This is a genomic window from Ignavibacteriota bacterium (assembly GCA_016218045.1).
Taxonomy (GTDB): Bacteria; Bacteroidota; Ignavibacteria; order SZUA-365; family SZUA-365; genus JACRFB01.
The window spans coordinates 1-57,671 of sequence record JACRFB010000031.1 but is presented as its reverse complement, the minus strand read 5'-3'; the positions used below and the strand labels follow the sequence as shown (position 1 = coordinate 57,671).

The 57,671-nt window shown below is 63.0% G+C and carries 37 protein-coding genes (1 of these 37 running past the window's edge); 15 read left to right on the top strand and 22 right to left on the bottom strand.

The annotated features are described in order from the left end of the window. Both HY962_08520 and purD read left to right on the top strand, forming a co-directional pair. Positions 1–60, top strand: partial view of a glycosyltransferase gene (locus HY962_08520; protein ID MBI5646965.1) — the 3' end only. It extends 1,248 nt beyond the left edge of the window; 60 of the gene's 1,308 nt are visible here — the last part of the coding sequence; the start codon falls outside the window, past its left edge; its stop codon occupies positions 58–60. Positions 61–375: 315 nt separating this feature from the next. Continuing rightward, positions 376–1,659, top strand: a complete 1,284-nt coding sequence (gene purD, locus HY962_08515; GenBank protein MBI5646964.1) for a phosphoribosylamine--glycine ligase — start codon at positions 376–378, stop codon at positions 1,657–1,659. Positions 1,660–1,716: 57 nt separating this feature from the next. Here the strand turns inward: purD and HY962_08510 are convergent, their stop codons facing one another. Next, positions 1,717–2,841, bottom strand: coding sequence for a hypothetical protein (locus HY962_08510; GenBank protein MBI5646963.1), 1,125 nt, complete (start codon positions 2,839–2,841; stop codon positions 1,717–1,719). A gap of 386 nt (positions 2,842–3,227) precedes the next feature. Continuing rightward, positions 3,228–5,120: a potassium transporter TrkA gene (locus HY962_08505; GenBank protein ID MBI5646962.1), complete on the bottom strand. Its 1,893-nt coding sequence runs from the start codon at positions 5,118–5,120 to the stop codon at positions 3,228–3,230. 151 nt (positions 5,121–5,271) lie between these two features. Here HY962_08505 and HY962_08500 point away from each other — a divergent pair, with 151 nt between their 5' ends. From HY962_08500 to HY962_08490, 3 genes are read left to right on the top strand one after another with little or no spacing between them, the layout of a single operon-like run. Then, the gene (locus HY962_08500; protein MBI5646961.1) at positions 5,272–6,627 is read left to right on the top strand and encodes a hypothetical protein; all 1,356 of its coding nucleotides are present in this window, start codon (positions 5,272–5,274) and stop codon (positions 6,625–6,627) included. A gap of 46 nt (positions 6,628–6,673) precedes the next feature. Continuing rightward, the gene (locus HY962_08495; protein MBI5646960.1) at positions 6,674–7,981 is read left to right on the top strand and encodes a hypothetical protein; all 1,308 of its coding nucleotides are present in this window, start codon (positions 6,674–6,676) and stop codon (positions 7,979–7,981) included. Between the two features lie 20 nt (positions 7,982–8,001). Continuing rightward, complete coding sequence (locus HY962_08490; GenBank protein MBI5646959.1) at positions 8,002–8,844, top strand: hypothetical protein; 843 nt, start codon at positions 8,002–8,004, stop codon at positions 8,842–8,844. 135 nt (positions 8,845–8,979) lie between these two features. Here the strand turns inward: HY962_08490 and HY962_08485 are convergent, their stop codons facing one another. From HY962_08485 to HY962_08470, 4 genes are all read right to left on the bottom strand, one after another. Further along, positions 8,980–11,235, bottom strand: coding sequence for a T9SS type A sorting domain-containing protein (locus HY962_08485; GenBank protein MBI5646958.1), 2,256 nt, complete (start codon positions 11,233–11,235; stop codon positions 8,980–8,982). Positions 11,236–11,478: 243 nt separating this feature from the next. Continuing rightward, the gene (locus HY962_08480; protein MBI5646957.1) at positions 11,479–14,325 is read right to left on the bottom strand and encodes a carboxypeptidase regulatory-like domain-containing protein; all 2,847 of its coding nucleotides are present in this window, start codon (positions 14,323–14,325) and stop codon (positions 11,479–11,481) included. A gap of 62 nt (positions 14,326–14,387) precedes the next feature. After that, positions 14,388–15,494 (bottom strand): hypothetical protein, encoded by a 1,107-nt coding sequence (locus HY962_08475; GenBank protein MBI5646956.1) that lies wholly within the window; start codon positions 15,492–15,494, stop codon positions 14,388–14,390. Between the two features lie 13 nt (positions 15,495–15,507). Next, positions 15,508–20,604, bottom strand: coding sequence for a T9SS type A sorting domain-containing protein (locus tag HY962_08470; GenBank protein MBI5646955.1), 5,097 nt, complete (start codon positions 20,602–20,604; stop codon positions 15,508–15,510). Positions 20,605–20,943: 339 nt separating this feature from the next. Between HY962_08470 and HY962_08465 the strand changes: the two genes are divergently transcribed. Continuing rightward, on the top strand, positions 20,944–23,667 hold the full coding sequence (locus HY962_08465; protein ID MBI5646954.1) for an insulinase family protein: 2,724 nt from the start codon (positions 20,944–20,946) through the stop codon (positions 23,665–23,667). Between the two features lie 148 nt (positions 23,668–23,815). On the opposite strand, the gene HY962_08460 is transcribed toward HY962_08465, so the two are convergent. The 4 genes from HY962_08460 to HY962_08445 all read right to left on the bottom strand — a co-directional run bounded on the left by HY962_08460 (position 23,816) and on the right by HY962_08445 (position 34,220). Continuing rightward, positions 23,816–24,847, bottom strand: coding sequence for an inorganic phosphate transporter (locus HY962_08460; protein MBI5646953.1), 1,032 nt, complete (start codon positions 24,845–24,847; stop codon positions 23,816–23,818). A gap of 61 nt (positions 24,848–24,908) precedes the next feature. Next, entirely contained in the window at positions 24,909–25,532 is a 624-nt protein-coding gene (locus HY962_08455) for a DUF47 family protein (GenBank protein MBI5646952.1), read from the bottom strand. Positions 25,533–25,649: 117 nt separating this feature from the next. Next, positions 25,650–26,642, bottom strand: coding sequence for a metallophosphoesterase (locus HY962_08450; GenBank protein MBI5646951.1), 993 nt, complete (start codon positions 26,640–26,642; stop codon positions 25,650–25,652). Positions 26,643–26,663: 21 nt separating this feature from the next. Further along, positions 26,664–34,220 carry a hypothetical protein gene (locus tag HY962_08445; protein ID MBI5646950.1) on the bottom strand — a complete coding sequence of 2,519 codons (7,557 nt, stop codon included), beginning with the start codon at positions 34,218–34,220 and terminating at the stop codon, positions 26,664–26,666. A gap of 369 nt (positions 34,221–34,589) precedes the next feature. Between HY962_08445 and HY962_08440 the strand changes: the two genes are divergently transcribed. Then, a complete protein-coding gene (locus HY962_08440) occupies positions 34,590–35,549 on the top strand; it encodes a D-glycerate dehydrogenase (GenBank protein ID MBI5646949.1) in 960 nt (319 codons plus the stop codon). 245 nt (positions 35,550–35,794) lie between these two features. Here HY962_08440 and serC read toward each other — a convergent pair whose 3' ends face one another. After that, positions 35,795–36,877, bottom strand: coding sequence for a 3-phosphoserine/phosphohydroxythreonine transaminase (gene serC / locus HY962_08435; protein MBI5646948.1), 1,083 nt, complete (start codon positions 36,875–36,877; stop codon positions 35,795–35,797). A gap of 233 nt (positions 36,878–37,110) precedes the next feature. On the opposite strand from serC, the gene HY962_08430 reads away from it, so the two are divergent. Together HY962_08430 and HY962_08425 are read left to right on the top strand one after the other, a co-directional pair. Beyond that, a complete protein-coding gene (locus HY962_08430) occupies positions 37,111–38,019 on the top strand; it encodes a D-2-hydroxyacid dehydrogenase (GenBank protein ID MBI5646947.1) in 909 nt (302 codons plus the stop codon). Between the two features lie 164 nt (positions 38,020–38,183). After that, entirely contained in the window at positions 38,184–39,425 is a 1,242-nt protein-coding gene (locus HY962_08425; protein ID MBI5646946.1) for a DUF1015 domain-containing protein, read from the top strand. Positions 39,426–39,494: 69 nt separating this feature from the next. Here HY962_08425 and HY962_08420 read toward each other — a convergent pair whose 3' ends face one another. Next, the gene (locus HY962_08420) at positions 39,495–40,415 is read right to left on the bottom strand and encodes a hypothetical protein (protein ID MBI5646945.1); all 921 of its coding nucleotides are present in this window, start codon (positions 40,413–40,415) and stop codon (positions 39,495–39,497) included. Between the two features lie 223 nt (positions 40,416–40,638). On the opposite strand from HY962_08420, the gene HY962_08415 reads away from it, so the two are divergent. Next, positions 40,639–40,968, top strand: a complete 330-nt coding sequence (locus HY962_08415; GenBank protein ID MBI5646944.1) for a hypothetical protein — start codon at positions 40,639–40,641, stop codon at positions 40,966–40,968. A 22-nt stretch (positions 40,969–40,990) separates the two neighbouring features. Here HY962_08415 and HY962_08410 read toward each other — a convergent pair whose 3' ends face one another. From HY962_08410 to HY962_08385, 6 genes are all read right to left on the bottom strand, one after another. Then, a complete protein-coding gene (locus HY962_08410) occupies positions 40,991–41,608 on the bottom strand; it encodes a carboxypeptidase regulatory-like domain-containing protein (protein ID MBI5646943.1) in 618 nt (205 codons plus the stop codon). After that, the gene (gene lpxK / locus HY962_08405; GenBank protein ID MBI5646942.1) at positions 41,605–42,621 is read right to left on the bottom strand and encodes a tetraacyldisaccharide 4'-kinase; all 1,017 of its coding nucleotides are present in this window, start codon (positions 42,619–42,621) and stop codon (positions 41,605–41,607) included. Before lpxK ends, HY962_08410 begins: the two co-directional genes overlap by 4 nt. 12 nt (positions 42,622–42,633) lie before the next feature. Next, entirely contained in the window at positions 42,634–43,272 is a 639-nt protein-coding gene (locus tag HY962_08400) for a lysophospholipid acyltransferase family protein (GenBank protein ID MBI5646941.1), read from the bottom strand. Between the two features lie 19 nt (positions 43,273–43,291). After that, on the bottom strand, positions 43,292–44,089 hold the full coding sequence (locus tag HY962_08395) for a hypothetical protein (protein MBI5646940.1): 798 nt from the start codon (positions 44,087–44,089) through the stop codon (positions 43,292–43,294). Then, positions 44,086–44,376 carry a hypothetical protein gene (locus HY962_08390; protein ID MBI5646939.1) on the bottom strand — a complete coding sequence of 97 codons (291 nt, stop codon included), beginning with the start codon at positions 44,374–44,376 and terminating at the stop codon, positions 44,086–44,088. The genes HY962_08395 and HY962_08390 overlap by 4 nt, the downstream gene beginning before the upstream one ends. A gap of 87 nt (positions 44,377–44,463) precedes the next feature. Then, positions 44,464–45,981, bottom strand: a complete 1,518-nt coding sequence (locus HY962_08385) for an OmpA family protein (protein MBI5646938.1) — start codon at positions 45,979–45,981, stop codon at positions 44,464–44,466. A 137-nt stretch (positions 45,982–46,118) separates the two neighbouring features. Here HY962_08385 and HY962_08380 point away from each other — a divergent pair, with 137 nt between their 5' ends. The 3 genes from HY962_08380 (at position 46,119) to pyk (ending at position 50,795) form a co-directional block, all read left to right on the top strand. Next, positions 46,119–48,530: a penicillin acylase family protein gene (locus HY962_08380; protein MBI5646937.1), complete on the top strand. Its 2,412-nt coding sequence runs from the start codon at positions 46,119–46,121 to the stop codon at positions 48,528–48,530. Positions 48,531–48,545: 15 nt separating this feature from the next. Next, positions 48,546–49,289, top strand: coding sequence for an NAD-dependent deacylase (locus HY962_08375; GenBank protein ID MBI5646936.1), 744 nt, complete (start codon positions 48,546–48,548; stop codon positions 49,287–49,289). 84 nt (positions 49,290–49,373) lie between these two features. Then, positions 49,374–50,795, top strand: coding sequence for a pyruvate kinase (gene pyk / locus HY962_08370; GenBank protein ID MBI5646935.1), 1,422 nt, complete (start codon positions 49,374–49,376; stop codon positions 50,793–50,795). Between the two features lie 106 nt (positions 50,796–50,901). On the opposite strand, the gene HY962_08365 is transcribed toward pyk, so the two are convergent. Next, complete coding sequence (locus tag HY962_08365; protein ID MBI5646934.1) at positions 50,902–51,219, bottom strand: acetyl-CoA carboxylase biotin carboxyl carrier protein subunit; 318 nt, start codon at positions 51,217–51,219, stop codon at positions 50,902–50,904. 3 nt (positions 51,220–51,222) lie between these two features. Continuing rightward, complete coding sequence (locus HY962_08360) at positions 51,223–52,767, bottom strand: acyl-CoA carboxylase subunit beta (protein MBI5646933.1); 1,545 nt, start codon at positions 52,765–52,767, stop codon at positions 51,223–51,225. A gap of 190 nt (positions 52,768–52,957) precedes the next feature. On the opposite strand from HY962_08360, the gene HY962_08355 reads away from it, so the two are divergent. Together HY962_08355 and HY962_08350 are read left to right on the top strand one after the other, a co-directional pair. Further along, complete coding sequence (locus tag HY962_08355; GenBank protein MBI5646932.1) at positions 52,958–54,031, top strand: GHKL domain-containing protein; 1,074 nt, start codon at positions 52,958–52,960, stop codon at positions 54,029–54,031. Positions 54,032–54,039: 8 nt separating this feature from the next. Then, complete coding sequence (locus HY962_08350) at positions 54,040–55,410, top strand: sigma-54-dependent Fis family transcriptional regulator (protein ID MBI5646931.1); 1,371 nt, start codon at positions 54,040–54,042, stop codon at positions 55,408–55,410. A gap of 283 nt (positions 55,411–55,693) precedes the next feature. On the opposite strand, the gene sucD is transcribed toward HY962_08350, so the two are convergent. Together sucD and HY962_08340 are read right to left on the bottom strand one after the other, a co-directional pair. Next, positions 55,694–56,803, bottom strand: a complete 1,110-nt coding sequence (gene sucD, locus HY962_08345) for a succinate--CoA ligase subunit alpha (GenBank protein MBI5646930.1) — start codon at positions 56,801–56,803, stop codon at positions 55,694–55,696. Between the two features lie 401 nt (positions 56,804–57,204). Then, complete coding sequence (locus tag HY962_08340; GenBank protein ID MBI5646929.1) at positions 57,205–57,378, bottom strand: hypothetical protein; 174 nt, start codon at positions 57,376–57,378, stop codon at positions 57,205–57,207. Positions 57,379–57,671: the final 293 nt, after the last annotated feature.

Here is a 57,671-nt window from a genome sequence, read left to right as displayed (position 1 = left end):
ACCGGCGAACTCGCAAAAATCTTCGCCAACGTCCTGCACGAGGATCAGGTTATCCCATGAAAAAAACACACAGGAGGAACGGAGGAAGCGGAGACTTATATGACGGCCTTCGGCCGTTCCTTCGCGGCTCGAAGACCGAGGGATCGCAAGAAAAAATACACACAGGAGTAACCGAGCGATAGGAGTGCCGGAGAAAAGCAACAGGGAGGCACGGAGGCCAGGAGGTTTTTTCTTCATCGTTCACCGACTATTGCGCACGAAGCATATTTCACGTTCCACGTAATCACATTCGACTTTCTACCTTCTACTTTCTACCTTTTACTTTCTACCTCCCCATCCACCATGCCATTGTTCTCCGCATTATCGACTTCCACCATGAAAATCCTCGTCATCGGCAGCGGCGGCCGCGAACACGCGATCTGCTGGAAATTGAGCAAGAGTCCATCCACGCCGGCACTGTATTGCGCGCCAGGGAATGCCGGCACGGCGCAGGTGGCGGAGAACGTTCCGATCGCGGCGACCGATGTGCAGGGCCTGCTGGTCTGGGCGAAGAACCACGGGATCGACCTGACCGTGGTGGGTCCTGAAGCACCTCTTGCCGAGGGCATCGTCGATGCCTTCCGCGCCGAGGGGCTCAGAATTTTCGGACCGACACGCGCGGCCGCGCAGCTCGAGACGAGCAAGGCCTTCGCGAAGGACTTCATGCGGAGGCATCACATTCCGACCGCGGCCTACAAGGTGTTCCATGAAGGCGAGCAGGACGAGGCGCGCGCCTTTCTCCGCGATGCCGCGTATCCGGTGGTGCTGAAGGCGAGCGGCCTCGCGGCCGGCAAGGGCGTGGTGATTGCGCGAGGATACGACGAAGCAGGACTCGAAGCGGACGCGATGCTGAGCGGCGCGGCCTTTGGCGATGCGGGCCGCACGCTGGTCATCGAGGAATTTCTCGAGGGTGTCGAGGCCTCGGTCTTTGCGCTCACCGACGGCAACCGTTTTGTCACACTTGCACCCGCGCAGGATCACAAGCGCATCCTCGACAACGACATGGGAAAAAACACCGGCGGTATGGGCGCCTACGCCCCGACCCCGTTTGTCCCCACCGAGGTACTGGCTGACATAAAAATACGCATCATCAAACCCGTGATCGACGGCATGAAAGCCGACGGTGTACCATTCACAGGCGTCCTGTTTGTGGGTATCATGCTCACCGACGAAGGGCCCAAGGTGCTCGAATTCAACTGCCGCTTCGGCGACCCGGAAACGCAGGTGGTGCTGCCGCTCATCGACGAGGACCTCGTGCGCCTGCTCGACGACATAGCGCGCGGCGACCTGCAGCGCAACCGCATCGCGTTGCACGACGCCAATGCCGTGTGTGTGGTGATGGCGGCGAGCGGCTATCCCGACGCGTATGACACAGGCAGGCGTATCTCGGGTCTCGAGAGTATCGATCCCGACGCCGAAGGCGTCCTGGTCTTCCATTCCGGCACAAAACTCGGCAGTGACGGCGTCGTCACCGCCGGCGGCCGCGTGCTCGGCGTCACCGCCCTCGGACCCGGCCGCGACCTGCGCGACACCATTACACTCGCCTACTCCGCCGTCGCGCGCATCCGCTTCGACGGTGCGTACTATCGCACCGATATCGGACGGAAAGCTCTGCTGTAAGGCCGAGCGACGGGGAGTGGGGACGCTGGAATGACGATGTGATGATGGAGAGGATTGTCACTCGTTATGTAACGTTTGCGCGTCCGCGCGGATGCGTTGCGTGAGATCGGAGAGTCGCGCCGCGCGTGTGGTGTCGCCGCTTGCCCGGTAGTGTCCGATGAGCATGTCGAAAGCGGGGAGGTAGTTCAGATTGAATTCGCGGAGATTGCCGAGAGAGATGTCGTACGGCAAATACTCCCGCAGTTCGTCGAGAAGGAAGTGCTGTTCCACATTCCTTTTGAGTGCGGCGGTATGATCGAGGGGCGTCTCGCTGAAGCGATAGACCAGGCCGACGCAACCGAGTTTTCCCGCGATGGCCTCGCGATACTCATCGGAAACCGACACCGCCACATACACCGGACGCTCACCGCGGTTCGCCGCGACGTGACGAACGACCGACGCCTTGTACCGGGCGAAGGAGGCATCATCAGCCCTCGGATCAAACGGAAGCGGATCGATGCCAAGCTCCGCGAAGACTCGGTCACGGTACGCCGCCTCGAGCAGCAGATTGACATTGAGCACCCGTATATCGCGGCGTAACGCGCGGCTTCCCTGCAGAATCAACATGCCGTCGGTGTCCTTGTCGCCTTCTGTGAAGACGAGAGCATCGGGCTCCATCGACACCAGCATATTATATGCGTAGGTGAGCAGCCCGGACGAGAATTCGCCGCTCCGGTAATACGCGGCGAGCGCCGAGTCACGCGATGCGTACGCGCCCAATCGCTCGCGGAGATATGCCAGACTGAGCTGCGGTTCAGCCGTTCCCCGGGCGTGTGTCGCCGCGTATTCGAGATACGGCGCGCGTGCAGGATTGCCGTTCCCGTTCAACCACATCGCGTAATGATACTGCCAGGATGCGGGCACGTGCCGTTCCATCAAACGCACGATGGCGCCGAGTCGCGCGAAACGATTCGCGCCCTTCGTATTCAACGAGTCGGTTTCCTCACCGACGATGTACGCGTTGCGGCTTGCACGGTACAGATTAAGCCACGCGTCTGCATCGGTCGGATTCGCTTCCGCGTATTCACGCCACAACCGCATCTGCTCCACGTACCAGGCATTCGAGTGCAACACCCTGTTCTTCCCGTACACACGCTCGCGCTGCTGCCCCATCACCGTCCCGGCAAGCAATATCCAACTCACACACAGCACAACAAAAGTATATAATCTTGGATTCCACATATATCGACCTTTTACATTTCGCGTTACAAGTAACAAGTGACAAGTAACAAGTGACACGTAACAGGTGACACGTAACAGGTGACACGTAACACGTGACAAACGACAAGATAATCACTCTCCCGCTGTCCCGCTCTCCCGCTGTCCCGCTCTCCCGCTGTCCCGCTCTCCCGCTGTCCCGCTCTCCCGCTGTCCCGCTGTCCCGCTCTCCCGCTGTCCCGCTCTCCCGCTGTCCCGCTCTCCCGCTCTCCCGCTGTCCCGCTGTCCCGCTCTCCCGCTGTCCCGCTCTCCCGCTGTCCCGCTCTCCCGCTGTCCCGCTCTCCCGCTGTCCCGCTCTCCCGCTGTCCGCGTCAATTCTCGGCGAGTACAATCACGCGGTCGCCCGCATTCAGGGTAATCGGATGCGATTTAGTGGGATTGATCAAAACACCGTAGGCGCGTGACGGGTCGGAGGCGTGAGCGCGGAGGCGGTAGCCGATGGCGGTTTCACCACGGCGCAAGGCGGAGGCGACGACGGTGGCAAATGTGACGGCCGTGCCGGGGCGGATGTACTGCTCCGCGGGTTTGATGTAGATCTCCGAGCCGTCGGCATCGAAGATTTCGCGGAACACGGACGCAAGATGTTTGTTCTCGGCGATCTGCGCGAGCAGCCGGCTGTCGATGAGATTGCTCACGATGAAGTCGTCGGCGCGTGTCACATCGGCCAATGCGCGGTTGCGCGAGTCGAGCATCTCGCTCACGATGCTGAAGGACCGGCCGGAACGGTCGGCGATGTCGCGCAGATGCAGCAGCGTCATCAGCGTGCGCGCATCGGCCTCCTGCGCGGGATAGGCCTCCGCATAGCTCAACAGGATGATGTGGTCGAATCGCGCGCAGTCGAGCGTGTCGAGCGTGGCGCGCAAGGTCGTGTCGGCGTGGATGAAACGTGTGGTGGTGTTCTTCAGCGTTTCGATGGTCTGCTCGAGTTCATCCTCCGTGCCTGCCAGCGAGGAGACGACAATCATCTCGGATCCCATGCCCACGTATCGATCAAGCTCGCGCAGAATGCGCGGACCGCGCCTGTTCCACCCGAGCATCAGTGTCGTTTCTCGCAGGGGTACCTCGGCGGCGGACCACACCATCGCCGCCTCGTCCACCTGCGGCGCCGCCGCGGCGCGCACAAGCGTGTCGTCGTCTTCGGTGATGGCGATGACGTGATCGTCGGCGGCAAACGGAGTGTCAGCGGGAGGATTCACATACACGTCGCGTCCCGCACGCAGAATCCCGATCACCGCGGAGGTGTCGTAGGCCATCACCACCTCGGCGTAGCTGCGTCCGGCAAGTTCCGGACAGGCGCGTGTGTATATCTCGCAGCCGTCGAAATCGAGCAGCTCGTTGTACACCACCGAGAGGCCCGACTGCCGGCAAGTCTGCGCGGTGATCTTCGAGATCAGATCGTCGGCCAGCACCAGCTCCACTTCGTCCCTGCCGACAAGAGCTGCCACCTCGAGGTTCCGCTCGTCGTGTATCTCGGCCACGATGTGATATTTCCCCTCCTTGCGGCGCGGATTGTTCGTGAGGGCAAGAATCATCTTGATCACCTGCGCGTCGGGATTCCCGGAATCCGGCGCCAGTATCACGATGGCGCGCGCTTCGCGCGGATTCACGATCTCGAGATCGTCGAGGTCGATCGCATCACCCGAACGGCATACGATGCGTGTGCCGCGTGTGTCGGGGATTTTCTCGCGGATCTCCTCCTCCATCTCCACTTTATCGCGGTCCGCAAGAATGGCGATGCAGGCGCGCGGACGGTTGGCATTGGCGATGACCAGCTCGGAGATGATCGCGTGCACCATGGGCGACCAGCCGAGTATGACCGTGTGATTCTGCTCGAGCACGCGCGAACGGCCGCGCCGCAGCGTTGCGAGACGCGCCTCTATGCCGCTGTTCAGCACACCGATGAGTGTGCTCATGAGAAAGATGCCGCCGAGAGTTGCGAGGAACATCAGGGCCACATACAGCGCCGTGCCGCTGTCGCCGCTGATCGCGCCCGTGTCGATCATGCGCATGAAGGTGAGCCAGGTCATGCCCCACAGCGAGTGTCCGCCCGCGTCCTGCGGGACCGCGCCGAGCAGCCAGAGCGCACCGACAACGAGGAGCAGCAGCATGAGCGCGAGCGCGCCGAGTCCGCCGATGAGCGCCCCCGTGCCGCGGGCCATAAAATTGTCGAACCGGTATTTGAATCGTTGCGAAAGAGAAGCCATGGACGTCCCGTTGATGGATCGCGGCAATGTACAAAAATCGTTTCGTACCGTGGAACGGTCCTCACACGCTTCTCTATTCCTCATTGCGCCTCTTCCCGGAAACCGCTACCTTTTTGCTGCACCGATTCCGGGCACCATGGAGGAGCGAGGCATGCAGAGGTACAGTTTGATTCTGGCGGTTCTGGCCGTGTTGCTCCCGGCCGTGATGCACGCGCAGGACAGCGCGCGCATCGTGATAATCAGCCCGCGTGTGGGAACGGATATCGACCGGGCAGAACGCGATATGTACGGCCTGTTCCGGAGTTTGCCCGACTTCCAGTCCGCGACATTCTTCTCGCACAGCGGCAGGTATTATGCTGCCGTCGGTCTGCGCGCGGGCGAGGCGGCACGTGACACACTCATCGAGTATCGTGAACGCGCGCTGCTCCAGATGGCGGAAAGGATCGACAACCACGACCTGCTGTCGGCCGGACGCTACACGATGGGCTCGAAGCCGGCAGTGCTGCTTCAGGGCGAAACCGTACCTCTCACCGCGCTCGGTGTGGACAAGGCCCGGCTCAAGGCCGTGACACCACTCGTCCTCGTGCTGCCTCCCGCCACCGATCTTCCGGTTGCCGGTCATGGGACAGATCTTCCCGCCGCGGCTCCCGCGACGGATGTTTCGTCACAAAGAGCCAATGTGTTTCTGCGCAGCGGGAGTGTGATCAAAGGCCGCGTGCTCTCGCTCGATTCGACCACGTTACGTATTGATGCCGATGGACTCGGGGTGATGACCGTCCCCGTCGCCGAAGTGCTCTCCGTGAATCTTGGTGCTGCGACCGGAACAGAAACCCCCGCGCCGGAAAAAGACGACGCGGTGGCAGTGCTGCCCGCTCAGGAGGGATCGCCATTCCGTTTCTCCGATCCAAGTTCGTTTCGCGGTTTTGTTCTGCCCACGGCGTACACCGTGCCGCGCGGCGAATGGTATTTCAGCGACGACATGATCGTTATCGGGACCGTGGGCGGCGGCGTTGCAAACGGCTTCATGATGAGCGGGGGCACCTTCCTTACACTCTTCGAGATGTTCGACGAATCCGGGCTGATTCTCCATTTCAACCTCAAGGCGCAATTATTCGGCGGCGGCGGCACCGCCATGTCGATGGGTCTGGCGGGCTTGACTTCAATAGGCAGTGAATCAGGCCTGCCATTGCTCCCGTATATCGTCGTGACCACCGGCAACTACGACGCGAATATCAGCATGGTCGGGGGCATGACGACCATTCTCGGCGAGGATGGCGACACCGGCACACTTCTGGGAGTCTCAGGCCAGACGCGTGTGGGGCCCGGAGTCAAACTGATGTTCGACGCGGCGTATGTGCCCGGAGCAGATGTGGTGCCGGGTTTAATCGGCGTGCGCTTTTTTGGTGCGCGTATGTCGGGGGATGTCGGTCTCATGTTTCTTGTCGGTGAAGGAAATTTCGACATCGGCACGGGCATTCCCTTCGCGAACTTCACGATTTTCTTCTGAGCGCTGGGCATTGCCTAGCCGCCACTGTTGAGAAGAAGGCCACTGCATGAGCCCGTTCCGCATAGCCATTTGTGTCGTGTGTGCGGTAATCCTTCCGCTGATCGCCCGTGCGCAGGACAGCGTTCGCGTCATAATCCTGAGTCCGATGGTGGGACAGGTGCTCGAGCGCGCTGAACGCGACAAGTACGTGTTGTTTCGCTCGATTCCGGATTTTCAATCCGGACTCTTCTTCATGCATGGCGGGCGGTGCTACGGAAAGATCGAGCGAAGCGACGGCCGACGCGACACGCTTATCGAATATCGCGAGCAGGTGCTGCGACAGATCGCTGAACGTATCACGAACCACGACGCCCTCGTCGCGGGCACGCACACCATGGGCGGTACAGCGGCGGCGCTGCAACTCGGGACGTCCGTGTCCGCGGCGGAACTCGGCATCGATGTCGGCCGGCTGCGCGCGATGACGCCGCTCGCACTGGGCACACCCATCGGCGCCAACGCCCTGTCACATGCCAGCGCGGACTCGTCCAAAACGGTATTGGTGCGCCTGCGCAACGGGAGCGTGTTGAAAGGACGCGTGTCAGTCATCGATTCCGCGACATGGACGGTGGTTGTCCAAGGTGTCGGCATCGTGAAAACACCTGTCTCGGAAATCCTCGCTGTGCAAAGCGACGACACCGACGATATTCCTCTTCCCGCGCGGGCGGTGTCCCGCGACACGGCCGCGCGTGTTTTCCCCGCCTCGAAGGGATCTGAATACGGGTACGGCGATCCAAGCAGTTTCCGGGGTTTCCTGCTCCCAACAGCATACACGGTCAGGTCGGGTACGACCTATCTCGCATTCGATGAATTCTGTCTCACCTCTGTCGGAATCGGCGTGTCGGATCAGGTCACGCTCACGACGGGTACCTTTCTCGTACCGGGACTTTTCAGTGAGGGCCTTGTTCTGCACTTCGGATTCAAGGCGCAACTCGTCGATCCCTCGGATGGATTCGCCTTCGCCTTGGGCGCCTCGGGGTTGACAGCTATCGGCGGCCAGGATGCCATACCTCTGCTGCCGTTCGTCGTTATGACTACGGGAGACGCCGATGTAAATCTCAGTATGATCGGTTCGTATGCGACGCTCGGCAAGGACGGGAGAGGGAGCGAGCTGCTCGGCCTGTGCGGACAGCTCCGACTGAGCGAGGGACTGAAGGTCATGGCTGATCTGGGATACATACCGGGAAGGGGACACGTGCCCATGGTTCTCGGATTCCGTTTCTTCGGCCATCGGACGTCCGGCGACATCGGCATTCTCTCATCGCCCGATGATGACATCGCATGGATGCCGTTCTTCAATTTCTCGTATTATTTCTGATGCATGGGAGAAGCGACTTGATGAACATACCGCCTCACCCTTCGCCACGCGGAGGATCGCGCAATTCTGTCGCGGGATATCTCCTGCTCGTCGCGGGCCTGTTATCACCCGCGATGCTCTCCGCGACGGGAGATGACACGGCGCGGACGATTTTCCGTGCCGGGGTTTTCTACGGTGCGGGCGTGATGTCGGCCAGCGGCGCGTATCAGGATTTTTTCACGGGTACGATGTACTTCGATGTGCGGCCGAGTAGAGGAGACACCTTCAGCGGCTACCGCAATGTGACTCCTGGCGGCGGAATTTTGCTCACTGCGGAGTGGACGGGTGTGTCGCATTGGGGCTTCGGGGCCGCACTTGCCACACACGGCCGGTTCATCGGCTCGGAACCGTACGTTGATGCCTCCGGATACAATCATCAGAGGAGACAGGTGAGCCTGCGTGTACGGCACTCCAGCATGGGGTACTACGCACTGGTCACGGCCGAACCATGGCCTCGCCCGCAGGGATCCAAGATCGTGCGATTCACATTCGGCGTGGGTGCCGGTGTCACGGACGTCTCGGTGGATTTTGGTGACACTCCCGGATCTGGTGATCGCTGGTGGTACAGTTCGACCACATCAGGGTATTCATACACCGCACCGCAAACCGGGCTCCTTCTCCTGGGGGTAGCGGAGTGGCGCATCACGCGTACACTGCTGATCGGCCTCGGAGTTGTGTTCCGCTGGATGCCGGACCTCGAGGTGGCGGGTGGTCGTGTCACAACATCCTCAGCCGTCGAAACGGACACCGAAATCCTTCTGCCGCCGCACACCATGAATTTCAGCACGCTGCATATCGGCATGCGGATCGCGGGTATGTGGTGATGCACTCCTTGATCCTAGGTCCTCGCTCCTCCTGACACATCTCCGCTTGTCACGTTTTTCGGTGAAAGTGCATCCAAAATACACACGGCGGACCATCCCGGAGGACGGCCCGCCGCTGTGTGACACTGACTGATGTTATTTCACGAGCTGCATCGTCTTCTGCACGAGCACGGATCCCGCCTGCAGCGCGTAGATGTACGAGCCGCTCGGCAGGGCCGACGCATCGAAAGTTACGCGGTGCATGCCCGCGGTGAAGGTTCCTTCGGCTGCAACGGCTACTTCCCTGCCATACATGTCGTACACCGCGAGGCGCACGGCATTGTCGGCCGGAATGCTGAAGCTGATCGTCGTGGTCGGATTAAACGGATTCGGATAGTTCTGCTCGAGCGCGTAGCCGGCGGGAAGCTCCGCGATGCCGCGGCCTGCCTTGCTGATTGCACACGTGGAATTCTCCGTGTAGTTCTGACCGTCGTCCGTGGCGGTGCCGTTGTTGTTGTGCGGCACCTTCACCTGGTACTGCGCGGTGCCGGTGTTGCCGGCGCCGTCGGACACGGCGAGATTCACGGTATACACACGGCCGTTGCCACCGCCCTGCCTTTCGCGGCGGAGCTGCAGCGACTTGCAGTCGGCCGCGATCACGATGTCGTCGACGGTGTTGCCGTCGCCGCCACCCTGTGCATCCTCGGCTTCGTCACTCCACGCGGATGTGATTACGGCATCACCCGCGCCGAGTGTGGCGCAGTTGTCGCCGATCGAGGTTATCATGTCGGCCACGGAGAAGCTCACGTACGCATGATTCGGCGGCCACATCGTCGCCGCGGACGCGGGAGTGATGACCGGCGTCTGATTGTCCTCGACCGTCACGGTCTGCGTGGCGGTGGCATCGTTGCCGTCCTGATCCGTCACGGTCCATGTCACAATCGTCGCACCGATCGGGAAACTGGAGGGTGCGTCGTTTGTCACGGTTGACACCGTGCAGTTGTCGGACGTTGCCGGCGTGCCGAGCACCACGTTGACGCCCGCGGTTGTGCACAGGTCCGCATCCGTCGACACGGTCACATCGGACGGTGCGGTGATCTGCGGATCGACCGCGTCGTCCTGCACGACCACCACCTGCAGCGTGCCGACGCAGGCGTTCGCGTCGCGTACGGTGAGGTCGTAGGTGCCGGCGGCGAGGCCGCTGATGTCGAGCGACGACGAGGCGTACCCGCCCGGTCCCGTCCACGTGTACGTCACGGGTGCCGTGGCGTTCGTCACCGTCACGTCGATGGCGCCGTCTGAGCCGCCGGGGCAGGTGACGGGCGTGGTACCGGCGAGGGTCACGCTGAGCGGGCACAGCACGTTGACCTGGAAGCTGCGCTGCACCTGCACACCCACGTTGTCGCGCGCGACGAAGGTGAGGAGATACGTGCCCGGCTGCCCGAGCGACGGAGTCCACGAGAAGTCGCTCGATGCGGTGGAACCGCCCGACAGCGTCGGCGTGAACGTTGCGCCGAGCGGGAGCGACGAGGGCAGCAGCGACACCACGCTTCCCGCGTCGGGATCACTCGCCGCCACGGTGAAGTTCACGGTGTTGCCCGGCGGAGTGACGGTGAAGATGGCACCCGCGGTCGGTGTGGGCGCGATGAACGCGGGCGACGCCGACGGCCCGACGATGCGGATGAGGAAGTCGGCCATCACCTTCGAGGTGCCGTCCTCCGCAACCACCACGAGCGCATAGGTCCATCCCACCGTCGTACCGACGGTGTTGAACGTGATCTGCCCGGTGCTGCCGTTGAGACTCAGTCCCACGGGACTGACGGTCGGGAGTCCCGATTCGATTGTGGTTGCGAGACGGTACGAGACGGCGTTGCCGTCGGGGTCCGTGGCGGCCACACTGAACGTGGCGGCCGTCTGTCCCACGGCGAGGTTCACGATGCCGGGCGCGGAGATGAGCGGACTGTTGTTAAACGGCGACCCCACGTTGACCTTCGTCTCCATGCGGTAATTGGCGTCGTTGTTGCCGTCGCGCAGCGTGCTGATGCGGCAACAGTCGGTGAAGTACGCGATGAAATTCCCCGTGGACGGATAGATGTGCTCGATGACGGCCGTGCCGAACACGATGTCGTTGGGCAGGTCGACGGCGGTGGCGGTGAACGTGAGTCCCACATTCGCGCCGTCGCCGAAGTAGAAACGGTCGCCGGCGTCGCTGAACGTGCCGCCGGGCATCACGGAGGACCACAGCGGAAACGACCGCCGGTACGCCACGTTGAACGTGAAGCGGATCTTGTTGCCACCCGCCTGCTGCCAGGTGAGCGTTCCGCCGCGGAAGTGGGTCGCCTGCGCAACCGGGGTCAAACCCAGCAGCGTGACGGCGAGCAATACGGAAAAGAGGATACGTTTGTATGTCATGAAGCCCTCGATGATTGTGTGGGGATGAGCGAACCACGGACCGACGAGTTCAGGTCCGCTTCGTACGGTGCGGATCTTCGGTCCCCGCGCACGACGCGCGGTGGTAATGCCATAATTGAGAGGTTGCTTGTCTGAATATCATGCACGGATCAATACAAAGCAAGAGCGGGCGGAGTTTCCTCCGCCCGCTCGTCGACACGAAAAAGCCGCTTCCGCTCGCGCCTCACGGCGCCGCGGTCTCTTTCACTCGCGCGGGGGCGCGGGCGGATAGTCGCGGAGCACGTCGGCGCTCGGGTACCGCAGCGTCGGGAGCGGCACCCAGGGCGAGAAGAGCCGGAGCGCGGCGACACGCACGCTGCCGTCACCCATCGCGCGCATGAAGTAGGCGCGGCCCGGACGCAGCACGCCACCGACGGGCGGAATGTACCCAAGCCACGGATCGTACTCGTACATCTGGCCGATGATACCCGATGGCGACTGTGTCATGGCGCTCACATCGACGGGTCCGCTCGGCACGCCGATCAGATGCCACCCACCGTCGGCCGCCGACACGATCTTCTGCACCGCGGGGAGAAGCAGGCCCTGTACTTCGGCACTGTCACTGCCCTTGAACTTGAGCCACATCTCCATTCTGCCGAACTGCACGGTGCTCGTTTCCTCGTATCCCTTCGCGGCCGAGTACAGGTACGCGGGCAGTTCGCAGGCGGGAAGGAGGAGTTTGAGGTCCGTAATATCCGGGATTACGGGGAAGGAGATCAGGTTCCACCCCTCGCGCCAGCGCAGCATCACCTTGCCGCGTTTCGCAGTGGCGGTGAAGTTCGCGTCGGTCACGTCGCCGGTCAGCGAGGGATAGCTGCGTGTCGGCGGCGCAAAATCGTAGAAGGGACTCGACGGAATCACATTGTACGAATCCGCGGGCAGACCCGGCACAATGTAGAAACCCGTGCCGTCGGTGCTGCTCGAGGCGCTGATCGAGCCGAACACGCCAATTTCCACACCCGCCAGCGGAGCGCCCGCGGGCGACAGCACACGGCCGGAAATGGAGACGATCTGCTTCTTTGTGACACGGTACGTGACCGGAACAGACACGGGGATGTTGGAGGCGTTGCCTCCAAACGTGATGGTCGCATTGTATGATCCCTCGGGCAGATTCGTGTCGGTGATTGTCACCTCCAACGAATCGGTGTTCGAGGATCCTGCTGTGGGGCTCACCGCGATCCATGGCGTGATGCCGACGTCGGCCGACCAGGTGAGCGTGCCTCCACCCGTGTTGCTTATGTACAGCTTTTGCGGCGGGGGCGCTGCACCCGCCTGCGGCGCGGCGAACACCAGCGACGAGGGCGAGACCAGCAGCACCGGCGGCGGTTGTATGATGCGGAAGGATGTGTTGCTCTCGTCGGCCACGCTGGTGGACGTCGTGGTTGTGACACGGATCCGTGCATTGTCGGTCTCGGGTCCGGTCACCACCCAGTTCAGTGAACCGGGCGACGCGTTCACCGACGGCGTGAGCACTTCGGCATAGGTCGCGCCATTGTCGCGCGAGAGTTCGATCTTCACCTTCGAAAGATTCGACGCGCTCCACTGTATCGTGCGCGTGCTGCCGATGGTCCATGTCTCGCCGCCGTTCGCCGCGATGACCGTGATCGTCGGACGCGGGGGCAGATCCGAGGCGTCGAGGAAATAGGCGATCGAGGACGGCGCGAGAGTATGGAACCCGTTGTTTCCCGTGCCGGAGGCATCGAGCACGTCGCCGTCAAAATGATACGACGCGACGAGGCCCGCGACGGATCCGCTCAGCTCGAGGCGGTGATTGTTCGCGATCTCGTCGTCGCTGCGCGCGGTGTTCCAGAGGCGCACCTCGTCGATGACGCCCGAGTAGCCGTAGCCGTTGCCCGGCATGGCGGAGGCGTCGCTGCGACCTATCAGCACGGGCAGTTGGTTGGCCGTCGCGTTGCGCGAATACGACTTGCTGCCCGCGGGCGCCCCATTGATGAAGATCTGCGCGATGCGGCTGTTTCCCGACACCGTGTAGCGCGCAGCCACATGTGTCCACACGCCGGTTGTCAGAGTCGGAGACGATTCAAGCCCGTCGGCAAAATCGCCGTTCGGCACAAAGCGCACTTTGCCGGTGGATTTGTTGAGCCCCAGCCAGTACGTCCATTGATTCATGTAGATCGAACTCTTCGAGATGAAGGTCTGATACGACGTGCTGCCGTTTGTGGACGAGGGTTTCACCCAGCACTCGAGAGTGTAATTTTGCAGCAGCGACACCGATGCATCGTGCGGGATGGTGAAATAGTCCTGCGTCCCCGCGGCGGTGATGGGCTGCACATTCGTGAGCAGCGCGCCGATGCGTGTGTAATGCGGCGGCAGCGAGGCGCCCGAGAAGGAGACGCCCGAGCCGGAAGCGGAACCGCCGTACTGTCCGTCGACGCCGTCGGCAGTGCCGTTCAAGCGCCAGCCCGCGGCGAGGTCGGCTCCATGCAGTCCGTTGTACACGGCGTGCGGCACCTTGTATAGCAGGCCCGCCGCGCTCGAAAAACTAATCTCGGCATTCCAGATCCGCACCTCGTCGATGCGACCGGTGAAATAATACGCGGGTGAACCCGACTGCCTGTCGGCCCCGATGCGCAGGTCGCCCGAGGTGACGTACCCGACGCTGCCGGACGCGATGGTGGTGCTGCCGTTCAGCACGCCGTTGATATACACGCGTACATCGCCCTTCCGCGCGTTGAACGACACACCCACATGTGTCCAGGTGTTCGCCGCGATGGTGCCCGGACTGTCGTACAACGTCCCGCCGCGCGGATAAAAGCGCACCTGCCCGCTTGGCGTGATGCCTAGATAGTAGCCTGTCACGTAGTCGTTGCCGACGATGGTCTGATATCCGGACAACACTGTCGGATTCACCCACGCATCGATGCTCAACATTCCCGTCTGGTTCAGATCGGCGTTGAACGCGCCCGCATACGGAACGGATACGTACCCGGAGCCCGTGAGCGTCATCGCCTGATTGACCAGCGAATACTGCGCGCGGCCGTGAATCGAGAGCACAACACACAGGGCGAGGTATATCGGTATGTGTTTCATGTCAGTACCGCATGGAATAAGGCGGGACCGGCGCCATGATGCGCCGGTCCCAACCGGTGGAATTATTTCACGATGACCATGGTGCGCGAGATTTCATGCGCGCCATGCCTGAGCGTGTATGTGTACGTGCCTGCAGGAAGCGCCGAGGCGTCGAACACGACAGTCTGTGCGCCGCCCTCCCTGCGAAGCCGCGCGCTCAAATCGAGCACGTCGCGGCCCGCGAGATCGCGGATCACAAACGTGGGTGTTTCGGACGACGGCACTTGCGACGAGATGCCCGCCTCGATGGCGGTCAGTCCCCTCCCCGGATTCGGAAAGTTCTGCGACAGCGACATGCCGTCGGGCAGCGGCGGCGCGTCGGCCCCGACTGTGAAGTTGAGGCGCACCGGTACATCCGCCCGTGCGGGATAGACGAAGGAGCGTACGAGGATTGTGCCATTGTACGCGCCCGCGGGCAGCAGCCCCGTGCGGATGGCGACGGACACGGTTTGCCGCCCCTCGCCGGAGGCGGGTTCGATCTCGAGCCAGTCCACATCACTCGTCAACTGCCACTGTGCGCGCGTGTCACCCGCGGGGATGATCTCGAGCGATTTCACAGGCAGCGGATCGCGGTTGTTCGCGTCGAAAACCAGCGGTGACGGATTCGCCGTGAATGACAGCGGGGAATTGTCGAAGGAAAGAACCACGGTCACCTGCCCCGTGGGGAAGGAGAACTCGGTCTCGGATTTGTTGGTCAGATCCACGCCGTCGACGGTGATCTTTGTGACTCGACCGGGCAATGGATTCTGCCACTCGAGTTTCACCTTCGTAGCGCCGAGACCGCCCTGAAAGGCGATAACGTAGGTCTCGGTATAGAGCAGCGCGGCGGTGACCGGACGGAAGTCGCGAAGCGAACCCGTGCCCAGATTGGATTTGCCGGGCGTGCTTGCGACACGGGCGTCGAAGACCTCCTGGGGCGGAGGCGGAGGAAGCTCCGACTCGCCCAGGGACTGATCCAAACCCGTTGTCGCGCCCTCGAGGATGCCGAGGGTCAGCACCTCGGTGCGTCCGAGCAGATTCGAGACGGTGATCTCGAGCTGCGCGCCGCGCAGCTCCTGCGCACGCGCTAGGCCGGACGTCGCCAGTATCGCGCATGCGCCGAGAAGCAGGGAATAAACGATGCGTTTCATGGATGTGTCCTCCTTAGCGTGTCTTGGTAAGTAACATGGTGCGCGTCAACGTGCCTTCAACCGACTGCAGACGCACGAGGTACGAACCGGGCGCCGCGAACGATCCGCTCGCGTCCCTGCCGTCCCAGCGCACGTGTTTCACACCGGCCGGAAGATCCTGATCGAGCAGCACCCGCACTTCGCGGCCCATCATGTCGTACACGGCAACCCGTGTGTTGGACGGACGGGAAAGCGACACGGTGAGTGTCGTCGCACCGTCGCTCGTTGGAGCGAAGGGATTCGGGAAGTTCTGCTCGAGGGCAAAGGCGCCTTCGGCGGCGATGGCGATCTTGAGGAAGACTCGCGTGACGCCGTCGACACGGATCGTCGCTGACGCGGGAGTCGTGCCGTTGAATGTCGCAAGCACGGCGCCCTTGTCGTCGACGAGTTCGTATCCCGCCGCGACCGGTACCAACGGTTCGAACGCAAGCGTCACAGCACCATTGGCGCGCAGGTCAATGCCCGTCATGCCCGGCGAGAGGAACAGCGTGCCGTATTCGGTGCGCGCGTCGAAGTTTCCGTCGGGCGGCAGCATCGGCAACTGCAGATCGTTGAGGGTCTGTGCGTTCATCACGCTGCTGGTCACCACGAGATCGCGCCTGCGTCCGTCGTCGGTGCTGGCGGAAAGACGTCCGGTGACGTTGAGCGAGGCCACGGCTTTGCTGTACGCGGACGGTCCGCCCGGACCGGTGAGACTGGTCTGCATTTTCAGCTTGCCGCCGCGATCCATGCGCACCCAATACCCCTTGCCCGGCTCTATGTTCGAGGGAACGACGTAGCCGGTTGCCGGATTGTACCCGAAAATTGAGCGCATGCTGCCCGCGGGCGTCTGCGTGATGCTTGCGACGGACATCGGTTTCGAGAGCGAGCCGATGAGATTCCATCCGTTCGCGCCCGTCTCACCGATACCGCTGAGCGTATTCCATTCGAACAGCAGCTTCTCGAAACCATAGTAGGTTGTGGACGGGTCCATCGTCTTCAGCCAGTAGCCGTCGCCGAAGGTCATCGCCGCGGCGGCTTCATAACCCGGCGTTGCGGTGTTGAAGCCGTAGAGGCGTGTCATCGGATCCGAGAAAAGGACGTCCGTATCCGGAGTTTTGACGTCGAGCGGCAGCGAGACCAGCTCCCATTCGCGGCTGTGCTGCTGCACGAACCGTGTGGGATTGCCGGTGCCCGGAGGCGTCGGGATCGGGATCTTCACGCGGATGGTCTCGTCTTTCGACTCCTCATCCTGCTCGTCGTTCACGATGATGATTTCGCGCTCGGGATCGGTCGGAGCCGGATCCATGCAGAGACGGAACAGCGTCAAGTCGGGAAGCTGCGAGATCTCGCTGAAACGCACCGGCTTCACTTCGTCGCCCGTTCCCTTTTCGTAGAACAGGAACTGGAAGGGATTGTACAGCGGATACAGCACGTTGGTCTTGCGGTCGCGGAACTGGAAGCCCAACTCGGTGCAGGGGAAACCCTTGGGATCGTTGCGCTGCGGCACAACCACCACCTCGGGATCCTTTGTCCGCGGCGGACACGACGGGATCTTCACCTCGATACGTATCTGGTAGGTTCCTTCCGCGGCAAAGGTGTAGCTCGTCGTGCTGCGCATGTCGAACGGCGTCGCTTCACCCTGCACATACAGCATAAACGTTGCGTTGGGCGGTGCTGGCGGCAGACCCCAGGTCATGCTCACGGGAGCCGTGCCGGCGCCTGTCTGCACACGGCCGAGATAGGTGAAGCTCTGCGCCAGGGCGCGGAGATCGGTGGTGCTGCCCTGCGAGCCGCCAATGTTGATCCAGCGGATGTCGAAGGTGCCCGCGGGCGGGAACGGCGGCAGATCGATCTGGCCCGCCTCGAGCCCGTCGCCGGCCGTGGCGTTCATGCCGTACTCGAGCAGGACGTTGCCCTGCCGCGCGTTTGTGAAGGAAATACGATGCTGCCAGGGCACCATCTGCTCGGGCTGGCAGGGCTTCTCGCGCCACAACGCGATGAGCCGCTTGTTGCGCCACATCGTCACGGGAAGCGGATTGGTGGTCGCGACCGTGTCGTGGCTCCATCCGATAAACTGGTACTTTATGGATGAATTTGCCTGCACATTCACGACGGTCCCGATGGGATGCGTGGTGCGGTCTTCGAGCGGACCTTCCGGGCCCTGCGGATAGATGATCGACAGTTCGGCCCGGTCCTGCGGAACCGGCCGCAATTTCGCACCGATCTCGTACTCGCCCGCGGGCGTGTTCGGTCCGATCACGATCTTGGTCGGGTTCTTTGACTGGTCCTCGAGAATTTCCGGCTTCGGCAGATCCCAGCCGTCGAAGATGAATCCCGGAGGCGGAATGAAGTGGATGTCCTGCAGGAGCGGCGTGCGGCGGTCGAGTCCCTTGTCGAACGCGTCACCGGGGATCTTCGAAATGAGGATGCCCGGGAAGGGACGTGTCACATGCAGCTTGATACACTCGGGACACACGCTCACAAGCGGCGGCACATTCTCGACGCGCTCGACGCTGAGACTGTATTCGCCGAAGCCGAAATGCCCGTCCGACGGTTCGACGAAGCGATTGCTGATGTAGCTCGAGATTTCGGGCTCGACACTGAGGATGTACTCGCCGTCATTGATGAGCGCTATGCGGTAGCGGTCGCCGCCCGCGTAGGTCGCGTTGATGTACGTGGCCTCTCCGGCGCGCTTCGCGCGGAACTTCGGACGGAAATCGGAGCCGGGACTGACCTTCAGCGTCAGCAACACCTTCTCGCCGAACGACATTCCGCTGAGGTTGATGGCCGTCAGCCGGTAGTAATCGTTCTTCGGAACGAACCAGGTGAACTCCGCGGGATACGGGCTCAACGGGCAGGCGGCTTCGATCGTGTACGGCGTCATGCCCGGTCCGGAACTTGTCAGCATGCGCGGCGACGCAAGCGAATTGGGTTCGTACGCGTCGTTGCAGTAGGCGGTGTCGGCCGGCGACGAGGGGCGCGTGCGTATCTCGGCGATGTTCGACACGGTGCCGCGCACGGTGTTGAAGATGCCCACGATGCGGAAGCGGTACTGCGTGTTCGCCGCCACTGCGATGTTGCCGCTTACACCCGGCAACTGCGTGATGTGAACACCCGTCCACTGATTGACATTCACCGGGAAAGGCCCGAACGTCGGAGTCACTTCCACCCATGTTCCGGCGCTGCGCTCCCATTCGACCTTGGTCTGCGCGTCATTCATGTTGTACTTGCTGCGCCAGCGCACCGCAAGCGCGAGCGAACCGGCCGCGGATGTGGATGCGGGGGCGAGCCATGCCTGCACGGTGGAATTGGCGGTGAAAATGTCGGGCGGACTGTTGGTGTACACCGCCTTGATGTCGGTGACGGGATTGGCTTTGGAGGACGAGTACGCGTTCGAGGGCAGCTCGTTGGCGTACCAGTCGATGTTGGTCGTGGCGCCGTTCTGACGTTTCACTTCCCAATAATCGAAGTACCAGGTCGCGCCCGAGATGTTGCGCGTGAGCGGCACTGATAATTTGTTGCAGTGGTCATACTCGAGCGGGAAACACATGGGTTTCGAGAAACTGCGTGTCGCCTTGCCATACGACGAGAGATCGCAGGCCTTGATCGTGAACTGGCCGTTGGCGGGCTGCGTGGTGATGCAGCGCAGCGGTGTCGCGTTGGCCGCGTTCAACAGCCCTGTATGCACCGGCTGCACGCTGCTTGTGCCGAGCAGGAAGTTGCCCACCATCATTGCGTCGAAGCCGAACACGTTTAATCCCGGGCGACCCAGCGAGGAGGCCGAGCGCTCGGTCTGACAGTTTATGTTCGCCGCGCCGCGATACGACCAACTGCAGTTGTCGTCGCGATATTCGTCGGGGCTGCCCCAGAGATGGCCGATCTCGTGCGCGACGACGTTCCTGTCGGGCGCGGCGTAGGGATCGAGTCCGGCCTGCCAGTAGCGCACATCCATCGCGAAGTAGATGCCCTCGATGTCGCCGTTGCCCCAGTTGACGTTGACGGCGTGCGGCCATATGCCTTCATTGGGCGTTCCCTTCCACGCGATACATCCGAAAATGGACTGGTCGGCGCTGTATGCCGCGCGGCGTTTGTTGTTGTAATACCAGCCCCAGGCGTGGCGCTGTTCGAGGCCGCTGTTTCCCACCCAGCTCAGCGGTAGAGAACCGTCGATGATATCCCAGGGGGACGGCGGGTACAGGCGGTTCACCACCACGGGAACAAAGCCGTTTTCGCCCACGGTGACGGGCTCGCCGTTGATCTGGGTGACCCACGACGACGGGGAGTAATTGAGCCAGATGTGGGAAGCCGTCTGACCGTACTTCGCCGCGAGGCCCGTCCAGTACGTCAAGCCGTCGAGGTAGAAGGAACGGTAGCGATTGTACACCGTGTTGTCCCAGTTCCATGATCCGGAGCCCGACTGGCTCTCGAGGAAAAAACTGCTGTGGACGATGAGTCCGACAGGACGTGAACGCCGCGCGATTTCGGGGGCGGGTCCGCCCTGCGTGGCATCGCCGCGCTTGACGATGACGCCCTGCGGCACAGGTTTGGCATCGACGCAGTCCGGCTGTTCGATTGTGCCGGCAAGATGTTCGAGTTCGAGCGCGCGGTCTTCGATGCGCTGCAGCTCTTCCGTGGTTTTTGTGCGTTTGATGAAGTCGAGATACTCGACCACCGCCTCGGCGGCGTCATCGTCGGAGGCAGCGGAGAGGATGGGTCCCGGATTGTTCTTCCGGTGTTCGAGACTGGAATACGAGATGTTCCGCACGCCGACATGGCCGGTGGCCGTCGGAACGGTTGCGGCGCCGACGATGGGGCGCGCCGCGGGCGGCACCCAGCCGAGCCAGCGCTGCGGCGACGCGATAACGGAGATTAAGGCCCCTTTCTCCGTTAAGGAGGTCCAGAGCGCCCGGACCTCGGCCCAGTCGCTGCACGAAGTTTCGATAACCGCCATGTCGCGGTAGTACGCGGTTTCTCCGTTCGTGAGCCGGTCGGGCGGCACGAACTGCGGTGACGGAATGGCGTCCTGCGCCACCGCGCCTGCGGTGATACACGCCAGAAGTAGCAGGACGAATCGGAACCGGTGTCTCATACTTGCCTCGCTTTGAAAATGATGGATAGTGACACGAGTGAAGAGAGTAACTCCGCGGATGAGGTCCGTGCGCGCACACCGGGGCCATGGTAACTCATGGCATCGGGTACGTGGTAAGTGCGTATTGGGATATTGCACATGAAAACTACTACAGACTCCAGCGGAAGTCAACTGCATACGTGTACAGTTTTTTCTTCCCCCCTCCCCCTTCCCCCTTCCCTCTTCCCTCTTCCCTCTTCCCCCTTCCCCCTTCCCCCTTCCCTCTTCCCTCTTTCCCGTTCGGAGCGAGAATGTTAGATTCCGGTTCCCTCCTCGCACCAGCACCAATCCGGAGCATCCATGCGACGTTGTTTCCTCAGCACCATTCCCCTCCTACTGTTCGCAACGGTTGTTGCACACAGCCAGGAACTCCCCACCATCCCCTTTGAAAAGTACACCCTGGCCAACGGCCTCGATGTGATTCTTCATGTGGACAAAAAGATACCCGCCGTCGGCGTGTGCCTCTGGTACCATGTCGGTTCGAAGAACGAGGCGCCGGGCCGCACCGGCTTTGCGCATCTGTTCGAGCACATGATGTTTCAGGGTTCAAAACACGTGAAGGGTGAGTATCTCGCGCTCGTGAGCCAGGCCGGCGGCCGCGCGAACGGATCCACGACCGAAGACCGGACGAACTATTTCGAGACAGTCCCGAAGGAGGCGCTCGAATACGCCTTGTGGCTCGAATCCGACCGTATGGGCTTTCTACTCGACGCCGTGACCGACGAGGCCTTCAAGAATCAGCAGGACGTGGTGAAGAACGAAAAGCGCCAGGGCGACAACAGCCCGTACTCGGCCGTGCAGTATCTCGTGGCCGAGCACTTTTATCCCGCGGGCCATCCGTACGCGCACACCGTCATCGGCTCGCTCGAGGATCTCGGCGCGGCGACACTCGACGACGTGAAGAACTTCTTCCGCACATGGTACACGCCCAACAACTGCACGCTGACCCTCAGCGGCGACTTCGATGTGGCCGAGGCGAAAAAACTCGTGCAGAAGTACTTCGGTCCGATTCCCGCCGGACCGCCGCTGTCGCGTCCGCGCGTCAGCATACCGTCCTTCACCACAACAAAACGTATACACGCCACCGACCGTGTGCCGCAGGCCCGCCTCTATCTTCGCTACCCTGTTCCGCAGATGTACGCCCCCGAGGAGGCACCGCTCGACATGGCCGCCGCCGCCCTCGGATCGGGCAAATCGTCCATTCTCTACCGCGCTCTCGTGCGCGACCAGGAACTCGCATCCGACGTGAGCGTCTCCAATTCCGCGAGTGAAATCTGCGGCGAGTTCGCGATCACCGTCACCGCCCGGCCGGGCAAGTCCCTCGACGAGATTCGCGCGGTGGTGGACCGCGAACTTGCGGCCTTCGCACAGAAGGGCCCCGACGCCGACGACCTCGCCCAGGAGCGCGCGCGTGTCGAGACCCGCATGATCGGCGGCCTCGAACGTCTTGGCGGCTTCGGCGGCATCGGCGACCGTCTCTGCGGCTACAACACTTTTGTCGGTGATCCCGACTACTTCCGCAAGGACCTGCAGCGCTACCGCGACGTCACGCCCGAGGCAGTGAAGGCTGCGTTCACGGCCTGGATTGCCGGCAAGCCGCGCCTCGAGATCGAGATTGTGCCCGAGACCTCGGGCCGGCCCGACACGAAGGACTTCGACCGCAGCGCCCCGCCCGCCATTGCGGCTGTTGCGCCCTACGCGCCTCCCGCCGTAAAAACCGCCACACTCCCGAACGGACTCGAAATCGTCGTGTCCGAACGTCACGACCTTCCGCTCGTGAACGCGCAGCTTCTCATCAAATCCGGCAACCTCCTCGAAACAGCGGACAATGCGGGCGAGACATCGATGACCGCCGCCATGCTCGACGAGGGTACGGCAAAACGCAGCGCCCTGCAGATCGCCGACGATCAAGCCCGCCTCGGATCGCGCGTGAGTGTCGGGGGTGGAAAGCAGGGATCCGCCGTGTCGCTGACATCCACGAAGGCAAAGCTCGACGCGACTTTCGACATCATGGCCGACATCGTGCTGAATCCTGCCTTCCCGAAAGACGAATTCGAGCGCCAGCGCAAACTCGCGATCGACGCCGTGAAGCGTCAGAAGAGCAATCCCGGCGCCGTGGCCGACCGCGTGTTCAGCCGCATTCTTTTTGGCGCCACACATCCGCTCGGCATTCCCGACGAAGGCACCGAATCCTCGCTTGCCGCGCTGAAGCTCGAGAATCTGACAAAAAATTACCAGACCTACTGGAAGCCCGACAACGCGGTGTTGATCTTCACCGGCGACGTGTCGCTCGACGAGGCGACGGCTCTCGCGAAAAAGTGGCTCGGCTCGTGGAAGAAGGGCGCCGCGCCCGCGAAGGTGATGCCGGCGGCGAAGGAACCGTCCGAACACGTCGTGTACCTGGTCGACCGTCCCGGCGCACCGCAGTCGCAGATCCGCATCGGCGCCCTCGCTCCCCCGCGCTCGACACCCGACTACCACGCGCTGCTGGCCATGAACAATCTGCTTGGCGGCACCTTTGCGTCGCGCGTGAATCTGAATCTCCGCGAGGACAAGGGCTACACATACGGCGCGCGTTCAGGCATGAGCAATCAGCGCGCCTACGGCGTGTGGACCGCATCGGCGGGAGTTCACACACGCTTCACAAAGGAATCGCTCGTCGAATTCCGCAAGGAGATCGAGGGCATCGCCGGACCCATCCCGGTGACACCCGAGGAAGCCGAGGGAACGAAGAACATTCTCACACGCAGCTTCTCGCAGAATTTCGAGAGCAACAGCGGCGTGCTCGGACAGTTGTCGCAGCTCGTCACGCTGGGCCTGCCCTTCGACGAGGCCGGGAAATTTGTGCCGGCAATCGCGGCGCAGACGCCGTCCACCATGACGCAGGCGGCCAAAAAACACCTCGACTTCAACAGGGCGATCACCGTGGTTGTGGGCGATCTCGACAAGATCGAGGCGGGCGTGCGTTCCCTGAACTGGGGCAAGGTTGTGATCGTGAACGAGAACGGCGAGCCGGTGCGCTGACACCGTGCGCGCCGCGTGTATCGTTCCCGCGCGGACCGCATACGAAGACCGGCGCCTTTTCGGAGGCGCCGGTCTTTTTTTTATCGCGTGAGGGCGGGCGGGTGCAGCGCACGCCGGAGCGCCGCGCGGCGGAGGTCCGGAGGGCGGCTTAGAAGCCCGGATGTATCCACTTCGCTATTTCGAAACAGATCACCGCGACAAGTGCGGCCGAGGGGATGGTGACCACCCAGGCCATCACGATGCGCATCGCGACTTCCCACTTTATGCCTGAAGCGTTCGTGGTCGCGCCCACGCCGACGATGGACCCGGCGATGGTATGTGTCGTCGAGACGGGGATGCCGAGGAAGGTGGCCATAAAAAGTGTCGCGGCGCCGGCGGTCTCGGCACAGAAGCCGTGCACCGGTTTCAGCTTCGTGAGTTTCATGCCCATCGTCTTCACGATGCGCCAGCCGCCAAGCGCGGTGCCGACACCCATGGCGAGATGGCAGGAAAGGATGATCCAGAGCGTGTGCGGGTCGGTGAGCGAGAGCTGCGTGTCCTTCGAGTAGATGCCCGCCGCGATGAGCAGCGCCACGATGATGCCCATGGTCTTCTGCGCGTCGTTGCCGCCGTGCCCGAGCGAGTACAGCGCGGCCGACACAAGCTGCCCTTTGCGGAACACCTTGTCCACGTCCTTCGGTCGCCAGCGACGAAAGGCCCAGTACACGAGTACCATAAAGCCAAAACCCGCAACAACGCCGAACAGTGGCGCGAGGGGGATAAAGGCCAGGGTCTCGACCAGTTTGTGCCAGCGGATGACGTCGAATCCCGCGTGTGCGATGCCCGCGCCAGCGAAGCCGCCGATGAGCGCGTGGGACGAACTCGTGGGCAGGCCCCACCACCAGGTGATGAGGTCCCAGACGATGGCGCCGATAAGGCCGGTGAGCACGACGTACACAAAGGCCGGATCGCCCGCGTCGATGATCACGATCTTGGCAATGGTGTCAGCCACCTTCGGCGCGAAGATGAACATCGCGATGAAGTTGAAAAATGCTGCCCACAACACGGCAAAGCGCGGCGAAAGGACACGTGTCGATACAACCGTCGCGATGGAATTCGCGGCGTCGTGAAATCCGTTGATGATGTCAAACAGCAGCGCGATGGCGATGGTGCTGACGATGATGATCCATTCGATGGACATGCGTTTCCCGGAATCTGTAACGAGGAGGGACCTGGTGGACTACAACGACGGGGAAACGCCGTCAGGCGGCGTCGATCACCACGCCCTCGATGAGGTTCGCGATGTCCTTGCAGCGATCGATCGCCTTCTCGAGCCGCTCGAAAATTTCCTTCCACATGATCACAAGCATGGGTTCGCCTTCCTTGAAGAGACGGATGAGCGCCGCGCTCAACAGCGCGTCACCCTCGTCCTCCAGGCCGCGGATCTCCCGGCAGATCACGCTGATCTTTTCGGGCTCCTTCAGACTCCGCAACAGCATCAGGGCGGCCTGAATCTTGATCGCGGCCTGGCACAACACGCTGGCGATCTGCTTCGCCTCGTAGCGGACCTCCACAACCTCGTACAGCACCATGCGCGACACGGCGTTGTTGATGTTGTCGGCCACATCGTCGAGGCGCTTGATCAGCGCGTGTATGTCGGTGCGCTCGATCGGGGTGATGAAGGTGCGGTGCAGCGCATCGGTGCAGCGGTGCGTGATGTCGTCGAGCCGGTGCTCGAGTTCCTTGATCGTGTTCGCCTTCTGCGCGAGATTCGCGTCCTTCGAGGTCGCGTCGAGCAGCTCGTTGCACACCGTGATGGTGAGCGCGATGTGTTCGTCGAAGAAATCGAAAAACTCGTAGTGTTTGGGAAGAATTCCTCGAAACATGGGCCTGTGTGATCTGAGGATGGAATGGAGTCCCGGCACGCTGCCGGATTCAATACAGCACGTAAAATTCGTGGAATTTCGGCTCGGAAACAAACCCGCCCGTATGCGTGGAAACGGTCAGGAGCGCGGCAACGGTATCGCGATTCGATACACGGGGGCGATGCCGGATCGGTTCGGCTGCCTGCCGCGTATCGTGATACGCAGCGTGTCCTTCACCAGCCGGCAGCGCATCCAGTGAAAGGGACGGCGTTCTGAATGGAAGGGTGTGTGATCGATCCACTGCTGTCCCTCCCCTGTCCGTAACGGCTGCAAGAGGCCTCCTCCTCCGCCGGTCACGAGAAAATCCTTCCCGCCCTCGCGAAAATGTTCCACCGCATGGGCGTGGCCCGACACAAACAGGCGTGCCTTGCGGCTGCTGTGAAAGCGCGGAAGAAAGGCCTTCCGCACGTCCTTCGACGCCGACACCACCCTGCTGTTCGTGTACGGCGGATGATGCGTGCCGACTATGACCGCGCGCGTCCGGGGATCGCGGTCGAGACTGTCGAGCGTGTGTTCGTACCAGCGGCGCTGTTCGGCCTTCGCGTGCTCGTCCATCTCCGAAAAATTCGAGTTGAGCAGGACGACGGCGATGCCGCCCGCGCCGGCGACACCATGCGTCGTGTGCAGCCGTGGGAAACGCGCGCGCAGTTGGGCCATGCCCTCCTCGCTCGACCACATGTACTCGTGATTACCCGGCGTGAGGTACAGCGGCAGACCCGCGGAATCGAGCGCGTGCAGCGCATGGTCGATCCAGCCCCATGCGGTCGGACGTGATCCCGCCTCTGTGAGATCGCCCAGATGAAATACCGCCGCTATCGTTGTGTCGCGCAGGATGTCGCGGAACAGCTCGTCCCTGGCGGCCTCGTTGTCGTCGCGTCGCAGGAAAATGGACTCGTACCAGGTGGGCGTCTGTGTATCGCTGATGAAGGCGAGCACCGACCGCCCTGCCGCGGGCCGCGGAGGTGACGTCCCCGCGCCGCCACTGTGTCCGCGCTGCTGCCCCGGGGAGGAAGCTCCCTGGAGCAGGAGCAGACAGGAGGCGGTAATTACTACGGCCGAGAATCGCTGCATCGTTGGCGGAAGTTTGTGGCGCTATTTCAACACGTCGAGGAGCAGCGTGCGGGTGGCGGAGGGCGTGAGCAGTACGCATATGTAGCTGCCGCTGCCCAATGTTGTGGCGTCGAAACGCGCGACGTAGGCGCCGGGCTGGAATTCGCCGCGCGCGATTGTTGCGACACGCCTGCCGAGCATGTCGTACACGGCCACCTCGCTCGCCCCCGCTTCGATCAGTGTGAATTCGACGGTCGACACGGCGTTGAAGGGATTCGGATGCGCGCCCAGGGAAAGTGCGCCCGCATCGCTGTACAGCCGCTCGCCGCCTTCGCGGCAGATTTCGACGCAGATGCTGCAACTGTCCGCGCCGACGGTCGTCAGCGTTCCATCGTCCCACATGAGCGAATCGATGGACAGCGGCGCGCAGGGCGCATCGCCCAGCACCACACGGAAAGGCAGTTCGACCAGAAGTCCGCGCGTGAGGGACGGATTCCTGCTCCCGCGTATCCGCAGCGTCGCACCGGCGGCGGGCGACGCGGCAAAAAGCGGCAGCAGAATATTCGGATTTGTGGATACATAAAGGGTGAAATCCTGCGTGCCACCGGTACGCAGATTGCTCACACCGTCGAGTTCCACGCGGGCCAGCGCGAGCGCGCCCGGCGGATACAGCACGTCGGCGGGACAGCCGATGGCGACCGCGGCTTCGGGCGTGCCGCGCGTGATACGCACAGGGGCCGATTCGGCCGTGCAGCCGTTTGCGTCCACGACGCGCACCACGTATTCACCGCTGTCCGCGGCAACACACTGCCGCGCTGTGGCGCCGGGAAGTATCACTCCGCCGCGCAGCCATTGATACGAGACACGCGTGTCACAGACGAGCGTGTCGCCCGACCGGGACACCGCGGGAGGTGTCACGGTGTGGACACTCACACGAATCGTGTCGATGCCTTCACAGCCGCCCGAATCCGCTATGCGCAGCACGAAACTGCCCGCCCGCGCAGTGCGGAAATACCGCGCATCCGAGAGGATCACCGTCGTGTCGAGTTCCGACCACAGGCAGAGGCGCAGACCCGGACCCGCATCAAGCAGCGTCGAATCGCCGGGACACAAAGCGCGCGGACCCGCCACGACGGGTGTCAGTGTCGTCGCGGTACGAACGGTAACAAAGGCCGTGCCTTCGCAGCCGGACGAATCGACGACACGCGCCCACACGGTGCCCGAATCCGAGATGACGACGTCGCGTGTTGTTTCGCCGGTGGACCACTCGTACGACAACGCGCCCGTGTACACGACGGAGAGCCGAGTCGACGCGCCGCGGCAGATCGTCGTCTGACCCGCAATGACGGGCTCGACACGCCGTTCGGCCACATCTACGGTGTCGGACCACCGACAGCCGTTGCTGTCTGTTGCTTCCACGCTGTACCTGCCCGGAGCGGTGACAAGCAGGGTCCGCGTCGCCGCCTGTGTGCTCCAGCGGTAGGCGGCAAAACCCGGCCCCGCATCGAGTGTGTCGGGCGCGCGGCCGGTGCACACGAGCAGGCGCCCTTGAATCCGCACGCCGCCCGTCGCGCCGCGCACGTCGGCGAGCGCCGAGCCCGAGCAGCCGCCCCGGTCCACGACACGCACGAGGTAGCGTCCGGGCTGCGTCACCGCGAAACGCCGCAGCGTGCCCAGCGGCACGGTGGTGTCGGCTTCCGTCGTCCAGATGTAGCGCGCGTAACTGTCGTTGGAGTCGGCCTCGAGTTCCACGGTGCTTCCCGGACAAAGGACAAGGTTGCCCGATATTGTCGGTGTTAACCGGTCGCTCTCCACCACGGTCGCGGAATCCGACGCGGTACACCCCGCGCTGTCGGTCACATCAACGCGGTAGACGCCCGGTGTGGTGACGGTGAGGCGCTGTGTTGTCGCGCCGGTGGACCAGCGGTACGACACAAAACCCGGACGAGCGTCTAGCACGGTCTGACTCCCGCGGCACATCGAGCGCGAACCCTGTATCACCAGGACTGGTGCGGGATTGACGATCACGCGTATGCCCGCCGTGGCGGTGCAGCCGCCGCTGTCGGTGACCGTCACTTCGTAGAAGCCGGACTGACTGACAGTTATGGTTTCGGTCGTCTCGCCATTGGTCCAGCGATATTGTCCCGCGCTTCCGCTGGCGCGGAGCAGACCCTGTTTTCCGGCACAGAGCACGCTGTCGCCCGTGATACGAATTGTCGCGGGAGGAAACACGCCCACGGCCAGCACATCCGATGTGTCGCGGCAGCCCGCGGCGATATCGGTGACGATCACACGGAAAAGGCCCGCCTGCCGCGCGACGAGACGGCCGCTGTTTCCGCCCACGGGCGCACCGTCGCGCAGCCATCCGTACGTGACACCCGTCTCCGGTTTGGCGACCAGCGTGACACTGTCGCCCTCGCAGAACGAGGTGCGTCCCAGCGCCGCAAGTGTTGCGATGGGCGCGGCCTTCACGATCACGTCCACCGGATCCGACTCCGCGCGGCAGCCCGCCTTGGTCACACCCGCAACACGGTATCTGCCCGGCTGTGTGGCGGTTAACGAATCGGAGGTCTCGCCGAGTATCTCTCCCCCGTCGCGATACCACGTGTATGTGGCATCCGGCGTGGATGTGGCGAAGAGCTGTACACGTTCACCTTCACACACCGTTGTGGGTCCGTTCGCGGCCAGTCGCACCACGGGTTTGGGATTGACAGCCACCTGATACGGTTCGGAGATGCCTGAACAGCCCGCGGAATCACTCACGGCCACGGTGTACACGCCCGCTTCGCGCACAATCGCAAAACGTGTGCGCGACCCGAAGGGATTGCCGTCGCGGAACCACTCGTACGTTGCGTAGCCGGCTCCCGCGTCGAGCAGCAGCGTGTCGCCCGTGCACAGGATGCCGGGACCGTTCGACGTGATGACGGGACGCAGCGATGTTGTGATCGACACATCGAGCATGGTGTCGCGGGCGCAGCCCGTCGCAGTGTTGGTGATACGCACGCGGACGCGTCCCGTGCCCGGCGCGGGCCAGCGCACATCGGTGCGCGAGCTTGTCCGCCCCGCGAGGATGATGCCGTTTTCGGCGGACCACTCAAACTCGTAGCCGGACGCGTCGCTGATAAAATACGAGGCGATGCTGTTCGGGCAGACCGACGTCTTGCCCTCGATGCGCTGGTCGGGCAGCGGATTGACGGTCACCACCGTGTACGCCGACGTGTCGGTGCATCCCTCCGGCGTGGTGATGATGACACGGTAATTGCCCGGTTGTGTGACACGATACGCCGGGCCGGCCGCACTGCCTATCATCGTGCCGTCGCGCTGCCAGATGTAGCTGTAGCCCGGTTTGTTTGTCGCGTTCAGGAGCAGACTGCCTCCGAGGCAGAACGAGGTCGGACCGGGCGGATCGATTGCCGCGCCCGCGCGCGGATTCACGCGTACAACGATGGCAGCGGATGTATCCGCGCAGCCGTTTCCATCGACGGCGACAACTCTGTACGTGCCGCTCTGTCGCGCCGTGTACGATGCGGTGGTTTCTCCAGGCAACGGTGATCCGTTCATCCACCACTCGAAGCGCACCGTGCCTGCGGCGCTGGCGTTCAGCACCACACTGCCCGGCTCACAGAACACGGTGGGTCCCGCGGCACTCGCCGTGACGCGCGGTTTGGGAAATACCGTGATGGTGATTTCGTCCGACGTATCGGTGCAGCCGCCGGGTCCGGTCACCACCACGCGGTATGCGCCGCTCATGGTCGCGACAAAGTTTATCGACGTCGCGCCCGCGATGGTGAGCCGGTTGCGCTGCCAGAGGTACGTCAGACCCGCGCCGCCATTGGCCGTGAGGATCGCGCGTTGATCCTCGCAGAAGGATGTCGGGCCGCCGGTGATGGTGGCGCCGGGGCGCTCGTATGCTGTCACAGCGATCGCCGCCGAGGTGTCGGAACATCCGTTCACATCGGTGACAATCACGCGGTATAGTCCGCTGCGTATGGCGCGGAACAGACGTGTGTCGGCGCCTGCGACGGCGGTGTCGTTTTTCAACCACGAATACGTGACACCCGATGCGGGCGTGGCCGTCAACACCACGGTGTCGGGGATGCAGAAGGTTGTGGGTCCGCCGGCCGTCAGACCCGCCACGGGGCGCGGAAACACGGTGACCTGCACGGTCGCGGATGTGTCAATACACCCCGCGCTGTTTGTCACGATCACACGATAGATGCCGGACTGTGTCGCGGTGTAGGTCGGCCCGCTCGAACCGCCGATCGAGGACCCGTTCCGCTGCCAATTGTAGCTGTACCCCGTGCCGGTGTTTGCGTTCAGCAGCACGCGGTCGCCCGCGCAGAACGAGGTCGGGCCCGAGGCGGTGACCGTCGCGCCCGGCTTGGCGACCACGGTGACCACCACCGCCGCGGAGGTGTCGGGACATCCCGCGCTGTTTGTCACGATCACCCGGTAGCTGCCGCTCTGTGTCGCGAGGTAGGTGGACGATGTTGCGCCGCTGATCGGCGCCATGTCGCGCAGCCATGCGTATGTGTAGCCGCTGCCGGTGTTGGCCGCGAGCAGCACACTGCCGCCTTCGCAGAACGTGGTGGGTCCGGCGGGCGTGATTGTGGCCCCCGGTCCCGCGATGATGCTCACCGTAATTGCCGACGATGTGTCGGAGCAGCTTGTGGTGTTGGTGACGATGACGCGGTAATTCCCCGCCTGCGTGGCGGTGTACGACGACGAGTTTGCACCGGGAATGGTGGTGCCGTTGCGCTGCCACATGTAGGTGTAGTTCGATCCGGTATTGGCCTGCAGCAGCACGCTGCCGCCAGCGCAGAACGAGGTCGGACCCGCGGGCGTGATATTTGCGCCCGGACCGGGAATGATCGACACCGTGCGTGTGTCGGATGTATCGAAGCAGCCCGAGGGACTCGCGATACGCACGCGGTAATCGCCCGCCTGTGTGGCGAGGTAGCTGGACGAGGTGGCACCGTTGATCACTGAGCCGTTGAAGAACCACGTGTATGTGTAGCCCGAGCCGGTGGTCGCCTGCAGCAGCCGCGTGCCTCCCGCGCACATGTTGGCGGGATTCGGCAGAATGTCGGCGCCGAGGTCGGTGATGTTCACCGTGACGGTGTCCTCGTCTGTGCAGTTGTCTGCGTCGGTGACGGTGACGATGTAGGTGGTCGTCACCGTGGGTGTGGCTTCGACATGCGAACTGTCGGTGCGGTTGAGGCCCGTTGACGGACTCCACGAATACGTGAGCGGCTGCGCGCAGGGCGACGCAAGCGCGGTGTTGCCGAGCCGCGCGGTGCCGCCGAGGCACACCGACGTGTCGTTGCCCGCGCGCGCGGTGAGCGCGCCGATGCAGTCGGGCTCGAAGCGCATGAGGAACGATTCGTCGTTGCCGTTGGTCGTGCTGCGGAACGCTCCGGATGTTGTCGGAAAATTTCCCGCGGTGATACCCACGGCATAGAACTCGCCGCTCGATCCGATGGCGATGCTGTGTTCGGGCCGCTCGCCGATGGAGGCGCCCACCCAACACCAGTCCTGATTGTTTCCGCCGATGTACGAAGCCCAGCAGCGCTGTCCGGCGGCGTTGAAAATGGCGACGAAGCGGTCTTCCATGCCCGCGTACACGGTCTGATACGCCCCCGCGGTCACGGGAAGATTGCCGCTGTAGGTACACCCGGTCATGTGCAGGCGTCCGTGATTGCCCACGCGAATGCTGGTGATGTGTTCCAGTTGATTGCCGCCGAAGTAGGTGGCCCAGAGCACCGCGCTGCCCGACGCGTTCAGCCGCGCGATGAAGCCGTCCTCCGCGCTCCCGTTCCGGGCGGTCTGGAAGGCGCCTGTCGACGCGGGAATGCTGCCTATCGTCCATCCGACAAAAATCGGATCGCCGCCGACGCATATCAGATCATACGCCGTGGTGTTGGTCCCGAAATACGTGCCCCAGATGCGCGAGCCCTGATCGTCGAACTTGATGACAAAACCGCTGGTGGTGCCGCCGGGGTAATTCGGGTAGGCCGATCCGGTTGTTGTCGGGAAGCCCGTGCCGGTGGTGCCGACAACGATCACGTTGCCGAGCGAATCGATCGAGCAGCCGTGTCCGAACTGCGCGCTGCTGCTGCCGATATACGTGCACCACTGCCGCGCGCCCGCGGTGTCGAAACGCGCCAGGAAGGCGTCGGTGCTGCCGCCGCCGAACGTCGTCTGAAACGCGCCTGTCGAGACGGGGAAATTGCTGCTTGCGGTCTGGCCGGTGAAATAGATGAACTGTCCGCCGTCGTAGGTGAGCCCGATTCCCGCGTCGCCACCGTTGCCGCCGTAGAATGTCGCCCAACCGCGTGTGCCATCGGAGAGCAGCTTGATCAGAAACGCGTCGTAGCCCGATGCGAGTGTGCTCTGGAAGGCGCCCGCGCTCACGGGGAAAGTGGAGGAATTGGTCGCTCCCGTGTAGATGGCATTGCCGTTGGCATCGCAGCGCACGCCGGTCGAGAGGCTCGCGCCGCTGTAATACGTGGCCCAGAGCCGCGCGCCGCTGCTCGAGAACTTGATCGCGTACCCGTCGAGCGCGTTGCCGGTCTTGGTGTACTGGAAAACTCCCGTGGTTGTCGGGAAATTTGTGCCGGTGGTTGCGCCGACCACCCAGGCGTTGTCGCTCGGATCCACATCCACCGCACCCGCGTAATCATTGCCCGCGCTGCCGATATAGGTACTCCACGACAACGAGGGATCGATGACCAGCGTCTCCCCTGCCGCCGCGCCGCGGATATCGAAGCGCAGCTCGTGTCCTTCGAGGATGAAACGTCCGTCCACCACACGCCGTCCGACGGCGGATTCGTTCCAGCAGCGCGGCGCGTCCTCCTCGATGACACCGAGCGACGTGCGCAGCGAGAGTCCGCCGTCGGCGCGCAGGCGCGGCGACACATTAGAGGAGTATCGGATCCTGATATCCTGATATCGAGCGCCGGGGCGGACCACAAAATCGTACTTCAGTCCCTTCTCGCCGGCCGTGAGTACCAAATCCACGCCGTTATACAGATTCTCGACCACCAGACGGCGCACGGGCGCAAGGTGTGTAACGCCGTCGGGGGCGCCCGGCGTGTAGAAGTTTGTGTACCAGGGCAGCTCGTCCTCGAAGCGGAAACGCGGCGCGGGATTGGCGCCGAGAAAGTCGGCGTCGCTCCGCTCGTGGCGCCAGGTGCCGCCGTCCAGCCCGGGCGCGCCGCTCTCGTGCTGTGCGTCATGCATGTCGCGCTGTGTTTCGCGCGCTGTCTGCACGAAGCTGAAACCACCGGAACGCACAAAGACGCGCATGTCGCCCGCGAAGAGTACGGCGCGCAGATCCGGGCGCCGCGCACCGTCCATGTCGGCAAACTGGCCGCGGTTCTCGACAAAAAAGAACGCGCCTCCCGTGGTCGAGGAGAAGCGTGACACTTTCGGGGCCGTGGTGTGTTCACCACGCAGCGGCCCGACATTGCCGGCGGTGCGCGCCTCGGTCGCCCGGGCGGAGATGCTCAGTGAGATCACGGCAACGGAAAACAGGACGAGGCCGGTCCGGAAAACCGGCACCGCCACGCGACGGAGAGCGGGCACTGGTTTGGGCATCTTGTAGAACTGGAACGAATGAAAAAGGAAGGTATCGACTCGAACAAAGAAAGACAAGAGCGGATGGAGACTGGTTACGCTCTGGAGATGAAATACCGCGGCTGGCGGAAAAGAATAGCTCTCGGCCATGGCCGCGGTTCAGCGCGCCATCCGCCTGTGTTGAATCTCGCCGTTGTGAGGTGCCACAGATACGACCCGGGGCACCGGTCCGTGCGTGAAGTATCGAAGCCGGCGTGTTACTGCCGCGCCGTCACGAGTACGGGGAGCACCGACGTGGAACCGCCAAGGCGCGCCTGGATGTGGAACGCGGAGCGTAGGACATGGATCCGCGCCGCTTGGCCTTGTGTCCGAAACTCCGTACCATCGTGAATGACTCCCACCGTCTTCTGCACACGAATGATTCCCGACGAGGGTCTCGCCCTGCTCCGTCCGGCCACCGATCTGCACATCTTCCCCCACGACAGGCCCATCACGCGGGCCGAGCTGCTTGACGGCGTGCGGGACGCCGACGCCCTGCTCTGCCTGCTAACCGACGGCATCGACCGCGCGGTGCTGGACGCGGCGCCGCGCTTGAAAGTCGTGGCGAATTACGCGGTGGGATACAACAACATCGACGTGGATGCCGCGCGCGCGCGCGGCATCGTTGTCACAAACACGCCGGGGGTGCTCACCGACGCCACGGCCGACATCGCCTTCGCGCTGCTCATCGACTGCGCGCGGCGCATATCGGAGAGCGACCGCTGGCTGCGCGCGCACACCTTCGACGGCTGGGCGCCGATGCTGTTCCGCGGCGTTGATCTCTCGGGCCGCACCGTGGGCATCGTGGGCGCGGGACGTATCGGCAGAGCCATGGCGCAACGCTGCGCGGGCGGTTTCGGCATGTCGGTGGTGTACACCGACCGCGCGCCCGACGCCGCGTTCGAGTCCGACTTCGGCGCACGCTTCCTGCCGCTCGACGAGCTGCTCGCGGCTTCCGACTTCGTGTCGCTGCATGTGCCGCTCACCAACGAAACACGGCATCTCATCGGCGCCCGCGAACTGGCACTCATGAAATCCACCGCCGTGCTCGTCAACACCGCGCGCGGCCCGGTGGTCGATGAAGAGGCGCTGATCGAGGCACTGCGCACACGCCGCATCTTCGGCGCGGGCTTCGACGTGTACGAGCACGAACCCGCCGTGCCCGAAACCCTGCGCGCTCTCGACAACGCCGTCATCCTCCCCCACATCGGCAGCGCCTCCTTCGACACCCGCGCACGTATGGCTGTTATGGCCGCCGAGAATATTCTTGCGGTCCTCGCCGGACGCTCCGCACCGAATGCCGTCGAATGAAAATCGTAAAGGCGTAAAGAGGTAAAGGCGTAAAGGGGAAAAAGGGTGACGAGATATTACAGATATTGGCGCTAGACGGGATTTGTTCATCCAGCATGGAGCGTGCGTGAGAGAACGGGCCCGCAATGCCAGAAAAAAAGCGCCGTGTCGCATCTCCTGAGAGTGATGCAACACGGCGCTGTTTTACGCCTTTGCCTCTTTACACCTTTACCTCTTTACGCCTTTACGCGTTTACGCCTTCACGCCTATTTATTCGCCTTGTAAAACTCCTCCATAAAGGCGGCAAGTGCCTTGCACGATTCGACGGGACAGGAGTTATAGGTGGATGCACGGATGCCGCCGACGGAGCGATGGCCTTTGAGTCCGAGCATACGCAGTTTCTTCGCTTCGGCGATGAACTTGTCCTCGAGTTCCGGGGTCTGAAGATTCCAAGTGATGTTCATCAGCGAGCGGTCTTCCTTCACCGCCACCGAGCCCTTGTAGAAATCGCCGCAGCCGTCGATGACGTCGTAGATGAGTTTTGCCTTCATCTCGTTGTTCTTTTCGATCGCTTCGAGTCCGCCCATGGCCTTGATCCACTTCAACGTGCGGCCGACAACAAAGACCGGCAGCACTGGCGGCGTGTTGTACATCGAGCCCTTATCGACATGGGTCTTGTACTTGAGCATGGTCGGGATGTTCTTCTTGGCCTTCTCCTCGACCCAGGCCTTTTTCACGACAATCATGGTCACGCCGGCGGGACCGAGATTCTTCTGCGCGCCCGCATAGATCAGCGAGTACTTCGAATAGTCCAAAACGCGGCTCAGCATGTCCGACGACATGTCCGCGACGAGCGGCACCGCGCCCACGTCGGGTGTCGCGCGCCACTGCGTGCCATAGATGGTGTTGTTCGTGGTGATATGCGCGTAATCGACGTCGGACGACCAGGGGAGGGTCTTGGGAATGAAGTTGAAGTTGGCGTCCTGCGACGAGGCGACCTCCACCACTTCCCCGAACAGACGGGCTTCCTTCGCCGCCTTCGTGGCCCACTCGCCGGTCACGACATAGTCGGCCTTCGTGTGCAGGAAGTTCATCGGCACCATGGCGAACTGCGTGCTGGCGCCGCCGCCGACAAACATGCAGTCGTACTCGTCGGCGGAAAGGCCCATGATCTCGAGCGCGTCCTTCTGCGCTTCGAGCATGACGGCGTCGAATTCCTTCGAACGATGGCTGACTTCCATGAGTGACACGCCGAGGTTGGCGAAGTTCATCACCGCATCACGGGTTTCCTCCACGACCGAGTACGGAAGGACGGCCGGGCCGGCGAAAAAGTTGTGCGCGCGTTCCATGAAATGTGCTCCTGAGAATTATGTGTGGGTGTGAACGGAAGGGCAAAACATCATACAAACGTAGCGATTTTTTTTGAATCAATTGCTCGGCGCGGGGTCTTTCGGTATTTTTTCGACTGTCTTTTGCGGCGCGGTTCCCGCTGTCGCCTCCCCCCTCCGACGCCGGTCGCCGCGGCCGCACGTTTCCGCATCACATCCCACTGATATTCCCACACAAGCACCAGGAGCGCGTCATGAAAATCCTCATCCCCGACGGCATTTCGAAAGAAGGCGCAAAACTGCTCATCGAGGCAGGGCACGAACTGAATCAGACCAAGTTCACGCCGGAGGAACTCCTGGCCGCGATTCCCGAGTATGACGCGATCATCGTCCGTTCGGCCACGAAGGTCACGAAGGACGTGATAGACACAGGCGCAAAACTCAAGGTGATCGCGCGCGGCGGTGTGGGTCTCGACAACATCGACGTCGCGTACGCGAAGAGCAAGGGTATTCCCGTGCTGAACACGCCGGGCGCATCGGCGATCTCTGTCGCGGAACTCGCGGTCGGTCACATGTTCGCCGTGAGCCGTTTCCTGCACGAGAGCAGCGGTGAAATGCGCCAGGGCAAGTGGCCGAAAAAGGAATATGCCAAGGGCATCGAGCTGTACAACAAGACACTCGGCGTGCTGGGCTTCGGCAGCATCGGCAAGGAAGTGGCGCGCCGCGGCATCGGCCTCGGCATGAAGGTCATCGCCTTCGATCCGCTCTACGCGCCGATGCGTTTCGACGTCGAAATCACCTCGAAGGAGGATGTGATCCGCCGCGCGGACTTCCTCACGCTGCATCTGCCGCTCGACAAGCAGGCCGGACCCACCATCGGCGCCGCCGAATTCGCGATGATGAAGGACGGCGTGGTGCTGATCAACTGCGCCCGCGGCGGCGTGGTGGACGAGGCGGCGCTGCTCGACGCACTCAACAGCGGCAAGGTGTACGCCGCGGGCATCGACGTGTTCGTGAACGAACCCGCCACCGAGGCGCAGCAGGCCCTCATCGCGCATCCGCGCGTCAGCGCCACTCCCCATATCGGCGCGCAGACCGTGGAAGCGCAGGACCGCGTCTCCATCGAAATCGCCGAGAAAGTCATCGCCGGCCTCGCGGGCTGATCCAGACCGTGGCTCGTGTGAAGGGATCGATGCGGCGGAAACGTTACACGTTACACGTATCCACGTAACACGTTCCACGTTCCACTTTCTACCTACTTTCCACATTCAACGTTCTACTTTCCACGTTCACCGTTCCCTTTTCACCTTTCCCCTTCCCCCTTCCAATGGCCACCATCCGCCCCTTCCGCGCATTCCGCCCGACCCCCGACCACGCCGCCGAGGTCGCGGCGAAGCCGTACGATGTCCTGAACTCCGATGAAGCCCGCGCCGAGGTGGCGGGGCATCCTCTGTCGTTCCTGCACGTCGGCAAGCCCGAAGTCGATCTCGATCCCGCGATTCCTCTCCACGACGCGCGTGTGTACGAAAAGGGACGCGAGAATCTGCACCACCTCATCGACACGGGTGTGCTGGTGGAGGATGCAGCGCCCTCGCTGTACGTGTATGCGCAGACGATGAACGGACACACGCAGTACGGTCTCGTCGGCTGCGCGTCCGTCGAGGAGTACTGGATCGACACGATCAAGAAGCATGAATTCACACGGAAGGACAAGGAGGAGGACCGCTGCAATCACGTGCGTGTCACCAACGCGCATTCGGGTCCGATCTTCCTCACCTACCGCGATGTGCCCGCAATCGACGCCATCGTCTCGCGCGTCTGCGCAGGCGACCCCGACAACGACCACGTCGCCACCGACGGCATACGCCATCAGTCGTGGGTCATCTCCGATCCGGCCGACACCGGCGCCATCATGCGCCTGTTTGCGGATATTCCGACCCTGTATGTCGCTGATGGACACCACCGCTCGGCGGCCGCGGGCATCGTGGGCCGTGAACGGGCGGCGGCAAATGCGGCGCACACGGGCGACGAGGAGTACAACTTCTTCCTCGCCGTGTATTTCCCCGGCAGCCAGTTGCGCATCTTCGACTACAACCGCGTGGTGAAGGACCTGCACGGCATGACAAGCGCGGAATTCCTCGACAAGCTGGCGGCCATGTTCACGGTCACGCCCACCGCATCGCAGGTCCGCCCCTCCCGCAAGGGTGAAATCGGCTTGTACATTGACGGTGCGTGGCATGTTCTCACCGCACTCCCCGCGCTGACCGACACCGACGATCCCGTCGAGCGGCTCGACGTGGCGCTGCTTCAGAAATACGTGCTCGACGGACTGCTCGGCATACACGACCCGCGCACCGACAAGCGTATCGATTTTGTCGGAGGCATACGCGGACTCGGCGAACTCGAACGGCGCGTGGACTCGGGAGAAATGCGTTGTGCCTTCAGCATGTTTCCGACCTCGGTCGACGAACTGATGTCGATCGCCGACGCGGGCAAAATCATGCCTCCGAAATCGACGTGGTTCGAACCGAAACTGCGCGACGGCCTCTTCGTGCATTTTCTGGACTGAGCATCTCCCCTTCCGTCCGGTATCACTCCGCGGGCCGCGCTTCCATCAAGGAGCCGCGGCCCGCGCCGTTTATTGGCGCACGGTGTAGCGGATGCGCGGGGGCGTGACGCGCAGCAGCGTGACCCCGTCGGGCAGATGCACGTCGGGCGTCACTGCGCCGGTCGTATCCTGCGCGAGCGTGCCGTAGGAAATCGTCACGGTGAAGTCCTGCGCCTCGAGTGTCGCGAGCCGGTTCACTCCGCCGCGCACGTGTATGCCCACGAAGGGATTGGCCAGCAGGATGTGCCTGTCGCGCGGCGCGTCGGTGACCGAGACCGCGATACCCTCGTACAGGACGTCCGCCAGTTGTTCGACGGGGATAAACACCTTCACGGGTTCGCTCTTGAAACGCACGATGCCCGGGAGCGAATCCGCAAGCGCGAGTTCATCCACAACCGGATTCGACAGATCCTCGTAGCGCCGCGCCTCGGTGGGCCAACTGTCGATGCCGCGGAGCACCTTGTCGGCCCCGAACAGTTCGACGGAGTCCGGGAGCACGGATATCGGACCTGCTAGTCCGAAATCCTGTCGGAACAGCAGCGCCTCGGCGGCGAGGCGCACGGGCACTTTTTTCCGCACATAGCGGTCGATCGTGATGTCGATGGTGTCGGGCGCGACCAGCCGCGCCGTGACACCCTCCGGCAGACGCAGCGCGTCTTCGAGGTAGCGGCTCAACTGCAGGCGGCGGCTCGAGGCAAGGCGCGGTCCGGGGATCTCGAACACCAGCGGTCTGACGGTGGCAAGAATCAGAAGCTGCCAGCCGCGCCCTTCGAGCGTCACGTCCACATGCGCGGGCAGCGATGAGGCGATGGCGACATCCTGCGGCAGATTGACAACCGCCAGGGGCACACGCAACTGAGTCGTGTATGTTTTATTCAACGTGACCGCAAGCCATACGATCCCCGCGAGGAGCAGGGAGCCGGCTATGGAGAGGTACGAGTGCGTGCGCATCGGTGTGCTGTGGTTTCGTGTGGAATATACCCCGGCATCGAAGCTTCCACAAACGCCCGGCGGATGACGGCGGTGCGTGGTGATTCCGGAAGCGATTCCAAAGAAACTGCAAAAATGGTATTGACTTTGTCCGCGGGGTCGCGTTTATTCACTCATAACATTCACCACCACCAGAATTTCGGATCACACGGTTCTTTGTTTTGAACCCACGTTGCCGCATACAATGACACAGACACACAACGGAGAAATACGAGAGATCATTCTCGTCCGCATTGCGGAGATTTTGCAGGACGTGTATCACGAACCGATGCAGGGACTCACGTCGGAATCCGTGCTGGCACGGCTCGCCTTCAAATCCGAGCCGCGCCTGAACGAATTACGCCTGGCGCTCGAGCGGTTGGACCGCAACGAGTACGGCCTCTGCATTTTCTGTAAGAGCACGATCCCGATGACGATTCTCCGCGCTGCCCCCACGGCGCATTTCTGCGAATCCTGCGCGAACGGCCTGCGCCGCCGCGCGACCACGTCACAGCCCGCCTTTACGAGCGCCTGAGACGCGGTGCCGTCCGCCTCGTTCAGCGGCCGACGGCGTCCTGCAGTTTGCGGTCGAGATTGGGATCGTCGCTTTCGAGGCTGCGCACAGCGCCGCTGTGCGCGTCGATATACACGGTGACCGACGCCCTGCCCGTGCGCATGTCGAAGAGCCACTCCTCGTTCCCGCTCACTTTCACGAGCTGGCCGCGCGAAATTTTGTAGCCGGGAAATTTTTCCATCACACGCAGCCGCGCCTCGTTCGGCGACAGCTTTTTGGGTGTCAGGTCGCGATTCTCGAGAAAGGCCTCGACATCGACGGGACCCGTCGCCGTGTAGGCCGTGTCGGGGATGCGGGCCAGTGTCACATTTCGCAGAAGTTTGAGGCCTTCGCCGGGTTCGGCGCGTAATATTAGTGTGGAGGATTCGTAGCCCGGCCGTGTCACGAGCAGCGTGTCGCCCGGTCCGACTCCTTCGAGCATGTAGTAGCCGTCGCGGCTGCTGCGTGTTGAACGGCCCGTCGCGTGGATACGCGCGTCGGCGAGCGCGTCGCCGCTGCGCGCGTCCGTCACCGCCCCGGTCACGACGGGCGCGGGCGGATCACCGCAGGAGGTTAGCAGCACGGCGGCAGCGCAGCACAGAATGAGGTGTCGCGGTGTCATGTCTTCCTCCGGTGCTCGTCGATCGCGGCGTCGATACACGCAAGCACGGCGCCGTCCGCGGGAAGCTCGGCGCACATCTCGAGCACGAGGAGCGGCAGTCCCCCCGCCAGCGCGGCCCGATCCTCCATACGCACGGCATCCTTCGCCGTCGTCACAAGCACCGACGCGCCGGCTGCGCGGGCGCGCGCGCCGATATTTCGGATATCATCGTCCGAATACTCGTGATGATCGGGATGGTCGATGCAGTCCGCCACGCGCGCGCCGAGGTCCTCGAGCGTGCGGACAAAGGCGGCCGGAGCCCCGATGCCGCAGAATGCGGCAACGACGACCCCCGCGAGTGATTCCGGCTTCCTCGTGCCGCCGCCCGCCTCGCGCAGCGCCGAGACCTCGTAGAGCGCGCGCTCGACGGGACAGGCGAGTTCGGCGCGGAGCCGTGCCTCGGCCGCATGCCAGGCGGGCGCGTCGCGCCAGCGCGTGAGTACAACGGCGTGCGCGCGTCGAAGCGACGAGACGGGTTCGCGGAGCCGTCCGAAGGGCAGGAGGCGATCGTTGTACGGATCACGCGCGGCATCGACGGCCACGATGTCGACATCACGCCCGCAGGCGCGGTGCTGAAAGGCGTCGTCGAGCACGAGCAGGTCCGCGCCGAATCGCTCCACCGCGACACGGCAGCCGCGCGCGCGCCGCTCGTCGGCCACTACAGGAAGGGCCGGCAGAGCGCGCGCCACCATCACGGGTTCATCCCCGCCGTCGCGCCAGTGCGCGAGGGTCCCCGCGCCGTCGCTCACCACCACCGTGCCGCGTGTGCGCCGCCCGTATCCGCGTGTGACAAAGGCGACGCGGCAGCCGCGCGCGAGGGCATGCGCGGCAATCGCCGCCGCGAGCGGCGTCTTCCCCGTCCCGCCCGCCGAGATGTTGCCGACTGCAATCACCGGCACGGGCAGCCGCGCGACGCGGAACACGCCCGTGTCGTACAACATGTTCCTTGCAGCAATCACCGCCCGGTACAGCATACGCGTGTATCCTCACTCGTCCTGCATGCCGCAGGTTGCGCGCCTGTGCAACGCGAGCAGGGCCTTCTCGATCTCGAGCCGCCGCATCTCGAGCGCCTCGCCCTCGAGCGCGGGATCAATCGTGATCTGCGGCAGAAACTCCACACGCGCGCGCGTGAAGGGAAAGGGCACGTCGAAGCGGTCCCAACTGCGCAGGGTGCGGCTGCGGTGATACCCGACCGCAACACACAGCAGCGGCACGCGCATGGTCTGCGCCGCCCGCACCGCGCCCATTTTCATCTCGAGACGCGGACCGCGCGGACCGTCGGGCGTCACACAGAGCACGCGCCCGTCGCGCAACTCGCCGCGCATCGCGTCCATCGCCTCGCGGCCCCCGCGGCTGCTCGAGCCGCGCAGCACCCTGAAACCCCACGAGGCAAGCAGGCGCGCAAGGAATTCGCCGTCGCGGCTCAAACTCACCAGCGCCGACGCGCCGGAGCGGCGCATCATCCACCAGGGCAGCAGCATCGAGCCGTGCCAGAATACGAGCACAAAGGGCGCGCGCGCCGCGCGCAGCTCCTCGAGATAACCGCCGCCCTGCACGGTCACGCGCAGCGAGCGCAGCAGCGTTTCGAGCAGAACGCGGAACAGGGGCAGCAGGCGCATCATCACATGTGCTTCCGCGCTGTGCTCATAGGTCGTACATGTCGGGACGCCGGTCGAGGAAGATGTCGTTCCATTCCGAAAACGCCTTACGGCGGGCCCGTGTCGGATCGATCTCGGCGGCGATCCATCCTTCCTCGTCCGTGCCGGTCTCCGCAAGCACGTCGCCGTTGACATCGACGATCTGGCTCGACCCGTGGAAAGTGAGCGAGGCCTCGCCGTGCCATTCGGTGCCGGTGCGGTTGGCGGTGACCGTGGCGACACGGTTCTCGAAGGCGCGCGTGCGCATAACCGGCTTCCACAGGCGCGGGAGTGCCACGAGAGCGGAGGGATGCAGTATCACGTCCGCGCCGCGCAGCGCCAGGGTGCGCGCCGCCTCGGGGAAACGCCAATCGTAACAGATCATCACACCGAGACTGAGGCCCTCGTGCCGCACCACGGGGAATCCGGTGTCGCCCGGAGCAAAGATCGTTTTCTCTCCTGCGAAGAGATGTGTCTTGCGGTACACGTGTCGTGCGCCGTCGGGGAGCACCGTCACAGCCGTGTTGTACACCGCGTCCCCGTCTCGTTCCGCGAAGCCCGCGACCAGGATGGTTTTGCGCGCCAGCGCATGGTCGCGCAGCATGGTGACAAAGGATCCGTCCGCTGTTTCAGCGAGCGATAGCAGCTCCTCCCGCGAACGGAACCAGTAGCCGGTGCTGCACAGCTCGGGAAAAACACCGATGGCCGCATCGAGAGTCGCGATCGCGTTTTCGATGCGCGCGACGTTGCGGGTCGTGTCCATGAAATCGGGCGCGAACTGGAAGGCGGCGACACGATGACTCATGGCAGGCTCTCGCGATCGTCGTCGGCGGATTTCTTCGACTGCCGCGCTATGGCGTGATAGCGGTCGAGGCGCGGTTCGTAAAACACGATGTTCAGTTCGAGGTCGCGCAGTGTGCCGCCCGAGGGATAGTAGTAAAACGTGTCGATCTGCTCCGTCGGAACACGGCTCGGACGCGAGCCCGACACGTAGAAGCGCACCTCGTAAAAACCGAGCTGGCTCTCGTTGCCCTCGATCTGGCGAAGGACGTTGTCGATGGAATAGACGTGAATATCGTCGGAGGATTTCATGGCGTGTGGCGCGTGGTTGCAGGGCGGCACCGCGTGCAAGCTATAGAGCTTTCGCGAGAATTCCGCATAGAAACGCCGCGCGCCGCGCTAGAGTATGGTGAATTCGACCCTGCGGTTGCGCTGCCTGCCCGCCTCTGTCGCATTGCTCGTGACAGGGACGGCCTTGCCGTAACCGCGCGCCTGCATACGCGCCGCGGGAATGCCCTGCGAGATCAGATAATCCACCACGGCCTGCGCACGCGCCTGCGACAGCGACTCGTTGTATTGGATGGTGCCGACGCTGTCAGTGTGCCCGTTGATCTGTATGCGCATCTCGGGCTGCGAGCGAAGGAGGCGCGTGAGGCGCTGCAGTTCCGACACGGATTCGGGACGCAGCGTCGCCATGTCGAAGTCGAAAAACAGGTTGTTGAGCAGAATCGTGCTGCCGCGTGTTATCGGGGCGAGAACGAGATCGCGCGTCTCGGTGCTGTATTCCTCCAATTCACGCAGATCGATGTATTCGCTGATCGGGTAATACCCCTCGAGTTCGGCGCGGAACTGCCACTGCTCGCCTGCCGGCAACGCGATCGTGAAGGCTCCTGTCGCGGGATGCGCAACGGCGGTGCCCCGCCGCGACGAGTCCGACATCGTCTGATAATAGATCTTCGCGGGCAGCGGCTTGTGGTCGAAGTCCTTTACGATGCCCGTGAGCATCAGCACCGGAGTCGGCTTCTCGTGCTTCGGCAATCGCACACGAAAAATGTCGCTGAGGCCACTGCCGGACATGGTGGATACAAAATATGCGAATTCGCCGTTGGCGGGCACGGAATAGTAGGCATCCCAGCCGGGTGTGTTGATCGGGTAGCCCATGTTCTGGGGATCTCCCCACGAGAGCCATGTGTCGTCGAGCCGGCGCGAAAAATACACGTCGTTGCTGCCGAAGCCGCCCGATCGGCCGCTCGAAAAGTACAGCGTCTTCCCGTCGGCGGCCAGAAACGGCGTGATGTCGTCGGTCGCCGAATTCAACGGCGCCCCGGCATTGAAGGGTTCGGACCATGTTGTATCGTCTTCCCGGAAGGAGACAAACAGATCGCGTCCGCCCAGGGTGTTCCTGTTTTCGATGGACAGGAGCAGCACGCTCTGATCCGGCGACATGGTGAACTCGGCATACTTCGACGTGTTGACATAGCCCCGTATCGTGTGATTCCGCGGCGGACTCCACCCGCTGCGCGCGCGTGTCGCGAGCGAGATGCCCGGTTCCTGCCTGCCGTCCGGCAGATAGTGATTGCCGAGAAGCAGGGTGTTGTTGTCGGGGAATGCGTGGCAGACGTAGTTGAAGCCGCCCGTGTTGAGCGGGGCGCCGATGTTCCGCGCTATGCCCCAGGTCGAATCGGGGAGACGCTCGCTGATCCAGATGTCGGCCTTCGGACCGTCGACATTCTGCGGATAATCCTTGCGGACAAAGTACAGGATGCTCCCGTCCGGCGAGATGATCGGATACACTTCATCAAACGATGTATTGATCATCGCCCCGAGGTTCTCGCGTTCGCTGTAGTCCCAACGCTGCGCGAGTGCGGTGCATGTACCGAGCACCAGAAGCGGAAGCAATCGCCGGAGCAGATTCACGGAAGTACTGTGTGGTGAGCTGAACAAGTGTCAAATATAGCGTTTTCCACTCCTCATGCAAGTGCGGAAACCCGGCGCGGCGTTTGTTTTGCCTGACGGGAATACTAGATTGAAACGATGATCACGCCACGTTCCGCATGAGTTCCCGCGCACGAATATTGGGTCCGCTCTTTCTCGCCGCGGCGCTGCTGCCGGCGGGAATTTTTGCCGTCTATCACATCCTCGTGCGGTCGCTGCCCGACGAGGATGGAAACGCCGAACTGGGCGGACTCGCGTCGCAGGTGGAAGTGTTCCGCGATGAAGTCGGGGTGCCGCACATTCTCGCGTCCAGCGAGGCCGACATGTACCGCGCGGCGGGCTACGTGCATGCGCAGGACCGCCTGTGGCAGATGGATCTCTACCGCCGCTACGCGCGCGGCCGCCTCGCCGAAATTTTCGGGGCGCGTGCCGTGGAGTCGGACAAGCTGATGCGCACCGTCGGCATCGGGCGCATCGCCGACACACTCGCCCGGCACCTCGCCCCGGAGACACGCTCCATCCTCGCGGCGTATTGCGACGGCGTGAACGCGGCCATCAAGGCGCGCGCGGGCCGTTACCCTGTCGAATTCGACATCCTGCAATACGAACCGGAGGCATGGTCGATAGCGGACTGCCTCGCCGTGTCCCGTCTTGTGGCTTGGGAGCTGGCCCTGTCGTGGTGGACGGATCTGACCTTCGGCGACCTCGCCTCCCGGCTCGGCGAGGCGAAAGCCCGCGAGGTGCTGCCGCTCGACGACGCGTTTGCCCGCGCCATTCTGCCCGCGCGCACACCGCCGCCTCCGGCGGGACAGGCCTTCCTGCGCGGCGTGCTCGACACACGCTCGATGCTGGGCATGTCGGGTTCCGCCATAGGCAGCAACTGCTGGGCGGTCACAGGCGCAAAATCCGCCACCGGACTCCCGATACTCGCCAACGACACACATCTGCCGCATGCACAGCCCGCGCGCTGGTATGTGATGCACATGTCCTGCCCGGGAATCAATGTCGCGGGCATCACCATCGCCGGAGCGCCCGGCATCGTGGCGGGGCACAACGACCACATCATGTGGGGTGTGACCAACGCCATGGTTGATGACGTGGACTTTTTCCGCGAGCGCATCAGCTTTGCCGACTCCACCTACGAATACCGCGGCGCCTCGCGGCGCCTGCGCGTGCGCATCGATTCGATACTCGTCCGCGACAGCGCGGCAGTCGAACATGTCGTGTACGAAACCGCCCACGGACCAGTCATCGACGGTGTACATCCCGCGCGGCCCGGTGCACCCACGGCCATCGGCGCGGTGCCGCTTGCGATGCGCTGGGCGGGGGCGGAACGCAGCGACGAGGTGGGCGCCATGGCCCGCGTGAACCGCGCCCGCGGCTGGGCGGAATTTGTCGCCGCCCTGCGCGACTTCGGTGTGCCCGGACAGAACTTCACCTTTGCCGACAGGCACGGTGCGCTCGGCTACACGCTCGCCGCCCGTATTCCCCTGCGTCCCGCCGCGGGAGCCGTGCTGCCGTCGGACGGCTGGGACGGCGTCGGCGACTGGCGCGGCTTTGTGCCGTACGAGGAACTGCCGCGCGCCGCGATGATCGAAGGCGACGCCTTCGCCAACGCAAACAATCCGATCAATCCCGCGCTGCCGTACTACGTGACCGCGTTGTGGGAGAGCGACGCGCGGGCGCAACGTATCACACGCCTGCTGGCGCAGCGCAAGGCCTATGCCGCGCGCGACTTCCGTCTCATGCAGATGGATGTCGGATCGGAAAGCGCTCCCGCCCTCCGTGATGCGTTTGTGCTTGCCCTTGCGCGCATGCCGTCGCGGCCCATCGAACTGACACGCGCCATGAATCTGCTCGCGCAGTGGGACGGACGCATGACGGAAACGTCGCTGGGCGCCGCGCTGCTCAACGCGAGTTTTGTGCAGCTCGCAAAGGCCACGTTCGAAGACGAGATGGGCGAGGCAACATACCGCCTGTACACGACGGTGTCGAACGTGCCCGTCCGCGTCCTGCCGCGTCTCCTTTCCGACACCACCGCGACCTGGTTCGACGACGTCCGCACCGCCGGCATCGAGACCCGCGACGACATACTGCGCAAAAGTGTGATGCTCGCATTGCTCGACCTCTCGCGGCGGCTCGGTCCATCGATGGACCAATGGTCGTGGGGCGCGCTGCACACCGTCACATTCCGGCATCCTCTCGGCGAGCTGCGCTCCCTCGGGCGCCTGCTGAATGTCGGGCCCTTCCCGGTCGCCGGCAATACGAGCACCATCAACAATGGCGAGTTCGCCATCGCGCGTCCCTACGATGCCGCGGTCGGTGCGGCGGTGCGTCTTATCGTCGACGCGGCCTCCATCGACACGTGTTACATCGTGCTTCCCACGGGACAGTCGGGCGAACCGCTCAGTCCGCATTATGCGGACCAGGCCATCCTCTGGCAAAACGGCGCATATCACCGCCTCGTCACAAACCTCGCGGCCATTCGTGTGTCGTCCTGGCATCGGCTCACCCTTTCCCCCTCACGCTGACCGTCGTCCACACGCATGTTTTCCACCCGTCTCATCGAGCTGCTCTCACGCGCCACGTCGGTCGCCGTGCTCACCGGCGCGGGCGTGTCGGCCGAAAGCGGCGTGCCCACGTTCAGGGATCCGGGCGGGCTCTGGTCGCAGTTCCGGCCAGAGGAACTCGCCAACGCCGACGCCTTCCTGCGCAATCCCGATCTCGTGTGGTCCTGGTACGAATTCCGCCGCGGCATCATCGCCGACGTCGCGCCGAATCCCGGACACGCGGCATTAGCGGAGTTTGAGACCCTGTACTCGGATTTTACCCTCATCACGCAGAATGTCGACGGCCTGCACCGCCGCGCGGGCAGCAGGAGGTTGCTGGAGCTGCACGGCAGCATCCTGCACAACCACTGCCAGTCGTGCCGGACCCCGTACGGCGGCGAAGCCGACGACCACGCGCATCCGCCGCGCTGCACCGCCTGCGGCGGACTCGTGCGCCCCTCGGTGGTGTGGTTCGGCGAGCAGCTTCCGCAGCAGGAAGTGCGCGAGGCCTGGGACGCGGCCGCGCGCTGCCAGGTGTTTTTATCCATCGGCACCTCCGGCGAGGTGTATCCCGCGGCACAGCTCCCGACAGTGGCGCGCAACGGCGGCGCGTACACGGTCGAGATCAATCCGCGGCCCTCGGCCATCGCGCGGCAGATGCACGAGTGCATCGAGGGGCCGTCGGGTGTTGTGCTCCCCGCGCTGCTCGAGGACGTCCGGCGCCTGCGGCTCACCGCCTGAATCCGCGTCGTGGTACCGGCCGGACAGGCCGGCACGTTTCCCTTCTCATACTTCTCTGAACTCCGAACCGCAGGGACGACCAACATGCCGACACGCAAGACAAAGATCGTATGCACGCTCGGACCCGCCACGGCGGGTCTCGAACGACTCACGGACCTGATCCGGGCCGGCATGGACGTTGCCCGCCTCAACTTCTCGCACGGCACGCACGAACAGCACGGGCAGGCCATCGACGATGTACGCGAGGCCTCGCGGCTCGCGTCAAAACCCGTCGCGATATTGCTCGATCTTCAGGGTCCGAAAATCCGCACGCGCCGTCTGCGCGGCGGCGCGGCAACACTCGACGACGGCGCGCGCTTTGTCATCACCGTCGAAGACCTGCCCGAGGGCGATTCGACCCGCGTGGGCTGCACGTACGCGGGGCTTGCCGAGGATGTGCGCGCGGGCGACACGATGCTGCTCGACGACGGCTATCTCATCCTGCGCGTGGAGGAGGTCCGCGGTCCCGACGTGCTCACGCGTGTGGTCAAGGGCGGCACGCTGAAAGATTCCAAGGGAATCATCGTGCCGGGAGCGCGCATCTCGGCGCCCGCGATCAGCGAGAAGGACGTGCAGGACGCCGTGTTCGGACTCACCCGCGGTGTCGATGCGATCGCGCTCTCCTTCGTGGCGTCGGAACAGGACGTGCTCGCATTGCGCACCATGATGCGCGAGCAGGGCCGCGTGGTGCCGATCGTCGCCAAGATCGAACGCTGGGAGGGAGTGGAGGACATCGAGGATATCGTGCGGGAATCCGACGCCGTCATGGTTGCGCGCGGTGATCTCGGACTCGAGATGCCCGCCGAACAGGTGCCCGTCCTGCAGAAGCGCATCATCGCACGCTGCAATTATTACGGCCGCCCCGTGATCACCGCCACGCAGATGCTCGAGTCGATGATCACGAATCCGCGCCCCACTCGCGCCGAGGCCAGTGATGTCGCCAACGCCGTCATCGACGGCACCGACTGCGTGATGCTGAGCGGTGAAACCAGCGTGGGCCGCTATCCGCTCGACGCCGTGCGCACCATGGCGGCCATCATCCGCACCACGGAGGAGCACTTCCCCGCCGCGCAGCCGCTGCACGAAACACCCTCCGACACCGTGATGAACACCGCCGACGCGATCGGCCATGCATGCTGTGCACTGGCCGCGCAGGTGCGCGCGGCCGCAATCATCACACTGACGTCGTCGGGCAGCACCGCCCGGCTCATCGCGCGGCATCGCCCCGCGACACCCATCTTCGCCTTCACCGACGACGAGAACACCCTGCGGCAGCTTGCGCTCACCTGGGGTGTTGAGGCCTTTCTCATTGCGCCCCTGCCCGGCACTGCCGATCCGGTGCGCGAGGTTGTGCGCTCCGCGCGCGAGTCCGGCCTCGTCAAGCCCGGCGATGTGCTTGTTGTCACCGCCGGCACGCCGCTGGGCGCGCGCGCGGGGACGAATTTGATTCAGGTCGTTACGGCGTAAAGAGGTAAAGGGGTGAAGAGGTAAACGCGTGAGACGGAGAGTTTTTTCTCACATCTTTACCCCTTTACCTCTTTACGCCTTTACGCCCCAGACTCGGTCGCAACCACTACTCGAATTCTATCAGCCGCTGATTCTTGCCCACCATCTGGCCTTGATGAATGAAGATGCGTTTGATGGTGCCGTCACAGGGCGACACCACGTCGTTCTTCATTTTCATGGCCTCGAGTATCAGCAGACTCTGTCCGCGCGTGACACGCTGTCCTTCCGCCACGTGGAGTTCGAAGATGATACCCGGGATGTAGGCGAGCACCAGCTTCGGATCGGGAGGTGTGTACGGCTTCCGCTTTTCGAACTTCGCCGTGTACAACGTTTTGTAGGGCGTGTCGTCGACCGTGAAGGTCTTGAAATTCTGATTGTCTTCCATGGCCTAGAACGGAGGGATACCGTGTTTCTTGCGTGGACGGGGTTCGGACTTGTGTTCCGAAATTTCGATGGCGTGAATCACGTACTCGCGTGTTTCCTTCGGCGCGATGACCGCGTCGACGTGCCCGTTCGCGGCGGCGATAAAGGGATTCGCGAACTTCTCGGTGTACTCGGCCACCTTCTGTTTGCGCATCGCGTCGGGATTTTCCGCGGCGGCGATCTCCGCGCGGAAGATGATGTTCGCTGCTCCCTCGGGTCCCATCACCGCGATCTCGGCGGTGGGCCACGCGAAGACGAAGTCCGCGCCGAGATGACGTGAACACATGGCGATGTAGCCGCCGCCGTAGGCCTTGCGCAGGATCACGGTGACCTTGGGCACCGACGCCTCGCTGTACGCGTACAGCACCTTGGCGCCGTGACGTATGACGCCCGCATGTTCCTGATCGACGCCGGGCAGATAGCCGGGGAGGTCGACGAGGGTGATGAGCGGGATGTTGAAGGCGTCACAGAAGCGGATGAAACGCGCGGCCTTGTCGGACGAGTCCACATCGAGCACACCCGCGAGAACCAGCGGTTGATTGCCGATCACGCCAACGGTCTGCCCGCCGAGGCGCGCAAATCCGATCACGATGTTTGCGGCCCAGCCCGCCTGAATTTCAAAGAAGTCGGAATCGTCGCAGAGGCCGCGAATCACATCGCGAATGTCGTACGGCTGCGTCGGTTCCGAGGGAATCATGCGGTCGATGTCGAACTGCGGCTTGGGCGGTTTCACCGGGAAGGGATCGGCCTTCTTGCGGTTGTTCCAGGGGATGAAAGTGACGAGTTTTTTGATCTGCTCGAAACATTCGAGTTCGCTCTCAGCGAAGAAATGCGCGTTGCCCGATATCGAGGTGTGGACGCGCGCACCGCCGAGATCCTCCATCGAGATCTCCTCGCCGAGCACGGTCTTGATCACCTCGGGTCCGGTGATGAACATCTTCGAGATCTTGTCCACGACAAAGACGAAGTCCGTCAGCGCGGGTGAATACACGGCCCCGCCGGCGCAGGGACCGAGTATGACGGAGATCTGCGGGATCACGCCCGAGGCGAGCGTGTTGCGGTAGAAGATTTCGCCGTAGCCCGCGAGCGAGTTGACGCCCTCCTGTATGCGCGCGCCGCCCGAATCGTTGATGCCGATGAGCGGAATGCCGAGCTTCATGGCGTGATCCATGATCTTGGTGATCTTCTTCGCGTGCATGAGCCCGAGCGACCCGCCCGCGACGGTGAAGTCCTGCGCGAAGATGCAGACGGGATGCCCGGAGATCTTGCCCGTTCCGGTGATGACCCCGTCGGCCGCCAGTTGCTTCTTGTCCATATCGAAGTCCTGGCACTTGTGCTCGACAAACAGATCGTACTCGTGGAAGGAGTAGGGATCAAGCAGCGCGGTGATGCGGTCGCGCGCGGTCAGTTTCCCCATTGCGACCTGCTTCTGTATTGCTTTCTCGCCGCCGCCGAGCTGCACGTTGCTCCGGCGCGAGAAGAAATCCTTCATTCTCTGTGAAAAGGACATGGAAGATGCCTCCGATGTGCGGGATGGTAAAGGTGGGCGAGACCTGCCAGTCTCGAGCAGAACAATATACGAAATATTTCACGAATAGCATATGTTCGTATGTGCGATGCAGTTTTCCCGCCGGACGATTGTCCCGGGTGCAATTGTTTGGATTTGCCCCGACTGCTCTCTAGCTTGAGAGATGGAGCGTTTGACAGTCACATCCTTCATCGAAAGGCACCGGCCGGAGATTCTCGAGAAGTGGACAGAACTCTGGAATTCGGTGCAGCGGAAGCGGCCGGAATCGCACTTTCCGGATCCGCCCTACGAGGCGATCCTGGCGCATCTGCCCTTCGATCCGCCGTACGCGCCGCCGCTTGGTGATGAGCTCCAGCACTGGTTCAACATCGCGCCCATATTCTGCAGCGGCGCCGCCTTCTGCCAATTGCAGGCGGTCTCCGCGTCGATTCTGATACACGAGCGTTACGAGGAGAGAGGCGAGATTCTGGCGGAGCTGGAAAACTCGCTCGAGGCCATGAGTCTGGAAGCGGGCACGCGGCGCTGGATCGGTGCCGTGCTGAACGACACGTCGAAGAAGGAAGCCGTCCATGCCGAACGCCTCGCCGTCATCGGCCAGCTTGCGGCGGGGGTCGCGCACGAAATCGGGAATCCGCTGACTTCGATATCGGCCATCGTGCAGGTGCTGGAACGGCGCACGGAGGATCCGTTCACGACCGAGCAGTTGCAGCATGTGAAGAAGAGCATCGACCGCATCGCGCGCATCGTGCGCGAGCTGGTGGACTTCTCCCGCCCCGCCCCCTCGATGCCGGCGCCTGTGCAGGTGAACGACATTCTCGCCACAGCCATCCGGCTCGTGCAGTACGATCACCGCAGCCGCAGCATCACGTACGACTGCGTCTGCGATCCCGCCCTGCCGGTGATCCATCTCGTGCCCGACCAGATTCTGCAGGTGTTTCTCAACCTGCTCATCAATGCGATCGACGCGATGAACGGCCAGGGCCGCATCACCGTGCGCACATCTGCCGACGCGCACAACGCGCGTATCAGCATCGCGGATTCGGGTCACGGCATTCCGGCGGACATCCTCCCGCGCATTTTCGATCCGTTCTTCACCACCAAACCCATGGGCAAAGGCACGGGGCTCGGACTCTCGGTCAGCTACGGCATCGTCAAACGATACGACGGCAGCATCGATGTGACGAGCGAACCCGGAGTCGGCAGCACCTTCACCATCGTGCTCCCGTACCGGAAAGACACACACTGATCCCACCCATGGCAAAACGCATACTCATAGTCGAAGACGAACAGGACATCCGCGACGCCATCGCGATGCTGCTCACGGACGCGGGCTACACCGTGGCCGCGGTTGATTCGGGCGAGGAGGCGCTGGCGCAGCTCTCCACGACCGACTACGACGTGGTTCTCAGCGACATCCGTATGCCCGGCATCGACGGACTCGAACTGCTCCGCCGCGTGCGCGACTGGTTTCCGCAGACCACGGTCATGATCATGACCGCGTACGCCTCGGTCGACACCGCGGTGCAGGCCCTGCGCAGCGGCGCCTACGATTACATCATCAAGCCCATCGAGATCGAGGAGTTGCTCAACCGACTCCGCCATCTCTTCCGGCACCGTGAAGCCCTGCGCGCGAACGAAGTGCTGCGCAGCCGCCTGCGTGACGATGCCGCCTTCGATGCGATCATCGGCAAGTCGCCGCGCATGCAGCAGGTGTTTTCGCTGATCGGGAAGGTGGCGGCGACACGCAGCAATGTGCTCATCACCGGCAAGAGCGGCACGGGCAAGGAACTCGTCGCGCGCGCGATCCACTACAACAGCGAGCGGCGCGACGGCGTCTTTCTGCCCATCAACTGCGGCGCGATCAGCGAATCGCTCATCGAGTCGGAATTGTTCGGGCACAAGCGCGGCGCCTTCACCGACGCGTTTCAGGACAAGCTCGGCGTGTTCCAGCTTGCGGACGGCGGCACACTGTTCCTCGACGAGGTGGGCGAGATTCCGTTGCATCTGCAGGTGAAACTGCTGCGCGCCCTCGATGAACGCGAGGTGCTTCCGGTAGGAGGAACAATCGCCGTGCGTGTGGATGTGCGCATACTCAGCGCGACGAACCAGGATCTGTTTGCACGCGTGCAGGAGGGGCGTTTCCGCGAAGATCTTTACTACCGCCTGAATGTTGTCGAAATACATCTGCCGCCCCTGTCCGACCGCCGCGAGGACATCCCGCTGCTCGTGGAACATTTTCTCGCCAAGTACGGTGGGGCGATGGGCAAGAGCGTCCGCGGCGTCGACAATGCCGCGATGCGCGCCTTGATGGCGCATCCCTGGCGCGGCGGCGTGCGTGAACTCGAGAACGTGATCGAGCGCGCCGTGATCTTTTGTGATGGCGACACCGTCACGTCGAGTGAATTGCCTCTTGCCCTCCGCGCGAGCGGCGACGCCGTCCCGCTGCCCGATGATCTCCGCGAGGCCATACGGCATTACGAGAAAAAACACATTCTCGAAATCATGCAGAAGGCGCAGTTCAACAAGGAAGCGGCGGCCAAAGTGTTGAATATCGGGCTGTCGTCGCTCTACAGAAAAATTGACGAACTCGGAATCACCCCCGAAGAATTGAAAGGGAGAGTGTAGTGGCGTAGATGGTAGATCGGTAGATGGTAGATCGGTAGATGGGTAGTTTGATTTACTAGGAGCGTGTGAGGAGACAGTATACAGGAGACAGGAGCTGATTCCATTCGTGTCTCCTGATCCATTCCTCCTGTTTCCTCACGGTCGTGTGATGAGTCAGAACAGACAAATTTTCCACTCCCTACTCCCCACTCCCTACTCCCCCGTCCCCCGTCCCCCGTCCCCAATAAAAAGACGGCCCCATCCGAAATGACGGGGCCGTCGTCATACAACGCGATGTGTCGCGTCAGCGCTTCGCGGCGGGCTTCGCTGCTTTCTTCGCGGCGGGCTTCGCTGCTTTCTTCGCGGCGGGTTTCGCTGCTTTCTTTGCGATGGGCTTCGCTGCTTTCTTTGCGGCGGGCTTTGCTGCTTTCTTCGCGGCGGGCTTCGCTGCTTTCTTTGCGACGGGCTTCGCTGCTTTTTTCGCGACGGGTTTTGTGACCTTCTTGGGTGCGGATGTTTCACCGCGGCCCTGGCCCTGCTGTTCGAGCTGCAGCGCCTTGGCGACGGTGATACCGATGAGTGCCGGATTCTCGACGACGTGGATGCCGGCTTTTTTCATCGCGGCCATCTTCTCGTTTGCAGTGCCCTTGCCGCCGGCGATGATGGCGCCTGCGTGGCCCATACGGCGTCCCGGAGGCGCTGTGCGTCCGGCGATGAAACCGATGACGGGTTTGGTCATGTATTTCTTCACATAGGCGGCGCCCTCTTCCTCGGCCGTGCCGCCGATCTCGCCGATCATCACGACGGCGTCGGTGTCGGGATCGGCGTCGAACAGCGCGAGCGCGTCGATGAACTGCGTGCCGATGATGGGATCACCGCCGATGCCGATGCACGTCGACTGTCCGATGCCGAGATCGGTGAGCTGTTTGACCGCTTCGTAGGTCAGTGTTCCGCTGCGCGAGATCACGCCGACATGGCCCTTCTTGTGAATGAAGCCCGGCATGATGCCGACTTTCGCTTCGCCCGGCGAGATGACACCGGGGCAGTTGGGACCGACAAGCCGCACGCCCTTGCTCTTCACATAGTCGAACGCGCGTATCATGTCGCGTGTCGGAATCCCTTCGGTGATACAGACGATCAGCGCCACACCCGCATCGGCCGCCTCGAGAATCGCGTCACCCGCAAATGCGGGCGGCACAAAGATCAGCGACACATCGGCCTTCGTCGCCAGCACGGCTTCGCGCACTGTGTTGAACACGGGCACGCCGATATGCTCGGTACCGCCCTTGCCCGGCGTCACGCCTGCAACGACACGTGTGCCGTATTCCATCATCTGCTGCGCGTGGAAGGTACCCTCGCCGCCGGTAATACCCTGCACCACGATGCGGCTCTTTTTGTTCACGAGAATGCTCATGTTCCACTCCGGATGTGCTGTTACGCTGTGAAAAAAGACAAATCGTCGCAAATGTACAGAGAATCAGCGGCGGGACAAAATGGACGGACAGCGGGACAGCGGGACAGCGGGAGAGCGGGACATCTGTAGGGGCGAACGGCAGTTCGCCCTACGCGCACAGCGCCGCGATCAGACGAATATACGATCAGACGATTAGACGATTAGACGATTAGACGATTAGACAATGAGCGCCGTGACACCGCCCCGGCCGTGAGCCCGCCGGACGACACCAACACCCCGCGCGTGAAATTAATCCTCGCACGCGCTACCTTTGTGCTTTCGACGCTGAACGAGGTTACGGTGTCCATCATCCGCAGCACGTATCGGGAGAGACGCAGAGTGCGCAGTCACGGCCAGAGAGATCACAGAATCGTTGCCTCACGAGTGGGCAGGAGTAACGCTGTCTTCTCCACACGGCTCGCGAGCAGTTCGTTTCTCTTTGTGGGGACGATGCTCGTGTCCGCCATGGTTCTCTTCTCCGCCGCTGCAGTAGCGCAGAATTCCGGGTCCATCGAGACGGTCACGGCTGCCGTCATGGACTCCTCACGATCCTCTGTCGCGGATCACGCGCGTATCACACAGTACCGGCGCAGCATAACAGCAGCGGACGGGGCTGCGGTACGTCCGCGCACGTCCTCATCCAACAAGAAGTACTCCAAGAACGAAGCAGCCACAACGTCTGCAGCTTCAACCGGAGCGAAAGCCTTCTCCACTCTCTTGACCGGTGGCGAGGGTGCGGACGGAATAGTCGACATTCTACAGCTCAGTGATACTCTCGTGTATATTCTTATCTCTACGGATTCGAAAGATCTTTGTGACTCGGCTATTG

What these genes read in the sequence shown, in the direction of transcription:
- HY962_08480 (MBI5646957.1), bottom strand. Translation starts at nt 14,325, where the DNA reads ATGAAACACATACCGATATACCTCGCCCTGTGTGTTGTGCTCTCGATT.
- HY962_08465 (MBI5646954.1), top strand. Translation starts at nt 20,944, where the DNA reads ATGCGACGTTGTTTCCTCAGCACCATTCCCCTCCTACTGTTCGCAACG.
- HY962_08495 (MBI5646960.1), top strand. Translation starts at nt 6,674, where the DNA reads ATGAGCCCGTTCCGCATAGCCATTTGTGTCGTGTGTGCGGTAATCCTT.
- HY962_08395 (MBI5646940.1), bottom strand. Translation starts at nt 44,089, where the DNA reads ATGAGTCATCGTGTCGCCGCCTTCCAGTTCGCGCCCGATTTCATGGAC.
- HY962_08485 (MBI5646958.1), bottom strand. Translation starts at nt 11,235, where the DNA reads ATGACATACAAACGTATCCTCTTTTCCGTATTGCTCGCCGTCACGCTG.
- HY962_08415 (MBI5646944.1), top strand. Translation starts at nt 40,639, where the DNA reads ATGACACAGACACACAACGGAGAAATACGAGAGATCATTCTCGTCCGC.
- HY962_08410 (MBI5646943.1), bottom strand. Translation starts at nt 41,608, where the DNA reads ATGACACCGCGACACCTCATTCTGTGCTGCGCTGCCGCCGTGCTGCTA.
- sucD (MBI5646930.1), bottom strand. Translation starts at nt 56,803, where the DNA reads ATGAGCATTCTCGTGAACAAAAAGAGCCGCATCGTGGTGCAGGGTATT.
- HY962_08460 (MBI5646953.1), bottom strand. Translation starts at nt 24,847, where the DNA reads ATGTCCATCGAATGGATCATCATCGTCAGCACCATCGCCATCGCGCTG.
- HY962_08365 (MBI5646934.1), bottom strand. Translation starts at nt 51,219, where the DNA reads ATGGAAGACAATCAGAATTTCAAGACCTTCACGGTCGACGACACGCCC.
- HY962_08450 (MBI5646951.1), bottom strand. Translation starts at nt 26,642, where the DNA reads ATGCAGCGATTCTCGGCCGTAGTAATTACCGCCTCCTGTCTGCTCCTG.
- purD (MBI5646964.1), top strand. Translation starts at nt 376, where the DNA reads ATGAAAATCCTCGTCATCGGCAGCGGCGGCCGCGAACACGCGATCTGC.
- HY962_08430 (MBI5646947.1), top strand. Translation starts at nt 37,111, where the DNA reads ATGAAAATCCTCATCCCCGACGGCATTTCGAAAGAAGGCGCAAAACTG.
- HY962_08360 (MBI5646933.1), bottom strand. Translation starts at nt 52,767, where the DNA reads ATGTCCTTTTCACAGAGAATGAAGGATTTCTTCTCGCGCCGGAGCAAC.
- HY962_08340 (MBI5646929.1), bottom strand. Translation starts at nt 57,378, where the DNA reads ATGACGGCAGCCGTGACCGTCTCGATGGACCCGGAATTCTGCGCTACT.
- HY962_08470 (MBI5646955.1), bottom strand. Translation starts at nt 20,604, where the DNA reads ATGAGACACCGGTTCCGATTCGTCCTGCTACTTCTGGCGTGTATCACC.
- pyk (MBI5646935.1), top strand. Translation starts at nt 49,374, where the DNA reads ATGCCGACACGCAAGACAAAGATCGTATGCACGCTCGGACCCGCCACG.
- HY962_08380 (MBI5646937.1), top strand. Translation starts at nt 46,119, where the DNA reads ATGAGTTCCCGCGCACGAATATTGGGTCCGCTCTTTCTCGCCGCGGCG.
- lpxK (MBI5646942.1), bottom strand. Translation starts at nt 42,621, where the DNA reads ATGCTGTACCGGGCGGTGATTGCTGCAAGGAACATGTTGTACGACACG.
- HY962_08375 (MBI5646936.1), top strand. Translation starts at nt 48,546, where the DNA reads ATGTTTTCCACCCGTCTCATCGAGCTGCTCTCACGCGCCACGTCGGTC.
- serC (MBI5646948.1), bottom strand. Translation starts at nt 36,877, where the DNA reads ATGGAACGCGCGCACAACTTTTTCGCCGGCCCGGCCGTCCTTCCGTAC.
- HY962_08445 (MBI5646950.1), bottom strand. Translation starts at nt 34,220, where the DNA reads ATGCCCAAACCAGTGCCCGCTCTCCGTCGCGTGGCGGTGCCGGTTTTC.
- HY962_08500 (MBI5646961.1), top strand. Translation starts at nt 5,272, where the DNA reads ATGCAGAGGTACAGTTTGATTCTGGCGGTTCTGGCCGTGTTGCTCCCG.
- HY962_08350 (MBI5646931.1), top strand. Translation starts at nt 54,040, where the DNA reads ATGGCAAAACGCATACTCATAGTCGAAGACGAACAGGACATCCGCGAC.
- HY962_08455 (MBI5646952.1), bottom strand. Translation starts at nt 25,532, where the DNA reads ATGTTTCGAGGAATTCTTCCCAAACACTACGAGTTTTTCGATTTCTTC.
- HY962_08505 (MBI5646962.1), bottom strand. Translation starts at nt 5,120, where the DNA reads ATGGCTTCTCTTTCGCAACGATTCAAATACCGGTTCGACAATTTTATG.
- HY962_08440 (MBI5646949.1), top strand. Translation starts at nt 34,590, where the DNA reads ATGACTCCCACCGTCTTCTGCACACGAATGATTCCCGACGAGGGTCTC.
- HY962_08475 (MBI5646956.1), bottom strand. Translation starts at nt 15,494, where the DNA reads ATGAAACGCATCGTTTATTCCCTGCTTCTCGGCGCATGCGCGATACTG.
- HY962_08390 (MBI5646939.1), bottom strand. Translation starts at nt 44,376, where the DNA reads ATGAAATCCTCCGACGATATTCACGTCTATTCCATCGACAACGTCCTT.
- HY962_08425 (MBI5646946.1), top strand. Translation starts at nt 38,184, where the DNA reads ATGGCCACCATCCGCCCCTTCCGCGCATTCCGCCCGACCCCCGACCAC.
- HY962_08420 (MBI5646945.1), bottom strand. Translation starts at nt 40,415, where the DNA reads ATGCGCACGCACTCGTACCTCTCCATAGCCGGCTCCCTGCTCCTCGCG.
- HY962_08490 (MBI5646959.1), top strand. Translation starts at nt 8,002, where the DNA reads ATGAACATACCGCCTCACCCTTCGCCACGCGGAGGATCGCGCAATTCT.